At 75.4% G+C, this 56,230-nt stretch carries 44 protein-coding genes and 8 pseudogenes (2 of these 52 cut by a window edge); 17 read left to right on the top strand and 35 right to left on the bottom strand.

Going from position 1 to position 56,230, the window contains the following annotated elements; translation table 11 throughout:
• Positions 1-201: the start of a WGR domain-containing protein gene (locus tag ACZ8ZB_RS31695; protein WP_470741020.1), read on the bottom strand. The gene continues 1,251 nt to the left of window position 1, outside the view; the window shows 201 of its 1,452 coding nt (coding positions 1-201); the start codon lies at positions 199-201; the stop codon falls past the left edge of the window.
• 131 nt (positions 202-332) lie between these two features.
• Here ACZ8ZB_RS31695 and ACZ8ZB_RS31690 point away from each other — a divergent pair, with 131 nt between their 5' ends.
• Positions 333-12,044, top strand: a complete 11,712-nt coding sequence (locus ACZ8ZB_RS31690) for an amino acid adenylation domain-containing protein (protein WP_470741019.1) — start codon at positions 333-335, stop codon at positions 12,042-12,044.
• Here ACZ8ZB_RS31690 and ACZ8ZB_RS31685 read toward each other — a convergent pair.
• From ACZ8ZB_RS31685 to ACZ8ZB_RS31670, 4 genes and pseudogenes are all read right to left on the bottom strand, one after another.
• Positions 12,021-12,572, bottom strand: a complete 552-nt coding sequence (locus ACZ8ZB_RS31685; RefSeq protein ID WP_470741018.1) for a tellurite resistance TerB family protein — start codon at positions 12,570-12,572, stop codon at positions 12,021-12,023. The genes ACZ8ZB_RS31690 and ACZ8ZB_RS31685 overlap by 24 nt on opposite strands.
• A 190-nt stretch (positions 12,573-12,762) precedes the next feature.
• A complete protein-coding gene (locus tag ACZ8ZB_RS31680) occupies positions 12,763-13,176 on the bottom strand; it encodes a hypothetical protein (protein WP_470741017.1) in 414 nt (137 codons plus the stop codon).
• A gap of 4 nt (positions 13,177-13,180) precedes the next feature.
• Positions 13,181-13,407: pseudogene (locus ACZ8ZB_RS31675) on the bottom strand (RICIN domain-containing protein); the annotation flags it as partial.
• Positions 13,408-13,571: 164 nt separating this feature from the next.
• A complete protein-coding gene (locus ACZ8ZB_RS31670; RefSeq protein WP_470741016.1) occupies positions 13,572-13,928 on the bottom strand; it encodes a hypothetical protein in 357 nt (118 codons plus the stop codon).
• Positions 13,929-14,129: 201 nt separating this feature from the next.
• Here ACZ8ZB_RS31670 and ACZ8ZB_RS31665 point away from each other — a divergent pair, with 201 nt between their 5' ends.
• Entirely contained in the window at positions 14,130-14,273 is a 144-nt protein-coding gene (locus tag ACZ8ZB_RS31665; protein WP_470741015.1) for a hypothetical protein, read from the top strand.
• 97 nt (positions 14,274-14,370) lie between these two features.
• Complete coding sequence (locus tag ACZ8ZB_RS31660) at positions 14,371-14,793, top strand: DUF350 domain-containing protein (protein ID WP_470741014.1); 423 nt, start codon at positions 14,371-14,373, stop codon at positions 14,791-14,793.
• A 64-nt stretch (positions 14,794-14,857) separates the two neighbouring features.
• Here ACZ8ZB_RS31660 and ACZ8ZB_RS31655 read toward each other — a convergent pair whose 3' ends face one another.
• From ACZ8ZB_RS31655 to ACZ8ZB_RS31620, 8 genes and pseudogenes are all read right to left on the bottom strand, one after another.
• Entirely contained in the window at positions 14,858-15,004 is a 147-nt protein-coding gene (locus tag ACZ8ZB_RS31655) for a cellulose binding domain-containing protein (protein WP_470741634.1), read from the bottom strand.
• Positions 15,005-15,373: 369 nt separating this feature from the next.
• Positions 15,374-15,889 (bottom strand): hypothetical protein, encoded by a 516-nt coding sequence (locus ACZ8ZB_RS31650; protein WP_470741013.1) that lies wholly within the window; start codon positions 15,887-15,889, stop codon positions 15,374-15,376.
• 148 nt (positions 15,890-16,037) lie between these two features.
• Complete coding sequence (locus ACZ8ZB_RS31645; RefSeq protein WP_470741012.1) at positions 16,038-17,000, bottom strand: YihY/virulence factor BrkB family protein; 963 nt, start codon at positions 16,998-17,000, stop codon at positions 16,038-16,040.
• 345 nt (positions 17,001-17,345) lie between these two features.
• A complete protein-coding gene (locus tag ACZ8ZB_RS31640) occupies positions 17,346-17,687 on the bottom strand; it encodes a DUF3140 domain-containing protein (protein ID WP_470741633.1) in 342 nt (113 codons plus the stop codon).
• 14 nt (positions 17,688-17,701) lie between these two features.
• Positions 17,702-17,932: a hypervirulence associated TUDOR domain-containing protein gene (locus tag ACZ8ZB_RS31635; RefSeq protein WP_470741632.1), complete on the bottom strand. Its 231-nt coding sequence runs from the start codon at positions 17,930-17,932 to the stop codon at positions 17,702-17,704.
• A gap of 105 nt (positions 17,933-18,037) precedes the next feature.
• Positions 18,038-18,223, bottom strand: a pseudogene (locus tag ACZ8ZB_RS31630) (hypothetical protein); the annotation flags it as partial.
• Positions 18,224-18,309: 86 nt separating this feature from the next.
• A complete protein-coding gene (locus ACZ8ZB_RS31625) occupies positions 18,310-18,852 on the bottom strand; it encodes a DUF488 domain-containing protein (RefSeq protein WP_470741631.1) in 543 nt (180 codons plus the stop codon).
• A 25-nt stretch (positions 18,853-18,877) separates the two neighbouring features.
• The gene (locus ACZ8ZB_RS31620; protein ID WP_470741630.1) at positions 18,878-19,567 is read right to left on the bottom strand and encodes a helix-turn-helix transcriptional regulator; all 690 of its coding nucleotides are present in this window, start codon (positions 19,565-19,567) and stop codon (positions 18,878-18,880) included.
• Positions 19,568-19,654: 87 nt separating this feature from the next.
• Here ACZ8ZB_RS31620 and ACZ8ZB_RS31615 point away from each other — a divergent pair, with 87 nt between their 5' ends.
• Complete coding sequence (locus tag ACZ8ZB_RS31615) at positions 19,655-20,086, top strand: hypothetical protein (RefSeq protein WP_470741011.1); 432 nt, start codon at positions 19,655-19,657, stop codon at positions 20,084-20,086.
• A 7-nt stretch (positions 20,087-20,093) separates the two neighbouring features.
• Here the strand turns inward: ACZ8ZB_RS31615 and ACZ8ZB_RS31610 are convergent.
• The 4 genes and pseudogenes from ACZ8ZB_RS31610 to ACZ8ZB_RS31595 all read right to left on the bottom strand — a co-directional run bounded on the left by ACZ8ZB_RS31610 (position 20,094) and on the right by ACZ8ZB_RS31595 (position 25,774).
• Positions 20,094-20,976 (bottom strand): annotated as a pseudogene (locus ACZ8ZB_RS31610) (YegS/Rv2252/BmrU family lipid kinase).
• Between the two features lie 55 nt (positions 20,977-21,031).
• Positions 21,032-22,608: pseudogene (locus ACZ8ZB_RS31605) on the bottom strand (FAD-binding oxidoreductase).
• 297 nt (positions 22,609-22,905) lie between these two features.
• Positions 22,906-24,957 carry a discoidin domain-containing protein gene (locus tag ACZ8ZB_RS31600; RefSeq protein ID WP_470741010.1) on the bottom strand — a complete coding sequence of 684 codons (2,052 nt, stop codon included), beginning with the start codon at positions 24,955-24,957 and terminating at the stop codon, positions 22,906-22,908.
• Positions 24,958-25,423: 466 nt separating this feature from the next.
• Entirely contained in the window at positions 25,424-25,774 is a 351-nt protein-coding gene (locus ACZ8ZB_RS31595; RefSeq protein ID WP_470741009.1) for a hypothetical protein, read from the bottom strand.
• Between the two features lie 132 nt (positions 25,775-25,906).
• Here ACZ8ZB_RS31595 and ACZ8ZB_RS31590 point away from each other — a divergent pair, with 132 nt between their 5' ends.
• On the top strand, positions 25,907-26,737 hold the full coding sequence (locus tag ACZ8ZB_RS31590; RefSeq protein WP_470741008.1) for a PP2C family protein-serine/threonine phosphatase: 831 nt from the start codon (positions 25,907-25,909) through the stop codon (positions 26,735-26,737).
• 52 nt (positions 26,738-26,789) lie between these two features.
• Positions 26,790-27,794, top strand: a complete 1,005-nt coding sequence (locus ACZ8ZB_RS31585) for an MASE1 domain-containing protein (RefSeq protein ID WP_470741007.1) — start codon at positions 26,790-26,792, stop codon at positions 27,792-27,794.
• A gap of 138 nt (positions 27,795-27,932) precedes the next feature.
• Here the strand turns inward: ACZ8ZB_RS31585 and ACZ8ZB_RS31580 are convergent, their stop codons facing one another.
• Entirely contained in the window at positions 27,933-28,796 is an 864-nt protein-coding gene (locus ACZ8ZB_RS31580; protein ID WP_470741006.1) for a hypothetical protein, read from the bottom strand.
• A 322-nt stretch (positions 28,797-29,118) separates the two neighbouring features.
• Between ACZ8ZB_RS31580 and ACZ8ZB_RS31575 the strand changes: the two genes are divergently transcribed.
• On the top strand, positions 29,119-29,775 hold the full coding sequence (locus tag ACZ8ZB_RS31575) for a hypothetical protein (protein ID WP_470741005.1): 657 nt from the start codon (positions 29,119-29,121) through the stop codon (positions 29,773-29,775).
• 15 nt (positions 29,776-29,790) lie between these two features.
• Here the strand turns inward: ACZ8ZB_RS31575 and ACZ8ZB_RS31570 are convergent.
• From ACZ8ZB_RS31570 to ACZ8ZB_RS31535, 8 genes and pseudogenes are all read right to left on the bottom strand, one after another.
• Positions 29,791-30,704: pseudogene (locus tag ACZ8ZB_RS31570) on the bottom strand (DUF2264 domain-containing protein); the annotation flags it as partial.
• Positions 30,697-30,906, bottom strand: a pseudogene (locus ACZ8ZB_RS31565) (hydroxyacid dehydrogenase); the annotation flags it as partial. The pseudogenes ACZ8ZB_RS31565 and ACZ8ZB_RS31570, both read right to left, overlap by 8 nt.
• 31 nt (positions 30,907-30,937) lie before the next feature.
• Positions 30,938-31,402, bottom strand: a pseudogene (locus ACZ8ZB_RS31560) (carbohydrate ABC transporter permease); the annotation flags it as partial.
• A gap of 2 nt (positions 31,403-31,404) precedes the next feature.
• Positions 31,405-32,367 (bottom strand): annotated as a pseudogene (locus ACZ8ZB_RS31555) (ABC transporter substrate-binding protein); the annotation flags it as partial.
• Positions 32,368-32,667: 300 nt separating this feature from the next.
• Complete coding sequence (locus tag ACZ8ZB_RS31550; protein ID WP_470741004.1) at positions 32,668-33,465, bottom strand: transferase; 798 nt, start codon at positions 33,463-33,465, stop codon at positions 32,668-32,670.
• The gene (locus ACZ8ZB_RS31545) at positions 33,462-34,727 is read right to left on the bottom strand and encodes a glycosyltransferase family 4 protein (RefSeq protein ID WP_470741003.1); all 1,266 of its coding nucleotides are present in this window, start codon (positions 34,725-34,727) and stop codon (positions 33,462-33,464) included. Before ACZ8ZB_RS31545 ends, ACZ8ZB_RS31550 begins: the two co-directional genes overlap by 4 nt.
• 64 nt (positions 34,728-34,791) lie before the next feature.
• Entirely contained in the window at positions 34,792-35,202 is a 411-nt protein-coding gene (locus tag ACZ8ZB_RS31540; protein ID WP_470741002.1) for a hypothetical protein, read from the bottom strand.
• A gap of 92 nt (positions 35,203-35,294) precedes the next feature.
• Complete coding sequence (locus tag ACZ8ZB_RS31535) at positions 35,295-35,810, bottom strand: MarR family winged helix-turn-helix transcriptional regulator (RefSeq protein WP_470741001.1); 516 nt, start codon at positions 35,808-35,810, stop codon at positions 35,295-35,297.
• A 276-nt stretch (positions 35,811-36,086) separates the two neighbouring features.
• Here ACZ8ZB_RS31535 and ACZ8ZB_RS31530 point away from each other — a divergent pair, with 276 nt between their 5' ends.
• The gene (locus ACZ8ZB_RS31530; RefSeq protein ID WP_470741000.1) at positions 36,087-36,575 is read left to right on the top strand and encodes a hypothetical protein; all 489 of its coding nucleotides are present in this window, start codon (positions 36,087-36,089) and stop codon (positions 36,573-36,575) included.
• Between the two features lie 52 nt (positions 36,576-36,627).
• Here ACZ8ZB_RS31530 and pgm read toward each other — a convergent pair whose 3' ends face one another.
• Together pgm and ACZ8ZB_RS31520 are read right to left on the bottom strand one after the other, a co-directional pair.
• Positions 36,628-38,268 (bottom strand): phosphoglucomutase (alpha-D-glucose-1,6-bisphosphate-dependent), encoded by a 1,641-nt coding sequence (pgm, locus tag ACZ8ZB_RS31525; RefSeq protein WP_470740999.1) that lies wholly within the window; start codon positions 38,266-38,268, stop codon positions 36,628-36,630.
• Positions 38,269-38,382: 114 nt separating this feature from the next.
• Positions 38,383-38,811 carry a hypothetical protein gene (locus ACZ8ZB_RS31520; protein WP_470740998.1) on the bottom strand — a complete coding sequence of 143 codons (429 nt, stop codon included), beginning with the start codon at positions 38,809-38,811 and terminating at the stop codon, positions 38,383-38,385.
• 811 nt (positions 38,812-39,622) lie between these two features.
• On the opposite strand from ACZ8ZB_RS31520, the gene ACZ8ZB_RS31515 reads away from it, so the two are divergent.
• From ACZ8ZB_RS31515 to ACZ8ZB_RS31495, 5 genes are all read left to right on the top strand, one after another.
• Positions 39,623-39,772: a hypothetical protein gene (locus tag ACZ8ZB_RS31515; RefSeq protein ID WP_470740997.1), complete on the top strand. Its 150-nt coding sequence runs from the start codon at positions 39,623-39,625 to the stop codon at positions 39,770-39,772.
• Between the two features lie 76 nt (positions 39,773-39,848).
• Positions 39,849-40,265: an ATP-binding protein gene (locus ACZ8ZB_RS31510; RefSeq protein WP_470740996.1), complete on the top strand. Its 417-nt coding sequence runs from the start codon at positions 39,849-39,851 to the stop codon at positions 40,263-40,265.
• 70 nt (positions 40,266-40,335) lie between these two features.
• The gene (locus ACZ8ZB_RS31505; protein ID WP_470740995.1) at positions 40,336-41,016 is read left to right on the top strand and encodes an adenosylcobinamide amidohydrolase; all 681 of its coding nucleotides are present in this window, start codon (positions 40,336-40,338) and stop codon (positions 41,014-41,016) included.
• A gap of 219 nt (positions 41,017-41,235) precedes the next feature.
• Positions 41,236-42,900: a PP2C family protein-serine/threonine phosphatase gene (locus ACZ8ZB_RS31500; protein ID WP_470740994.1), complete on the top strand. Its 1,665-nt coding sequence runs from the start codon at positions 41,236-41,238 to the stop codon at positions 42,898-42,900.
• Positions 42,897-43,979 (top strand): cobalamin B12-binding domain-containing protein, encoded by a 1,083-nt coding sequence (locus ACZ8ZB_RS31495; RefSeq protein ID WP_470740993.1) that lies wholly within the window; start codon positions 42,897-42,899, stop codon positions 43,977-43,979. The genes ACZ8ZB_RS31500 and ACZ8ZB_RS31495 overlap by 4 nt, the downstream gene beginning before the upstream one ends.
• A gap of 132 nt (positions 43,980-44,111) precedes the next feature.
• On the opposite strand, the gene ACZ8ZB_RS31490 is transcribed toward ACZ8ZB_RS31495, so the two are convergent.
• From ACZ8ZB_RS31490 to ACZ8ZB_RS31480, 3 genes are all read right to left on the bottom strand, one after another.
• Positions 44,112-45,677, bottom strand: coding sequence for an FAD-dependent oxidoreductase (locus ACZ8ZB_RS31490; RefSeq protein WP_470740992.1), 1,566 nt, complete (start codon positions 45,675-45,677; stop codon positions 44,112-44,114).
• Entirely contained in the window at positions 45,674-46,405 is a 732-nt protein-coding gene (locus ACZ8ZB_RS31485; protein WP_470740991.1) for a methyltransferase domain-containing protein, read from the bottom strand. Before ACZ8ZB_RS31485 ends, ACZ8ZB_RS31490 begins: the two co-directional genes overlap by 4 nt.
• 61 nt (positions 46,406-46,466) lie before the next feature.
• On the bottom strand, positions 46,467-47,660 hold the full coding sequence (locus ACZ8ZB_RS31480) for a lycopene cyclase family protein (protein ID WP_470740990.1): 1,194 nt from the start codon (positions 47,658-47,660) through the stop codon (positions 46,467-46,469).
• 229 nt (positions 47,661-47,889) lie between these two features.
• On the opposite strand from ACZ8ZB_RS31480, the gene ACZ8ZB_RS31475 reads away from it, so the two are divergent.
• Genes ACZ8ZB_RS31475 through ACZ8ZB_RS31460 form a run of 4 tightly spaced genes read left to right on the top strand, consistent with a single transcriptional unit; the run spans position 47,890 to position 52,698 of the window.
• Entirely contained in the window at positions 47,890-49,170 is a 1,281-nt protein-coding gene (locus ACZ8ZB_RS31475) for a polyprenyl synthetase family protein (RefSeq protein WP_470740989.1), read from the top strand.
• On the top strand, positions 49,167-50,696 hold the full coding sequence (locus ACZ8ZB_RS31470; protein ID WP_470740988.1) for a phytoene desaturase: 1,530 nt from the start codon (positions 49,167-49,169) through the stop codon (positions 50,694-50,696). Before ACZ8ZB_RS31475 ends, ACZ8ZB_RS31470 begins: the two co-directional genes overlap by 4 nt.
• Entirely contained in the window at positions 50,693-51,694 is a 1,002-nt protein-coding gene (locus ACZ8ZB_RS31465; protein WP_470740987.1) for a phytoene/squalene synthase family protein, read from the top strand. Before ACZ8ZB_RS31470 ends, ACZ8ZB_RS31465 begins: the two co-directional genes overlap by 4 nt.
• Entirely contained in the window at positions 51,691-52,698 is a 1,008-nt protein-coding gene (locus ACZ8ZB_RS31460; protein WP_470740986.1) for a DUF5914 domain-containing protein, read from the top strand. Before ACZ8ZB_RS31465 ends, ACZ8ZB_RS31460 begins: the two co-directional genes overlap by 4 nt.
• 28 nt (positions 52,699-52,726) lie before the next feature.
• On the opposite strand, the gene ACZ8ZB_RS31455 is transcribed toward ACZ8ZB_RS31460, so the two are convergent.
• The 4 genes in view from ACZ8ZB_RS31455 to ACZ8ZB_RS31440 are tightly spaced (at most 45 nt apart) and all read right to left on the bottom strand, a layout consistent with a single transcriptional unit that may run on beyond the window.
• Positions 52,727-53,608, bottom strand: a complete 882-nt coding sequence (locus tag ACZ8ZB_RS31455) for an SDR family oxidoreductase (RefSeq protein WP_470740985.1) — start codon at positions 53,606-53,608, stop codon at positions 52,727-52,729.
• A complete protein-coding gene (locus tag ACZ8ZB_RS31450; protein ID WP_470740984.1) occupies positions 53,605-54,078 on the bottom strand; it encodes a hypothetical protein in 474 nt (157 codons plus the stop codon). Before ACZ8ZB_RS31450 ends, ACZ8ZB_RS31455 begins: the two co-directional genes overlap by 4 nt.
• A gap of 45 nt (positions 54,079-54,123) precedes the next feature.
• Complete coding sequence (locus tag ACZ8ZB_RS31445; protein ID WP_470740983.1) at positions 54,124-55,770, bottom strand: phytoene desaturase family protein; 1,647 nt, start codon at positions 55,768-55,770, stop codon at positions 54,124-54,126.
• A protein-coding gene (locus ACZ8ZB_RS31440; protein WP_470740982.1) for an SRPBCC family protein crosses the window boundary here: on the bottom strand, positions 55,763-56,230 show its 3' portion. It continues 39 nt past the right edge of the window; the window shows 468 of its 507 coding nt (coding positions 40-507); its start codon lies beyond the right edge, outside the window — the gene reads right to left on this strand; its stop codon occupies positions 55,763-55,765. The genes ACZ8ZB_RS31445 and ACZ8ZB_RS31440 overlap by 8 nt, the downstream gene beginning before the upstream one ends.

The raw sequence follows: 56,230 nt of genomic DNA, 5'->3' as shown, positions 1-56,230 counted from the left end.
CCCCACCTTCCTGGCCGCGGCGGCCTGCGCCTTCGCGACCGTGGGGAACGTCGTCGTCTGGGTCTGTCCCGTCGCGCCGATCCTGCCGTAACGCACCGTCACCGTCCGGTCGTCGACCGTCACTTCGTAGAACTTGTGCGCGGCGCCGTCCTCCTGCGACAGCTCCAGATACGTCGTCGTCACCGTGGCACCAGCGGACATGGCGAAGCCCTTCCCGGACGGAACCCGCGGCCGTTCCGCCGGGTCCTACTGATCGAACCGTAGGCGCAGCCACTGACAATGGTGTCGGCCGTCGTCGCCGGCCAGTCGCCCCCGCACGAACGAACGGACCCATGAACGCCGCAACGCTGCTGGACGTCCTGCTGGACGCCGCCCTCCGCGCCCCCGACCAGGTGGTCGTCCACGTCCGGGGGGACGGCGGTGAAACACCCGTCACCTTCCGGCGGCTGCTGGAGGACTCCCTGCGCGTCGCGGGCGGTTACCGTGACGCGGGAGTCGTGCCGGGCACCTGCGTGCCGGTGGTCGCGGACCGCGGCGAGGACTTCCAGCCCCTGTTCTGGGGCGCGCTCGCGGCTGGTCTGGTGCCAGTGCCGCTGGCGCCCGACGTGCGGCGGGTCCGCCCCGTGTGGGAGCACCTCGGCCGTCCCCCGGTCGCGGTGGACGAGGCCTGCGCCGACGTGGCCGGCCGGCTCCCGGACGGCGCCCGCGTCCTGCGGCTGGAGGAGCTGCGGACGTCCCGCGCCGTGGAGTCGCCCGCCACCGCCGCCCCGGACGACCTGGCGTTCCTGCAGTTCTCCTCCGGCAGCACCGGGGCGCCCAAGGGCGTGGAGCTGACCCACGCCGCCGTGCTGGCCAACCTCCGCCAGCTGATCGGGGCCGCCGCGCTCACCGACCGGGACGTGGTGGTCAGCTGGATGCCGTACTTCCACGACATGGGGCTCATCGGCACCCATCTGGCGCCGCTCGCCGCGCGGGCCAAGCAGGTGCGGATCGCCCCGCTGTCGTTCGCGAAGAACCCCCGGCTGTGGTTCGACGTGGCCGCCGCGCACCGGGCCACCCTGCTGTCCGCCGCCAACTTCGCCCTGGCGCTGACCGTCCGCCGGGTCCCCGAGGAGGTGTTCGCCGGGCTCGATCTGAGCACGGTACGGCTGCTGCTGGTGGGTGCCGAGCCGATCTCGTCGACGGTGTGGCGGGACTTCACCGCCAGGACCCGGCCGTCCGGGCTCGACCCCCGGGCGGCGACGCCCGTGTACGGACTGGCCGAGGCGACCCTGGCCGTCACGTTCCCGCCGCCGGGCGAGGTGGCCGCGCCCGTGGCGCTGGAGCGTGCCGCGCTCAGCCGGGGACGGGCGGTGGAGTGCGAACCGGGCGGCGACGCCGTGGAGCTGATGGACGTGGGACTGCCGGTGCCGGGGTGCTCGGTACGGGTCACCGACGACCGCGGCCGTCCGCTGGGCGACCGGCGGGTGGGGCACGTCGAGGTGCGTGGTCCGCAGGTCGCCCGGGGGTACCACGGTCTGCCGGAGGCGACGGCGGCCGCCTTCGCCGACGGCTGGCTGCGCACCGGCGACCTCGGTTTCCTCCGGGACGGCCGGCTGTGCGTCAGCGGCCGGCACAAGGACGTGCTCTTCGTCAACGGCCGTACGTTCCACGCACCGGACATGGAGGAGGTGGCGGCGGCCACGCCCGGGGTGCCGTCCGGGACGACGGCGGTGATCGGGTCGACCGACCCGGTGACCGGCGGGGAGCGGGTGGTGGTGTTCGTGGCCTGGGCCCGGCCGCCGCACTCCGCGGCCGGGGTGCTGGACCGGGTCGCGGGGCGGGTGCGGGCGGCGCTGGGCCACGACGACGTGCGGGTGTTCGCGCTGCCGCCGTCCGCCTTCCCGCGCACGACCAGCGGCAAGGTGCAGCGGCAGCGGATGCGGTCGCGGTTCGAGGAGGGGACGTACCGGCCGACGGCCGCCTCCGGGGCGGCCCCGGCGCACCGGGAGCCTCGGCGGCCGTCCGGGGGCCCGGCGCCGGCGCCCCGCTCCCGCGCGCAGGTGCGGGGCGTGGTGCGGGAGGTCTGGGCGAAGGTGCTGGGGATACCGGAGCCCTCGTTCGGGGACCGGGACCGGTTCGCCGAGCTGGGCGGCGGCTCGCTCAAGGCGATGGAGGCGCTCGCCGAGCTGGAACGGGCGCTGGACGTGACGCTCGGACCGGCCGTGATGCGCGACGACACGGTGGCCGCTCTCACCGACCACCTCCTGGACGCGGCGGGACGAGAGGCCTGCGGACGCCGGGAGTCCGCGGACGGTGCGCCGGCCCGGAGCGCGCAGACCGCCGTGGTGGGACTGGCCTGCCGGTTCCCCGGCGCCGGTACGCCGGAGGAGTTCTGGGAGCTGCTCACCGCCGGCCGCGACGCCGTGACGACGGTGCCCGCGGGACGCTGGGGCACGGCCGGGACGGCGGAGGACGGACGGTGGGGCGCCTTCCTGGACGACCCCGCCGCCTTCGACGCCGGGCACTTCGGGATCGGCGCCGAGGAGGCGCGCGCGCTCGACCCGCAGGCCCGGATCTTCCTCGAACTCGCCCACGAGGCACTGGAACGCGCCGGATACGCCGGACCGCGCCGACGCGGCCTGCGGATCGGCGTCTTCGCCGCCGTCGGCGACAGCGGCTACCGGCAGGTCCTCGCCGAGGCCGGACCCGGCGCCGCGCCGCCGGCCGCGGCCGCCCTGACCGGCAACCTCCCCAATCTCGTCGCCGCCCGCGTGGCGCACTGTCTCGACCTGGACGGCCCGGCGCTGGCCGTGGACACCGCCTGCTCCTCGGGCCTGGTGGCCCTGCACCTGGCCCGGCGCAGCCTCGCGGACGGCGAGTGCGACATCGCGGTCGTCGGCGGCGTCAACCTGCATCTGACCCCGGACGCGCACCGGTCCCTGGAAGCGGCGCAGGCCCTGTCGCCGACCGGGCGCGGCCGCGCCTTCGGCGCGGCGGCCGACGGGTTCGTACCGGGCGAGGGCGGGGCGGCACTCGTCGTACGGCCTCTGGCGGAGGCCCACCGTGACGACGACACGGTGCTCGCCGTCGTCCGCGGCACCGCCGTCAACAACGACGGCACGTCGCTGAGCCTGCTGGCGCCCAATCCGCTGCGCCAGCGGGAGGTGATCACCCGCGCCTACCGGGACTGCGGCGTCGACCCGGCGTCGGTGACCTACGTCGAGGCGCACGGCACGGGCACGGCCGTCGGCGACCCGATCGAACTGCGGTCCCTGGCGCACGCCTTCCCGCCCCGCCCGGACGGCCGGCCCCGGCTGCTCGGCTCGGTGAAGACCAACATCGGGCACCTGCTGAACGCGGCCGCGCTGCCCTCGCTGGTGAAGGTCGTCCTGGCCCTCGGCCACGGCCGGCTGCCCGCCTCGCTGCACCACACCCCGCCCTCCCCCGCGGTGGAACGGGCCGGGTTCGCCCTGGTCACCGGGGGGACCGACTGGGAGTCGGACGGGCCGCGCAGGGCGGGCGTCAACGCCTTCGGCTTCGGCGGCACCAATGCGCACGCCGTCCTGGAGGAGGCCCCGCCCACGCCGGTGCGCACCGCGCGCCGGGCGGGCGGCGGGCCTCGTCTGCTGACCCTTTCGGCGGGCAGCGCGCAGGGGCTGGAGGCGTGGACGTCACGGCTCGCGGAGCACCTGCGCGACCACCCGGAACTCGACGAGGCCGACGTCTGCGCGACGGCCGGTGCGGCACGGGACGAGCGGTCCCACCGTCTCGCGCTCGTCGCCGACGGCGACCTGCCGGAACGGCTCACCGCGGCGTCCACGGGGCGAGAGGGCGCGATCACCGGGACGGTGACGCACCGGCCCCGTACCGTCTTCGTGCTGCCCGGTCAGGGCGGTCTGCGGCCGGGTCCGGGCGCGGCGCTGTACGCCACGGCACCGGTGTACCGCGCCACGCTCGACGAGGCGTCGGCGGTCGTCGGAGAGGTGTGCGGGCGGACGTTGGCGGACTGGTGCGCCGACGGCGACGTGACCGAGGACGACCTGGCCGCGACGGAGGTGGCACAGCCGCTGCTGGTCGCGCACGGCGTCGCCCTCGCCCGGCAGCTGACCGCCTGGGGCGTACGGCCCGACGCGGTCGTCGGGCACAGCGTCGGCGAACTCGCGGCCGCCTGCGCGGGCGGGATGCTGTCCCTGCGCGAGGCGGTCGCGTTCGCGGCGCGACGGGGCCGGCTCATGGGCGGGTCGACCGCACCGGGCGCCATGGCGGCCGTGCTGGGCGCCGAGGAGCGGGAGGTGTCCGCCCTGGTGGAGGCCTCCGGCGGCGAACTGGCGGTCGCGGCGTACAACGGGCCGGGCCGACTGGTGATCTCCGGCACCCCGGAGGCGGTCGGCCGGGCGTCGCGACGGCTCGCCGGACAGGGCGCGGCGGTCCGTCCGTTGCGGGTGTCGCGCGCTTTCCACTCCCCGCTGATGGAGCCGGTCGCGCAGGCCCTGGCGGACGCGGCCCGCGACCTGGGCCCGACGGCGCCCACGACACCGGTGATGAGCACGCTCACCGCCGCGTGGCAGCCGCCGATGACCCCGGACCACCTGCGCGAACACGCCCTGCGGCCGGTGCGGTTCGACCGGGCGGTGGCGCGTCTGGTGGAGGAGGGCTACGACACGTTCGTGGAACTCGGCCCGGACCGGACGGTCGCGGCGGACGGCGACGTCTTCGTGGTGTCCGTGCCGACGGGCGGGCCACGGGAGTTGCTGGAGGTCGTGGCGCGGCTGTGGACCCGAGGCGTACCACTGGACCGTACGGCCCTCGACGAGGGCCGCCGCCGGGTCCCGCTCCCGCCGTACCCGTACCGGCGGCGCAGGTACTGGCCCGAAGCCGCGACACAGGGCTTGCTGCACGACGTCGTGTGGCGAAGCGCGCGCCCCCGCCCCGCCCCGGCGCACCCCGGCGGCGCCGTCGCGGTGACCGGCGCGGATCCGGCGGCGGCACACCGGCTGGCGGACCGGCTCGCCGTCCACGGCGTGCGCGCGGTCACGGCGGCGGACGGCACCGAGTCCATAGAAACCGTGATCCTGCTCGCCGACACGGCTCGACCGCGAACGGCCGCGGACCTCGCCGCACACCAGCGCGACGCGATCACGGCGTTGAAGGACGCGCTCGTCCTGCTCGACCGCACCGGCGCCCACCGCCTGCTGGTGGTGACCCGGGACGCGCACGTCACGGGCCGCGGCCCGGAGCGCCCCGACCCCGCCCAGGCGATCCTCGGCGGACTCGCCCTGGCCGTCCCCGAGGAGTCGGAGGCGATCGCGAACTGGATCGACCTCTCCTCCCTCGACGACGAGGAACAGCACCTGCGGGCGCTGCTCGCCGAGACGTCGGCGCCGCAGGCGGAGGGGGCCGTGGCCTGGCGGGCCGGACACCGCTCGGTGCGGACCGTCGTGCCGCGCACCGGGGACCGCACCACCGCCGCGGCCCCCCTGCCCGCCGACGGCACGTTCCTGATCACCGGCGGCGCCGGCGGCCTCGGCTCCGCGCTCGCCCGGCAACTCGCCGGCCGGGCCCGTCCCGTCCTGGTACTGGCCGGCCGCTCCCCCCACCCGCCCCGGGGCCTGCTGGAAGAGCTCACCGCGCTCGGCGCCGACGCCCGCTACGCGACGGCCGACCTCGCCGTGCCCGAGGACGTCGAGCGGCTCGTCGCCGGCCTCCCCCCGCTGGACGCCGTCTTCCACGCGGCCGGAGTCGCCCGGCCCGGCAGCCTGCGCGGGACGGACGTGCGGGAGACGGCGGACGCGCTGGGCGCGAAGACGCTCGGCACCGTCCTGCTGGCCGAGGCGCTGGACCGGCACGGGCAGCGCCCCGGGGTGTGCGTCGCGTTCTCGTCGGTGTCGTCGGTGCTTCCTGGCCTGGCCGGCGCCCTGGGCGCGTACGCGGCGGCGAACGCCTTCCTCGACTCCTTCGCCGGCGCCGAGCGGCGGGCGGGCCGCCCGTGGCTGTCGGTGAACCTCGGGCCGTTCGACGGGACGGGCCTCGCCGCCGGGGGCGTCGGCGGCGGCGCGACCGCCGCGGGCCGGCCGCTGGCGACGGCGCCCGCCCTGGCGGCCCTGCGGTCGGTCTGCGGCACGGAGGCGGCACAGCTGGTCCTCGCCGATCTGACGCCCCTGACGCCCCTGGCGCCCCAGGCCGCCCCGGTTCCGCCGCCCACGGCCGGCAAGACGAGCGGGCGGCCCCCGGCCTCCTCCGGTACGGCCGCGGTCCTGCGGGAGCTGCTGGCGCGGACCCTCGAGGTCCCGGCGGCGGCGGTCGACGACGACACGCCGTTCCTGTCCCTGGGCCTGGACTCGCTGGGCGCCGTCGATCTCGTCAAACGGCTGGAGCGGGAGCTGGGGCGGTCCCTGCCCACCACGCTCTTCTTCGAGCACCGGACCGTACGCGAACTCGCCGCCCACCTCGACGACCGGTCCCCGGACCGCCCGGACGGCGAGCCCTTCGCGCTGACGCCCGTCCAGCTCGCGCTGCACACCAGCAGCCTGCTGCACCCGGACGTCCCGGCCCGCGGCCATCTGCGGCTGACGGTCCGCGGCCCGCTCGACACCGGCGTCCTCGGCCGGGCGCTGGCCCACCTGGCGCAGCGGCACGGCATGCTGCGGTTGCGGGTGGACACCTCGGGCGGACGGCCCGCGCAGCGGGTGGCGGCGCCGGTTCCGGTGACGGACTGGTACGAGGTGCTGGACTGCGCCGCCGAGGACGTGGCCGGCGTCGAGTCCGCCGTGTGCAACCGGCCCTTCGACCTGACGGCGGGTCCGCCGGTACGCGCCGTGCTGCTCCGCCAGGAGCCGGAACTCGCCCATCTGCTGCTGGTCGTGCACCACGCGGCCGTCGACGGGTACAGCCTCAACCTCCTCGCCGAGGAACTGTGGGCCGCGTACACCGCGCTGTGGCGCGGGGAGTCCGCACCGCGACAGGCGGACTCCGCGCCGGACTTCGCGCGGTACGCGGCGGGCGCCCGGCCCTCCGGCGTGCCGGATGCCGTCCGGCGCCACTGGGCTGAGCGTCTCGCCACGCGCGGCGCACCCCTGCGGCTGCCCTACGACGGTGATCCCGACGCTCCGGCGACCGGCCCGATCGTGCAGCACCACGGCGCGTTCGACGCGGAGCTGAGCACCGGTCTCGAACGGCTCGCCGCCGCGCACGGCGTGTCCCTGTTCCACCTGCTCCTCGCCGCGTACGCGCGCTGCCTCGCGCGGTGGACGGGGCGCCGGGACGTCGCCGTGAACGTGGCCAGGGCCGGCCGCGACGACCGCTTCGACGGTGTGGAGCGGCTCGTCGGTCCGCTCGCCGACACCCTGCCGCTGCTGTGCGAGGTGGACGGCGAGGAGCCGGTCGTGGCACTGGCGGAGCGGGTGCGCCGCCTGTGGCTGGAGAGCGAGCGGCACGCCGGGGTGAGCAGCCTGGACCTGGCCGCGTTGCTGCCCGGCGACGGCGCCGGGCCCCGCACGGTGAGCCCGGCGGGCTTCAGCTTCGCCCGGTTCCCGGCCGCGGCGGCCCCCGGCTGCCCGGTGGAGGTGACGGCGACCGCGGCCGGCACCGGGTCGGCGACGACCCGGCTGTCCCTGCTGTGCTGGGCGGACGGTCCGGTGCTGCGCGTGTCGTGGAACTTCCCGGCGCCGCTGTTCGAGCGGGCCACCGTGGCACGTCTGGACCGGGAGTTCCGCGAGGAGCTGGCGGCGCTCGTGCCCACGCCCGGACCGGCGCCGTCCGCGCTGCCCGACGGGCGTCTCCCCCTGGTCACCCGGCTGCTCGACCGGTTCCGTACGCACCCCGGCGCGACCGCCGTCGACGCCGGGGAGGCGTCCCTCACGTACGGGGAGCTCGACCGCGCCACCGCCGCCCTCGCGGCACGGCTGCGTGCCCACGGCGTGCGTCCGGGTGACCTGGTCGGGCTGCTCACCGAGCCGGGCGCGGACACGGTGGTGGGTGTGGTGGGCATCCTGCGGGCCGGGGCCGGCTGGGTCCCGCTGGATCCTGAGCACCCCCGGGCCAGGCTGGCCGATCAGCTGACCCGTACGGGCGCCTCCACGGTGGTGTGCCACTCCCCCACCCGGCGCCTCGCCGGGACCCTGGCCGGCGTGCGGACGGTGGCGGCCGGCGAACCGTCCGGCGACGACGGTCCCACCGTCGCCGCCGCTCCGGATCCCGGGGCGATCGCGTACGTCATCTTCACCTCCGGGTCGACGGGACGCCCGAAGGCGGTGCCGGTCACCCACCGGGCGATGGAGAACTACCTCGACTGGGCCGTCGACACCTTCGGCTACGGCCCCGGCGACCGGCTCGCGCAGACCGCGTCGCCGTGCTTCGACGCCTCGGTGCGCCAGTTGCTCGCCCCGCTGATGGCGGGCGGCACCGTGGTGACCGTGCCCAGGAGCCTGCTGCGGGACCCCGAGCTGTTGCTGGCGCACGTGGAGCGGGCGCGGGTGACCGTGTGGAGTTCCGTTCCGACGCTGTGGGAGCAGTTGCTGTCGGCCGCCGAGGCGCGGGCCGCGCGGGGCGTGGAGCCGGTGGACCTGTCGGCGCTGCGCTGGGTGCACGTCGGCGGTGAGGCGCTGCCCGTGGAGCACGTGCGGCGCTGGTTCGACCTGTTCGGGAGCGGCACGCGCATCGCGAACCTGTACGGGCCGACCGAGACGACCGTCAACGCCGCCTGCCACGTCATCGGGGCGCGTCCGGGGGACGAGGTGCGGCGGCTGCCGATCGGGCGGTCCGCGGCCGGCGCCCTGCTGGAGGTGGTCGACGCCGACGGCGCCGTGTGCGAGGCGGGCGAGGCCGGGGAGCTGCTCATCGCGGGCGTCGGTCTGACCCCCGGCTACCTGGGCGAACCGGAGCTGACCGCGCGGGCGTTCACGATGCGCGGGGGGAGGCGCTGGTACCGCAGCGGGGACCGGGTGCGCCGGTCGGCGGACGGCGTCCTGGAGTTCCTGGGGCGGCTCGACGACCAGGTGAAGATCCGCGGGAACCGGGTGGAGCCGGGGGAGGTGGAGGCGGCGCTGCAGACCTGTCCCGGTGTCGGACGGGCCGTGGTGCTCGCGCACGGGGGGCGGCTGCTCGCCTTCGTCACCACCCGGCGGGGGGCCGAACGGCCGGTCGCGGGTGAGGTGCGCCGGCATCTGGCCGGTCTGCTGCCGTCGTACATGGTCCCGGCGCGGATCACTCCCGTCGACGCGCTGCCGCTGACCGGAACCGGCAAGGTCGACCGGTCGGCGCTGCCGGCGACGGCTGCCGGGGCCGTCTCCGACGGTCCGGACACGTCGTCCGGTGACGGGCGGACTCCCCCGGTCACGGCGACCGAGCGCCGGCTGGCGGCGATCTGGTGCGCGGTGCTGCGGGTGACCGCCGTGTGCCGGGAGGACGACTTCTTCGAACTGGGCGGCGATTCACTGCTCGTCCTGGAGGTGTTCGCCCGGCTCGCGGAGCGGTCGGGACCGCTGCCCCGGCCGACCGTGGTCTACCGTCACCGCACCCTCGCCGCACTGGCGGGGGCCGTGGACGCCGCCGCGGAAGGGGACGCCGCGGAGGGCCACGCCGTGGCCGGGGACGCCGAGCCCGTCCCGGCCGGCGACCGGGAACCGGGGCCGTTCCCGGTCACCCCCGGTCAGCGCGGTTTCCTCCTCGCCGAGGCGCTCTCGCCGGGTGGCGGGACGTGGCTGGCGCGGCTCAGGCTGTCCGGGCCGCTGGACCCGGACCTCTTCCAGCGGGCGGTGGACGTGCTGGTGGAGCGCCACGGCATGCTGCGCACCGTCTTTCCCGCCGGGGCCCGGCCGCCCGTCCAGCAGGAGCTGCCCCGGTCGCTGCGGCTGCCGGTCGACTTCGAGACGGTCGCCGGCCCCGCCGAGGTGGACGAGCGGGCCGTGGCCGAGGCCGAACGGCGTCTGGAACCCTGGGCGTGGCCGCTGCTGCGGCTTCGGGTGCTCACCCTGGAGCGGGAGGAGCACGTCCTGCTGGTGCACGCGCACCATCTCATCGGCGACGGTTACAGCTCGGCGCTGCTGATACGGGAACTCACCGAGGTGTACGACCGGCTGGCGGACGGTGCGGAGCCGGGACCGCCCGCGCTGCGGGCCGGCTTCCGCCACCACGCCCTGGCGGTGGCCGGGTCCGGCACCGGTACACCGGTCCCGGCGGGACACCGGGCCCGGGCGGACCGGCTGAACGCCCCCTACCGGCCGCCGGTGCTGCGTACCGCGGCCGTGGACGGCGACCAGCGCTTCGAGTCGGCCGAGTTCACGCTCGACGCGACGCTGACGGCCGCCCTGCGCGAGGTCGCCTCGGCCGCGCGGACCACGCTGTACGCACCGCTGCTGACCGCCTACTACCAGGAGTTGACGGCGTTGACGAGCCGGCCGGACCTGGTCGTGGGCCTGGCGGTCAGCGGCCGGGACCGTGCGCTGCCCGACGCGCACCGCATCTTCGGGCCGTTCGCCACCGCCGTGCCCGTGCGGCCGGCCGGGGCGGCCGGGGCACCCCTGGCGGACGAGGAGTTCGGTGACGCGCTGCGCCGGATCGTGGCGGAGGCCGAGGAGGCGCGCGCCCACGAGGACGTGGTGCCCCGGCACGCCGACGGCCTGCCCGTGACGTCGCAGTTCTTCTTCACCCACCTCGACTTCGCCGCGCTGGCCCCGCGGGGCGGCGGCGCGCTGCGGGTGTCGTGGGAGGCGGGGGACAGCATGTTCCTGCCGCCTTCGTCGGCGACGGACCTGTTCATGGCGGTGCGGCCGGACGGTGACGGGCTGCGGGTCACGGTCCGGGGCTGTGCCGCCGCGTTCTCGCCGACCGCGCTCGACGGGTTCGTCCGCTCGGTGCGCGACCGTCTGGTGCGGGCGGCCGGGAACCGCCGGGTCGTGGTGCCCCCGCCGGGGAAGCGGCGGGGGACGATGGACGCGGCCCTGGTCGGCTACCTGCCGGCGCCGGGGCATCTCGCACGGCTGGCCGGCCTGCCCGAGGCGGCGCTGCCCCGGGCCGAGGTGCGCGACCTGCTGTTCCCCGACGGCGGCCCGAGGCTGCTGGAGACCGTGCGCACACCGCTGGGCAGGTCGGGTTTCGTGTGCGTGCCGCTGTTCGCCGACGAACTCGGGCGGGGGGCCGGTCTGGTGGACCACACCGCTCGCGCGGTGTCGCTGGCCGCCTCCCTGGGCGCGCGCTGCGTGTCCCTCGCCGGGATGATCCCGTCGCTGACCGGCTACGGCTTCGACGTGCTGCGGCACCGGCAGTACCCGTCGGCGGTGACGACGGGGCACGCGGCGACGGTGGTGTCGGTGGTCAGGACCGTGCACGCGGCGCTGGACGCGACCGGCCGGGATCTCGCGGACCTGGAGGTGGCGTTCGCCGGGCTGGGCTCGATCGGTGCGTCCTCGCTCGAGCTGCTGCTGTCCCTGGCCGCCCGCCCGCCCCGGCGTCTGCTGCTGTGCGACGTGCGCGGCAGCGGGCCACGGCTGGGGGAGCTCGGCCGTCGGCTGAGGGAACGCGGGCTGGCGGGCGAGGTGGAGGTCGTCGAGGCGGGGCGGATGCTGCCGGACGCCGTGCACGCCGCGGATCTGCTGGTGACGGCGGTGAGCGGGGCGACGGCGGTGCTCGACGTCGACCGGCTCCGGCCCGGTGCCGTCGTGGTCGACGATTCCTTCCCGCACTGCTTCGACACCGGGCGGGCCCTCGCCCGTATGCGGGAACGGAGCGACGTCCTGGTCCTGGGCGGCGGGCTGCTGCACGTCGGCCGCACCGGCCGGGAGGTCGCCGCCGACCTCCCGGCCGCGGTGGCGGCCGGCCACCTCGCCCAGCCCTGGATCGAGGGGACCCTGGCCTCCTGCCGCACCGAGTCCCTGCTGCGTGCCTCGGACGACCGGCTGCCGCTGGTGCACGGCCTGGTGGACGCGGCGGTGGCGCGGGCCCACTGGGACGCCATGGAGGAAGCCGGGGTCACGGCGGCGCCGCTGCACCTGCTCGGTCACCTCGTCGGCCCCGCACTGGGCGCGGGTCTTTCCGGGCCGACGTCAGACGCCGAACTCCGTCGGTGACAGGCCGAGGGCCGAGCAGGCGTCGCGCACGGCGTACTGCTCGGCCGGCTCGAAGCTGCCGTCGGCCCCGGCGACGACGAGGCCGGTCTGGACGACGGCCCGGGCCTCGACCGGCTTCTTCGCCGCCTTGGCGATGTCCTCCAGCGCCTTGGCCTTGCCCAGTTCGAAGTTGGCCGTGAGCCGGTCCACGTGCTCGTTGAACCGCTTGCGGAGCTGGTCCGCCGGGAAGTTCTGCAGCACCTCGTTGGAGGCGATGAGTTCCTCCACGCGCTGCCGCTCGGCCGGGTCGACCCGGCCGTCGGCCGCGGCGACCAGCGCGCACATCGCCATGCTGGCGTCCCGGTAGGCGCCGCTCTTGAGCTCCGCCTTGGCCGACGCGAGCTGGGACTTGAACAACCCCATCAGCTGGGCCTTGGAGCCGCCGCTCGAGGAGGAGCCGTGCCCGTGCTGCTGTCCGCCCCCCGTCCGTGCGCCCTGGGACTGCTGGAGTGCCTTGGCCTGTTCCTTGAGCCGGTCGAACATCGCCACTTGGTGCCACCTCTTCTGTCGCTGTCACGGTCCGTCCGGTCAAACGGACGCGGCCGCCACCATGTTCCCCGGCGGTAAAAGAAAAGCAAAGCCGACGGCGCCGGAAACGCGAGCGGCACCCGGGCGCCGTGGCGTGACGCCTTCTCCGGCAACGTCGAACACCTGGCGATCGTCCGGGGCGGCGCCGTGTTCACCTCGCGTCCGTGCCGGCCCGCCGTTCGTACCGGAGTGCGGCGCCCGTCGCGAGAGCGCCGAGGCCCTCCCACACCGCCACGCCGGCGAACGCCGCCGGCGCCCTGTCGCCGATCACGGCGACCGTGAACACCGTGCAGGTCAGCAGCCTGAAGGGCACCGTCCAGCGGAAGAAGGCCCGCCAGTCGGCGAGCGCGGCCAGCACGTAGTACACCCCCATGTTGAGCGCCGCCATCGACGACGCCGTCACGAACGCCGGCGTGTGGTCCCCGCTCCCCCGCTCACCGGGCGTGGCGAGGCCGAGCACCGACAGCTGCGCGGCCGGTGAGACCAGGCCCACCGCGCCGAGAACGGCGGCGAGCAGGCCGAACACCGCCATGGTCCAGCCCGGGGCCGAGCGGGGACGTTTCATGGCGTCAGCCCACCGTCCACTTCCGGTCGGCGGCGCCCGTGCAGGTCCAGATCTGCAGGCGGGTGGCGTCGGCGGGGTTGTCGCCGGTCACGTCCAGGCACTTGTCGGCCTGCGGGTTGACGATGTCGCGCGCCCCGGTGACGACCCACGTCTGGCGGCGGCGCCGTTGCAGTCCCACAGCTGCACGGGGGTGCCGTCGGCCGTGCCGCCCGAGGCGACGTCCAGGCACTTGCTCTCCCTTTCCGTACGGCGACCCGGATGCACGGGCACGCCGACCGAGGTCGTGGGGGAAAGGTGCGACCACTTGATTCAAGGAGCGAGATAAGAGGGCGTCAAGCCCCTGGTACGGACCAGGATGCGGTGGTACGGCATCCCGGCCGGTGCCGGGGGACCGTTCACGCCGTCATGCCCCACGAGGTCCGGTGCGCGCAGCCGGGGTCGTGCTCGGTCGCGCACGACGTCCACCAGCGTTCGCAGCACGCGGCCTCCACCTCGCTCCGGGCGAGCGCGGCGGCCGCCGCATCGCGCCACGCCGCCCGGCGCCCCTCCCGCTCCCGCAGGACGGCGACGGCACGCCGCTCGTCGGCGATGACGGTCTCCCGCACGACACCGATCACCGGGGCGAGCGAGGCGACCGTCATCGCGAGGGTGGTCCAGAGAGGGACGGCGCCCCAGGTGCGTACGGCGCAGAAGGAGAGCCAGAGGGCGACGACGACGTACAGGGCGATGAGAGTGCGGCTGCCCCTGCTCATGGCGGGTCCTCCTTCTCGGTCCGTCCGACGGACTTCTGATGCCCCGGATGCGCACGGGCATGACCCCTTGCCGACGGATCGAGCAAGTTCCTTTTCGCGCAGTCGAGTTGTCACCAGACTGCGCCACCGTGCACCACACTGCCCGCAAGGGGGCCGACCGTCGGGGAGCGGGAGCGGGACCTGGCCGCGCACGGACCGGTCGTGGCCGCGGTGGCGGGGACGCTGCCGCTGGTGGGCTGTACCGGCGGGCCGGAGGAGGGGGACGGCGGCGCCTTCCTCCACCGGGTCGGCGACGGGGCCGCCCGCTTCGTCGTCCGCGCGGACGGGATCGGCCGGAGGGCATGACAGGGCACCCGGCCGGGTGGGGGACGGGTGCGCTACATTTTGCTCGCCCTTGACCGCGATCACTCACGATCCCTCACGCTACGGAGCCGGCACCCCCATGAGCGACATCGTCAACGGACTCGGCCGGGCCACCGCCTACGGCGCACTCGGCCTGGTCCTGTTGGTCCTCGGCATCGTCCTGGTGGACGTGCTGACGCCCGGAAAGCTCGGCCGGCAGATCTGGCAGGAGCGCAACCGCAACGCCGCGGTGGTGCTGAGCTCCGCGCTGCTCGGCATCGGCGGGATCGTGTTCACGTCGATCTGGACCACGTACGAGGACTTCGGCAAGGGGCTGGCGTCGACCGCGGCGTTCGGCGTGCTGGGGCTGGTGATGATGGCCGTGGCGTTCCTGGCGGTGGATCTCATCACCCCGGGGCGGCTCGGTGCCACGCTGGTCGAGCCCGAACCCCACCCTGCGGTCTGGGTGACGGCGTCCTGCAACCTCGCGGTGTCCGCCGTCGTTTCGGCGTCCATAGCCTGACGCGGATTCCTCCGCCACCGCCCGGCCTGCGCGTTTCGGGACGCGCAGGCCGGGCGGTGGCGGTTCAGGAGCCGGCGCAGGTGAGCGTGTGCGGCGCCGTCGAGGAGCCGCCGGTGACCGTGAAGCCGAAGACGGTCGTGGAGCCCGGTGCCGCGAAGCCGTTCCAGCCGGTGCCGCGCACCGTGACCGCTCTGCCGGACGCGGGCGTCAGGCCGACGGTCCAGCCGTCGTCGCGAGGACCGCGGCCGTCCGGTCCGAGGAGCGGTGCCGGGGGCAGCGCATCAGTACCTCCGGGAGGGCGGAGCGCTCCCGGGCGGGAAGTTCTTCAGGGGCATGACAAAAATGCCGACGAGCCCGTTGGAGATCGACTCTCTCGGGACCCTGGCGAAAGCCGGAAGCCGCACCTGATCCGCCCCGACGCCGAAGAACTGACCCCGAGACACCACGTCCGGCCGGACCTCGGGAGCGCGACTCTCGCGTGACGTGCGACCGCACTGCCGTTGCGCCCGGCAGCGGGACACGGATCCGGTCGCGGACGGCACGCCGGTGGCACGGCCGAACCGCGGTGCCGCCGCCCCGGTCAGGCCACGCGGGCGCGCTCCCGCACCGGGCGTACCGGCTCCGGCCGGGCGCGGACGGCCGTCTCGGGGCGTGCGGCCGACTGGGCGCGGGCCGCCGACTGGGCGCGGGCGGCGGGGCGGACGCGGTACGTCGTGCGGTGGGGGTCCACCACGGGCTCGCCGAGGGTGATCCGCCCGGCCTCGTGCAACGCGTCGCACTCGGCGGTGGGCAGGGCCGCGTAACAGCCCCCCGCACCGGTGGCCGAGTCGAGCGGGCGCCAGTAGCTGTACCTGCGGCGGCCGTTGGCGTACTCGGTGACGTACGTGGGAGTGCGGGGGTCGGAGATGATGCGCAGCACGTCGGTGCGGGTGGTGTCGGCCGGGGGACGCGGCCGGGAGGGGGCGGCCGGGGTGCGCGGCCGGGAGGGGGCGGCCGGGAACTCGGTCGTTATCGGTGCGCCACGGCGCTGATCCGGTCGGCGGCGCGCGGTCGGCAGGGCGACGAGGGTGTTCGGGCGGTCGACGGTGGCGAGCATCAGCAGGACCTTTCCGGAGCCGGGATACGAGACCGTCTACCCAGCGCGGCGCCGGAGTTGATCTCCTTTTCCGATCATTGTGCAACCTCACACCGACAACGCGCAGGCGCCACGCCCGGTTCCGGACGGACGCGTTCGTCCCGGCCGGTCAGGCGCCCGGTCCCGGATCCGGGAGGACCGCCGCGTCGACACCGGCGCGCGCCGCCTCGAGCTGGGCCGCGAAGGCGATGCCGAGGAAGAGGGCGACAGCGGTGAGGTAGGCCCACAGCAGCAGCGCGATGAAGGCGGTGAGCGGCCCGTACAGGGCGCCGAACGCCCCGCTGCCCTCGACGTACAGGGCGAGCAGCCACGTGGCCGCGACCCACAGCAGCAGATGCACGGCCGAGCCGAAGGCCAGCCAGGTGTAACCGGGCTGGGTGCGCCGGGGGGACCAGCGGAAGATCACCGCCGAGGCGACCCACGCCAGCAGCAGCCCCACCGGCAGCTCCAGCGCGGTCCACCATCCCGCGCCGCCGGATCCCCCGGCCACCCGGACCACCGCGTCGCCCACCGCGTCGCCGGCGACGAGCACGACGAACCCGAGGACCAGCGGCAGGCCCGCGGTGAGCGCGAGGAGGACGGCCCTGCCGTACTTGCGGGGGAAGGGGCGGTCGCGTTCGATCCCGTAGATGCGGTTGGCGCCCCGCTCGATCTGGCCCATGGCGGAGGCGAGGTTCAGCAGGGCGAAGCCCAGGCCGAGCCAGAGCGCCAGCTCGCTCCCGAAGTCGTCGTGGGCGCTGCTCCGGGTCCCCTCGAAGGCGTCCTCGACGATGTCGGCGCTGGCGCCGGGCACGATCCGGCCGAGGGTGAGTTCGATGACCCGGCCCACCCCCTCGGTGTGCACGGAGGTCGCCAGCCCGACCAGCGCCACGGTGAACGGCACCATGCCGAGGACGAACTGGAAGGCGAGCGCCCGCGCGTTGGAGAAGCCGTCCGCGTAGCGGAAGCGGGCGAAGGAGTCGGTCAGCAGCCGCAGCCCCCCGTAGTGCCGCAGCGCGGCGAACGCCTCGTCCCCGGAGAGTTCCTCTCCGATCATGTCCCGGGTCTGCGGGACGTGGACCACGGTTCCCATACGCGGACGCTCCTCGCATCGAGTGGCTCTGCTCCACTCTTTGATGGCCCGTTTCTCCCCCGCCACACCTCTTGCCGCAAGCGGTCGGCGATGTGGTGCGGGTGGCGGGCGAGGGCCGGGCGGACCGGTTCCGCGGGGATGTCGTCGTTCCCCCTCGTCCGGCCCCGGGGTCCGCGAAGTGCCCGGGCACGGCCCCGTCCGCCGGCGAGGGAACCGCGGCCGTCGGGCCCGGTGCACTCGGCACGCGTCCGCCGGACCTCGCACAGGGCGTCCGCCCGCTCCTTCGCACGGCCGGGACGGATCCGGCACGGCCGTACGGCCTCGGAGCGCGTCGGGGCCGCGGTCTCAGGACGCGTCGCGGAGCGGGTCGTGGCCCCAGTTCATCAGGGAGTGGCGCCAGCGCGTGTCGCGTACGTCGCCGGACGGACGCTGGGCGAGATGGCGGCGGATGTAGCCGACGACCTTGCGCATGTGCGCGTAGTCGTCGTCGGAGAGGTCCTTCCGGCCGGCGCGGAGGAGGGCGACGATACGGCGGCCGGACGCGTGGCCGGTCGACTCGCCGCCCTCCCCGTGCTGCCCCGCGCTGCGGGAGTCGTCGGTGGCCAGCCACTCCTCGAGGTCGGCCGGCCTCATGTTGACCAGTTCCCGGAACTCGTCCCAGGTCTCGTCCGCGCGGTCGGGTTCCATGGCTTCCACGGCGCTCACTTCCTCTTCCTGAGCGCGGAGGGCTTGTGGACCGCCGGCTTGCCCGACTTCTCGCTGCGCACCTCGTACTGCGGTTCCTCCTCGGAGGCGGCGACCGTGCGCCCGGCCGCCTCGGTGCGTCCGGTGATCTTCTTCTCGACCTTGCCCTTCGCCTCGCCGCCGTGGCTGCTCCAGGCGACCTCGTCGCCCTGGCGGAGATCCTTCCCGCGGTCGTCGCCCTTGCCCATCCCAGGCGCCTCCTTCACACGGTGGTCGGCTTGCTTCCACCCTGGCGGCACGGCGGCCCGAGCGCATCCCGGGGCCGGCCCTGAGCAGCGGGACGACGGAGGTCGGACGAGGTCGAACCGGTCGAGGTCCATGACCTCGTCCCACGCCCTGACGAAGCCCTTCACGAACTTCTCCCCGACGTCGTCGCTCGCGTGGACCTCGGCGAGCGCGCGCAGCTCGGAGTTCGATCCGGGCACGAGGTCGGCACGGGCGCCGGTCCACTCGACCTCGCCGGCGGATCCGTCCCGCCCCGGCGGCCGGGGGACCGAACGCCGACCGCGCGTGTCGGCCCTTCGAGCCCCGGCCGGAACCGCCTGGGAACTTCCGGCGCAGGACACTAGCGTGACGCGGCTTCGGTGTCGTCGTAGACCAGCAGCCCGTCGTCGCGCAGGCGTACGCCCGGTGTGGGGCGGTGCGGTGTGTGGCGTCCGTCGTGCATCAGGTGACGCACGGGGACGCCACGGGCCAGGACGGCGAAGTCGGCGATGAGCCGCCGGTGGCACCGCCACCACACGGATTCGCCGCACATCACCGCGGTCGGCTCGCGGGCGGCCTGATCCAGCAGGGTGTCCATCGCGGTGACGAACCCGGGGGTCCGGGTGTGGGCCGCGTAGCCGCGGAAGGAGGCGTTGCGCCAGACGGTGTCGGGCGAGTCGGGCGGGAGCCTGCGGAAGCCTCCCAGGTCCCGTTCCCAGCGGTAGGCGATGCCGGCCTCGGGGAGCCATGCGGCCAGCCGGGTCCGTCCCAGGTCGGGGTCGCGGCGGCTGCCGGGGCCGATCCGGACGTCCACGACGGCGGCGATCCCCGCCTCGCGCAGCAGCCGGGTCAGGGCGTCCCGGCCGACGGTGCCGTGGCCGAAGGTCGACAACTCGCGTGGCATCATGGCGCGCCTCCTCGTACCGGGTTCAGGCGACGGGCTCCAGGCGGACGCAGCACCGGCCCGGCTCCGGCGCCAGGCAGGCCCCGAACCCCGTTTCACCGAGCCCTTCGAGGACTCCGCGCACCAGGTGCAGGTTCATGCCGCACACCGTCCTCGTGTGCGCGCGGGCCAGCGCGTGGAAGGGGCAGTTGCCCAGGACGACGGACCCGTCCTCGTGGCGCGGCTCGAAGCCGTACCGCTCCAGCACGCGGACCGCCTCCTGCCCGCCGTCGTCCACCCCGAGCCGGACGCCCGTCTCGTGCGCCTTGCGGTGCAGCACCTCGCGCACGGGTTCCCCGCCGGCGGCGGATTCCTCCACGGCCTGGGCGAGCAGCCGGCCGGCGAGTTCGTAGCGCCGGTCCGGGAGGCTGACGGCGACCTGCGCGGCCGAACGGCGGTAGAGCTTGGCCGGGCGGCCCGCGCCCGGCCCGCTGCGTCCGCTGCGCCGGACGTGGAGCACGTCGAGCAGGTTCTCCGCGGCCAGGCGGTCCAGGTGGAAGGCCGCGGTCTGCCGGGCCAGCCCCAGCGCCTCGGCCGCCTCGTCCCGGCCGACCGGGTGGCGACGGCTCACCACGTAGTCGTAGAGCCGCCGGCGGGTGGGCTCGCCGAGAGCGGCAATGGCCGAGATCGCCGCGATGTCCTTGTCGCGTACTTCTTCCGTGTCGTCCACGAACACCAGTGTAAAAGCGATGGCCATTGACTAAAGAAAGGATCCGCGCTTCTATCGTTAATGAAAGTTGTCTTTAGAAGAAAGGTGCAGGCCATGGCCTCCACAACCACGAGCGGCCCGCCGGTCACGCCCCGGCGGGCCACGCTCACCGACCCCGGCTACCAGGCGTTCGTGATCCTGCGCACCGGTTTCACCGTGGCGCCTCTCCTGTTCGGTCTGGACAAGTTCGCGAACCTCCTCGTCGACTGGCCCGCCTATCTCGCGCCGTGGATCGACGGCATCGTCCCGGGCAGCGCGCAGGCCGCCATGTACGCGGTGGGAGTGACCGAGATCGCGGCCGGCGTCGTCGTGGGCGTCGCGCCGCGCTTCGGGGGCTGGCTGGTCGCCGGCTGGCTCGCGGGGATCATCGTCAACCTGCTCACCCTGTCCGGCCACTACGACATCGTGCTGCGCGACGTCGGCCTGCTGCTCGGCGCGGTCGCGCTGGCCCGCCTGGCCCGGCGCTACCACGACGTCCGGGCCTGACGGGTGGTCAGTACAGGACGCGCAGGGCCCCGGGCAGGACCCTGACCGTGACCGGAAGAGCGGCGTCGACCTCCCCGTCGGCGCCGTAGGGGAGGTCCCGGTCGGCCTCGATGCGGATCTCCTCGCCCCGCAGGATCCGCACCTGGGGCCGGCGGACGTGGGTGCCGGTCCTGAGCTCGTTCATCAGGGCGAAGACCAGCCTCCGGGGTGCGTGACGGATCATGACGACGTCCAGCAGGCCGTCGTCCACGCGGGCGTCGGGGGCGATGAGGCGGCCGGAGCCGTAGCAGCCGGAGTTGGCGGCCACCACCGTGTACCCGGCGTGCGGGTGTTCCTCGCCGTCGACGGTGACCCGGTAGCGGGCCGGCCGCCAGGCGGTGACAGCCCGCAGGCCGCCCGCGTAGTAGGAGGCGGAGCCGCGCAGCAGCCGGGACCGGTTGGCGTGGCGGTTGGCGAGCGCGACCACCCCGGCGTACACGCTGCCGAGGACGACGACCCGGTCGTGGACGGCCGAGCGCACCTCGATGGTGTCGACCGGACGCGGCTCGCCGTGGAGCAGGACGCGGGCCGGGGCCGCCGGGTCCTCGGGCAGCCCGAGCGCGCGGGCGAAGTCGTTGCCGCGGCCCGCGGGGACCAGGCCGAACGTCGCGCCGGTCCCGCTGAGCGCGCCGCCGACCCCGCCCGCGATGCCGTCCCCGCCGACGGCGAGGACCGCACGACCCCGCTGCCCGGCCTCGCGGGCCAGTTCTCGGGCGTGGGCCAGGCTGCGGCTGTAACTCGGTCCGCAGGTCGGCGCCCTCCTCGCGCAGGCGCCGGGCCAGGGCGAGCAGGGCCGCCGCTCCGGTGGCCGCGCCCGCGGCGGGGTTGACGACGGCGGTGAACTGTCGCATCGGGTGCCTTTCGGGGCGGGCTTGCGGCGAGGGGACGGAGGGCCGGGGCTCTCGATCAGTCGGCGGGCAGCAGGACGCCGGGGTTGAGCAGCCCCGCCGGGTCCAGGCGCCGCTTCACGGCACGCAGGGCGTCGACGCCGAGCGGACCCGCCTCGCGGACGTACCAGTCCCGGTGGTCGGTGCCCACCCCGTGGTGGTGGCTGATGGTGCCGCCGGCGGCGAGGATCGCCTCCCCCGCGGCGTGCTTGGCGCGCGCCCAGCGCGCCACGGGGTCCTCGCCCCGGGCGCAGACCACGGTGAAGTAGAGCGAGGCGCCGTTCTCGTAGACGTGCGAGATGTGGCACATGACCAGGGGCGGGGTGCCGGCCCCGGTGAGGGTGGCGGTGAGCGCGTCGCACACGGAGGCGTACAGCTCCGGGACGCGGGACCAGAACGCCGCGGTCTCCAGCGTCTCCGCGAAGGCCCCGGCGTCCAGGAGCGCGTCGCGCAGGTACGGGGCCGAGTAGCGTCCGTGCGCCCAGCGCCGGCCCGGCTCCTCGCCCAGGGGCGTGCCGCCGCACGCGCGCAGCACGGCCGCGGCGTGCTCCCTGCGGTACCCGGTGTCCTCCTCCGTGCCCTCGTATCCCGCGACGGCCGTGCAGCCGGCGCCCCGCCGTGCGCCGGAGCCGATCGCGTCCGGGTCCGCCAGGCCGATCAACGTCTCGGTCTCGTCGGACAGCCGCGGCCCGTCCTGGGCGAGTCGGCGCAGGGCGGTGGTCCCCTCCTCGAAGGAGGGGAAGCGCCAGCCCTCGTAGACCGCGGTGCGCGGAACGGGGCGGACGCGCACGGTCACGGAGGTGATGACGCCGAACGCGCCCTCCGAGCCGAGGACCAGCTGGCGCAGGTCGGGTCCGGCGGCCGAGCGGGGGCGCGGCCGGTCTCGAGGGCGCCCTCGGGGGTGGGGAGCGTGAGGGAGAGCACCATCTCGTCGAAGCGGCCGTACCCGGCGGAGGCCTGGCCGCTGGAGCGGGTGGCGGCGAAGCCGCCGACGGTGGCCCACTCGTGGGACTGGGGGAAGTGGCCGAGGGTGAAGCCGTGTCCGGCGAGGAGCTCCTCGGCCCGCGGGGCGCGCAGGCCGGGTTGCAGGGTGGCGGTGCGGGAGACCGGGTCGAGGTCGAGCAGGCCGTCCATGCGCCGCAGGTCGAGGGCGACGAAGGGGCCGTGCCGTTCGGGGGCGAGGCCGCCGACGACGGAGGTGCCGCCGCCGAACGGCACCAGCGGCAGGCCGTGTTCGGCGCACACCCGCAGGACGGCGAGCACCTCGTCGTGACCGCCGGGCAGGAGTACGGCGGCCGGGACCGCGGCGACGTCGCCCTCGCGGATGCGCAGCAGGTCGGGGGTGGACTTGCCGCGCGTGTGCCGGACGCGGGTCTCCGCGTCGGTGCGCACCTGGGCGGCGTCGCCCAGGGCCCCGGTCAGGGCGCGGTGCGCGGCCGGCGTCAGCGGACTCGGCGGGACGGCCAGGTCCTCGAGGGCGAGGGATCCGGCCCCGCGCGGCTCGACGCCGAGCAGATCGCGCAACAGCCCGGTCACCGTGTCGGGCAGCGGCGTCGCCTCGGCCGGGTCCCCCCAGCCGCTCCACAGCATGTCCATGGCTGTGGGCCCTGCGCCACGAGGGGGCCCTGGACGAGAGCGACCTCCTCGACCGCCGCACCCGCGTCGGGCTGGTGCCGGCCGACCGGGACGCCGCGCTGGACGCCGTACGCGAGCTGCTGGACGACACCCGGGGACCGCGCCCCCCGGCGGGACGTGTCTGACCGGCGTCCTCCTCCCGCAGCCCGGCCGGTGCGGTCGGCCCGCTCGTGACGCGGGGCCGTCGACGGCCCCGCGCCCCGTGGACGGCTCGCCCATGGGGCTCGGGTCACGCCGGCCCCGCGGACGAGGCGGTCGTCACCTGCCGTGGACGCCGACCTCGCGGAGCGAGTACCCCCACTCGGTCCCCCGGTCCAGGAACCGCACGCGCAGGTGGCGGGCGGGCACGGGGGTGAACACGGCCGTGTCCAGGCCGCCGTCGCCGGAGGTGGTGGACCAGACGGTGCGCCAGTTCACGCCGTCGGTGGAGAGGTCGATGCGGTACGACGTCCCGTACGCGCGCTCCCAGTCCAGGGTGACGCGCCCGACCTGGTGGGTGGCGCCGAGGTCGACGCGGAGCCACTGGTCGTCGCTCCAGTCGCTGGCCCAGCGGGTGCCCCGGTCGCCGTCCACGGCCCGGCCGGGCGCATGGCTGGTGACCGGGTTCCACTCCGCCGAACTGGCCGTGGCCGGTGCGCCGGCGGCGAGGTTCGCCCCGGCCCGGTGCCGTTCGGAGGCGCCCCAGGTGTCGAGGTAGGACTCGGCGCCCTCGAAGAGGTCGTCCACCACGTGCTGCCCGCCGACGCGCCGGATGTCCTCGATCCAGTCGGGGACCAGACCGTGGTGCGCGGCTCCGTCGGTGTTCAGGTCCCAGGTGCGTTCGCCGGTGGTCTGCCGGTCGAGCACGGAGCCCCCGTCGACGCTGCGGAAGGGGTAGGTGACCGCGTCGGGCGCGTCCGCGCCGCGCGGGGCCGGCCAGCCGCCGACGCCGTTCATGTCCGTGCCGTAGCCGTAGCCGACGCCGTACTCGTCGCGCAGCGCCCGGGTGCGGTCCGCCTCGGCGACGAAGTCCTCCGAGCCGTGCATGTACTGGGCGACGAACCCGCCGAGGCCGTAGACCCGCTCGGTCCAGTCCAGGTCCATCCAGCTGTGCGACGAGAGCACGCCGGGGTAGGAGGCGGACTCGAGGATGTCGAGCACCCGGCCGGTGGCCTTGACGCTCATGTGGTCGATCTCGAGCATCATGTTGCGTTCCATCATGCCGCGCACGGCGTACTCGCCGAGCTCGGTGAGCCCGCGCACGTTGCACCGGGCGTCCTCGTCGTACGACGGGACCTCGACGCCCGCGGGGAGCTTCTTCTCGGCGCCGGGCGCGGGGGCGAGCCCGATCGGGTTGTCGGCCTGCGGTCCTGTGCACTTCCCGGTCCGCCAGAAGGTGCCGGTGGACAGGAACTGCCCGACGTTGACCGCGGTGCCGATCGCGCCCTCGTCGAAGCGCACGCCGCACAGCGCGTTGTCGAACTTGTGGCACAGGAACATGCTGCGCACGCCGAGTGCGTACAGCTCGTCCAGCCCGGCGTCGATGTCCTCCTCGTCGCACTGCGCGATGTCCAGGACCTGCTTGCACCCGAACGGTTCGGAGGTCTCGACGCCGAGGACGACGGCGAGTTTGCCCTGCGCGACGACGTCACGGGCCTGCGCGCTGTCGGTGACGATCCGGAACCAGCCCTTTCCCGGTCCGCCGTACATCCCGTCGACGTAGTCCTGCAGGTCGTACGTCAGCTCGGCCTGCAGCCGGATGGACGTCATCTCGTCGCAGCTGCGGTCCTTGAAGAAGTACACGGAGCAGATCACGCCGTTGGTGACGAGGTCGTTGACCAGCACCCGCTGTCCGCCGCGCCAGGCGCGTTCGATCCAGGCGTAGTAGTTCTGCTGGTGGGTCAGGGAGTCGTGCGCGGGCCAGTCCGCGAAGGTGGGCCAGCCGACCGGATCGTGCTTGCCGTCGCCGCCGCCTGTGAGGAAGTCGAAGACGGCGAGCGAGCCGTCGGGGTAGTGCTCGGGGCAGTCCTTGAGCGCGTCGGCGATCCCCTTCGTGGAGAAGGCCTTGCCGCAGATGAGCCGGCCGCCGAACGCCTCGTTGGACATGAGGTGGTTGTGCGCGTCGACGAACCCGCGTACCTCGCCCGCGGCGTTCGTGCCCTTGAACGGCTCCCCGGTGACGCCGATCCCGGAGTCGGGCGCGGGCCGGGCGACCGGATCCCACCAGTCGCCGTCGGCGGCGGAACCGGGGGTGGGCGCGAGGGCCGCGGCCAGTATGAGGAGGAGAAGCGTGACGACCCCGAGGTGCCGTCGTGTGCGGTACGTGGTCATTACGCACGTCCCTCCGTCGCGGAGTTGTCATGACCGGCGCAAAGATATGGGGTGAGGATCGCTACTGACGCGTAGGGCGTCAAGGGGCCGCGTCGCCCGTCCTCCCCGGATCCCCGGCGGAGGTCGCGGGACCGCGGCGTCCCCCGTGACTCCCGACCCCTTCGCCGGCGCCCCGGTCGGCGGCCGCCCGGCTCCCCCGGCGCAGGGGCGAGCGGCACCCGGGCCGCGCGGGAGCCCGCGGAGCACCGTCCCGGGCACGCGGGTCACACCCCGCACACCGCCTTCGACGGCGGCTTCGACGACCGGGGCGCCCGGACCGCCGCGCGAGGGCTCGCCCCCGTACGGCGGGAGACCCGCGCGAACGGCGTCCGCAAGACCACGCGCCGGGACCCCGAGGGGGGCGGGGCCGGCTCCGGCGGGGCGCCCGCCCGAACGCCGTCCCCCGGCACGGGGCGGCCGGCCCGGACTACCCCTCGCCGCCCTTCTCGTAGTGCAGGGAGATGGAGCGCAGCACGTCGGCGGAGGAGACGTCGGTACGGCCCTCGTCGTGGATCTCGGCGAGCTGGACGAAGGCGAAGGCGAGCGTGGAGGTGATCTGCACGATGGCGGGACCCAGCTTCTCGGTGACGAGGACCGCCACCTCGCGCGCGTTCGCGTCGACCGGCACCTGGATCCGCGGCAGCATCTCCTCCAGGAGCTGGGCGATGGCTCCGCTCCCCGTCATGTCGGCGTCCGGGTCCGCACGGAGGCGCCGCCGCATCTCGAGGGCCTCGGTCAGGATCCCCACGCCCCGCTGCATGATTTCCCGCTGCTCCATGGGCACAGCCTAGACGTGGACTGGCCCGGCCGAACCGATTCCGATTACCATCCTTTACCTGTGTGAATGAGAGCTTTGTCCATCGAGGGCGGCTGCCGCACGCGCGAGTGCCCTCGCCCGAGTGAGTGATCCATGTCCCGCACCGGCTCCACGGACGACGGCGACGAGCTTCTGGTCAGGCTCAGGACGCTGACGGCACAGGCACGCGCGCAGGCGGAGGTGCAACGCTCCCGGGTCGAACTGGCCGTCGCCCTGCAGCGCGGCATGCTCCCGAGGGGACTGCCCGTCGCCGACGGTGTGCGGCTGGCCGTGCGGTACGCGCCCGCGTACCAGGGGCTCAACGTCGGCGGTGACTGGTACGACGCCTTCACCATGCCCGACGGCCGGATCGGTCTGTCGATCGGCGACGTCCAGGGTCACAACATCGAGGCGGCCGCCTTCATGGGGCAGGTCCGGGCCGGGCTGCGGGCGCTCGCCTCCGTCGACAGCGAGCCGGGCGCACTCCTCGCCCGGACCAATGAGCTGCTGTTGTCCCTCAGCCCGGATCTCTTCGCCACCTGCACCTTCATGCGGCTCGATCCGGTCACCCGGCTGCTGGAGAGCGCGCGGGCGGGACACCTGCCGTGCGTGTGGGCCACCGCGGACGGCCGGTCCGGGGTGACCGAGGACGAGGGGGGTCCCCCGCTGGGCGTCCAGCACGGGGTGGTCTATCCCGTCACCCGCCACCGGCTCGACACGGGCGGTGTCTTCGTGATGCTCACCGACGGGGTCGTGGAGGGCCCGTCCCTGCACCTCGACGAGGGGCTGGACCGGGTGGTGCGGCTCGCGGGCGTCGCGGCGGTCACGCGCATGGACGCGGACGCGCTCGCCGCCGCCGTGATCAAGCAGGCCGAACAGGTGGGGCACGACGACGACGCGGCGGTCCTGGTGATCGGGCACGAGGGACTGGGCGGTCGGCCATAGGGCCGACAGAGCCGCACCTCTCGCCTCGCCGCCGCTGCGGCCTCGGTGTGTGATGGCATGTGTGGTGGCTCGCCAGGATCTTCGTACACCGGCCGTCCTCGTGCTCGAGACGCTGGTCGTCGCCGCCTGCTGCTACGCGGGGGGACGGCTGGGGCTGCTGAGCGGACTGACCGTCGAGGGCGCGGTGGTCTCCCCCATCTGGCCGCCGACGGGAGTGGCCGTCGCCTTCCTGCTGCTGCTCGGGCCGCGCTGCTGGGCGGGGATCGCCCTGGGCGCCCTGCTCGTGCTCATGCACCTCACCTCGCTCCGGCTCGCGTCGGTGGGCGTGCTGGTGGGCAACACCGCCGCGCCCGTGTGCGGGTACTTCCTGTTGCGCGCAGCGGGTTTCCGCACCGATCTCGGCCGATTGCGGGACTGTCTCAGCCTCGTGTTCCTCGGCGCCTTCGGGGCCATGCTGATCAGCTCGGCCACCGGCGCCGCCCTCCTCGTCGGCACGGGCGACCTCCCGGCCCGGAGCGTGTGGAGGGTGTGGCTGGCCTGGTGGGTGGGCGACGCGATGGGCGTCCTGCTCATCACCCCGGTGCTGCTGCTGCTCCCCCGGGTGCGCGCCCCGGCGCATCTGGGGAGGTGGAAGGAGGCGGCGGGCCTGATGGTGGTGACGGGTTGTCTGGTGCCCCTCGCCACCTTCAGCCCGGCCAGCCTGCTGTTCGTCATCTACCCGCTGCTGATCCTGGCCGCGCTGCGGTTCGAGCTCCCCGGCAGCATGCTGTGCGCCCTGTTCTCCTCCGTTCTGGCCACCAGCGCGGCGACCGACCGCGCCGGGCCGTTCCAGCACCTGTCCGACGTGGAGGTCATGGTCAACCTCCAGGCCTTCAACGGGGCGATGGCCCTGACCTCCCTGCTGCTGTCCGCGGTGATCACCGAGCAGCACAACACCAGGCGTTCGGTGGAGCGTGCGTGCCAGGAACTGGTCGAGGTGCTGGAGCATCTGACGGCGGGAGAGGCGACGGCCCGGCCTCCGCGGGACGAGGACGACCGGCCGCGGGACGCGGACTGACTCCTCTGGCCCCCGCCCCCTTCCCGTCCCCAGGGGCGGCGGGGCGAACGGCATGGGCATGAGCCCGGCTCCCGCCGCCGTCACGGCCGTGCCGGGGAGCCGGCACCGCGCCCCGACCCCCGCGGCCGAACGCGCCGCTCACTCCCGCAGGGAGTCGGCGTCGCCCATGACGATCACCGGGTGCCGGTCCGGGTCGAGGGCGAGCAGGAGCTCCTCCATGTGGCGCTCCGAGAGGCTGACACAGCCCTGGGTCGGCCCCTCGTGGTCGACGTGCAGCCAGATGCCGCCGCCCCGGTCGGCGCCGAGCGGACGGGTCCGGTCCAGCGGGGACGTGCCCGGCTCGCGGTTGTAGTCGATGGCGATGACGTAGTCGAAGGAGCCCTCCAGCGGCTCCCCCTCGAAGCCGGTGCCGCTCACCGCGAATCCCTCCGACCGGTCGTACGGCAGCCGGGTGCCGGGATCGGGCAGCAGCCCCCCGGCGTCGGTGAGGGTGAACACGCCGACGGGCGAGCGGAGGTCGCCCGCCCAGTGGTCGTCGGTCCAGCCCTTGAGGGCGTTGTGCGCGGGCCATGCCGGGCCGCCCTCCCATCCGGAGCCGGTGTGCTCGTACAACACGACCCGGGAACGGTTGGCGTCCCTGCCCCGGCCGGTGACGACGACCACCTGGCGGGCGTTCGCGGGGATCCACGCCCGGGTCCTGGGCCCGAGGCCGGGGATCCGGGCGGGCGCCCGCGTCTCCGCTCCGGCCCGGCCCCGTGCGGTGCCGGGCTCGGCGTCGGCGGTGCCGGGCGCGACGCGGGCCGGATCCGGCGCCCCGCTCACCGGGACGTCCCGCACCACGGTTCCGGTGTCCGTCCCGCACCCGCTCAGCGCCGCCAGCACGACGAGGACGACGAGGACGACGGCCGCCGACGCCACCCGGCGGCGCACGCGGAGGGGGGCGCCGGCCTGCCGTCCGGCACGGTGACACGGACGGGGCGGGCAGTCGATCGATGAAGCCATGCACTCAGCCTGACCTCGACTTCCCGGAAACGCGTCAGCTCCTCGCGCGAGTCCGCCGAAGTCCCCCGTCTGCCCCGCCCGGAGAGGACGCGGCCAGGGAGCCGTCCGGGTGACGGAACCGTACCCCGGGAGGGGTGCGGTTCCGCCGGACGGAGCACCGCGCGGGAGTGGCGCCACCGGTGGACCACGAACGGCGAGCCGGGTTCGATCACCACGTCCCCTTCGGCCGGACGGGTGATGGCGACAGAAGAAACGGTCAACCGCGCTCGGCCGTACCATGGCTGGCCACCAGGGGAACCAACAGGAAGAAAGGGACACCGCCATGTCCGAGAATTCGACGGCAGCGACCGACCTCACGTCGCAGTACTCCGCTCAGGTCGCGGGCGACCTGGAACGCAACGTCAAGGAGCAGGAGCGGGTCACCGCGGAGATCGCCGCGCTGCAGGAGCGGTTGACCGCGCTTCAGCACGACCACGCCCTGCTGGTGAACATGCAGCAGGCGCTGGGCCTCGTCCGGGCGCCCGCCGGGACGGCGTCGGGCGACGCGACCGTGCCGGCGCCTCGTACGAAGGGCGGTGCCACGTCGGAGGCCGGGCCGGGCGCGGAGAAACCGAAGCGGACCGGGAAGACGACCGCGCGCGCCACGTCCGGAAAGCCCGGCGCGTCGGGGAAGTCCGTCACCTCGGGGAGGTCCACGCGCAAGCCGGCCGCCGCGAAGGCGGACGGCCCCAAGCTGGTCGAGCTCGTCCGCCGGCACCTGGGCGAGCAGAAGGAGCCCCGCTCGGCGGCGGAGGTCGCGAACGCGCTCCAGCAGGCCCACCCCGGGCGCGCCATCAGGACCACGGTCGTGCGCAGCACCCTGGAGGGCCTGGTCGCGCGCAACCAGGCCCAGCGCACCAAGCAGGGTTCGTCGGTCTTCTACACCACGCCCGACAGCACCGGGCAGGCCCCGAAGACCGAGGACGACGCGCGGTCCTGACGTCGTCCCCGCCGCTCACCGCCGCGTGTGACTCACTTCCACCGGCTCGAAGGTGATCCGGGTGCGGGCCGTGCCGCCGGTCCGGGCGGCCTCGACCGTCCCGTCGTCCACCCGGACCTCTTCGAGGGCCTCCGGCAGGGGCACGGCGTCCGCGTCCGCGGTGAGGGACGCCAGGGCGACGTGCACGGTGGTGCCTCCGCACGCGCCGGTGAGACGCGGGCCCAGCGGGTCCAGGCCGTGCCCTGCGGGGCGCGGACCGGCTCGGCGGACGGGTCGTCCCAGCCGTACGGACCGTACAGGGCGGAGGTCAGTGTCTCCTCGGGGCCCGTGGCCCAGCCGGTGAGGGTGAGACGGGCCCCCTCCGGCGCCCCCACCACCCGGTGCACCCGCAGTTCGTAGGGGCCGTGCGCCACCGTGACGCTCTCCACCCGCAGGCCCGGAACCATCGGCGGACCGCCGGCGAACACGGGCCGGTGCCATGAGGCGGCCCGGCCCCAGCCGTCTCCGTGGCCCGCGCCCACGGGGTGGATGCGGCGGCGCACACTGCGCCGGCCGCCGGTCTCCACCGGCAGGTGGTTGTCGGCGACGTTCCCGGGTGCGGTGGGGCCGGTGCGGGTGGAGCAGGCCTGGCGCCCGTAGTGCGGATCGTCCCCGTCCGCCGTCTCGCCCTCGTGCGGGCGCACATGGTCGCTGCCGGGGTTGTGCAGCCGTACGATCCCGTCGGCCCGCGTCGCCTGGACGAGCAGTCCCGGCGCCGGCAGCGCCAGCACACGGTCGGACTCCTCCACCGGTGCCGGCTCCTCGCGGGCCGTCCGGAACGCGTGCCCCGCGGGGGCGAGCAGCGCGACGAAGGCCTTCGGCGCCCAGTACGGTGACGCGGGGCCCGAGTAGCCCTGCAGACCGGCCTCGTGGGGGCCGTACCAGCCCAGGCCCGCCCCAGCCGGTGACCAGCAGGTCGACGTCGGCGAGCACGGCGCGGGGCGTGGTCAGGTCGTCCAGGACCGGGAGCGGTGCGAGGTCGCACAGCGCGGCGAGGGCCGCGAGCGACGCGTCGTCGAGGACCGCCGAGGCGGCGTCCTGGGACATGGCCAGTGCGGCGCGGGGGCGGGGGCCGGGCGTGGACTCGGTCATGGTGGCGGCGGAACTCCTTGTGCGGGCGGGGTCACTTCACTGCGCCGGCGGTCAGGCCGCTGCGCCAGAAGCGCTGGAGCAGGGTGAAGGCGAGGACGAGCGGCACTACGGCGAGCAGGGACCCCATGATGACGACGGGGTAGTACTCCGGCGAGACCGACGCGGAGCTGTTCCACTGGTACAGGCCGAGGCTGACGGGATACAGGTCCTGGTCGGACAGCATCACCATGGGCAGGAAGAAGTTGTTCCAGATCGCGGTCAGCCGGAAGAGGAAGACGGTGACCAGGCCGGGGCCGAGCATTCCGAGCGCCACCCGGGCGTAGGCGGTCAGCTCGCCGGCCCCGTCCACCCGCGCCGCCTCCAGCACCTCGTCGGGCACGTGTCCCCGGCTGAAGACACGGCCGAGGTGCACGCCGAACGGGTTGAACAGCACCGGGACGAACACCGCCCGGAAGGTGTTGACCAGGCCGGTCCCGGAGGCCGTCAGGTACAGCGGGTGAACTCCATGGCGGCCTCGGGGTGTCGGCTGTCCTTGGTGACCGCGAAGGTCGAACCGCCGTGCGTGCCGACGGAGGGACGGGCCGTGTTCCACTGCGGCAGCGGCGCGATCCGCCACTGCCCCTTCTGTCCGGGCCGCGCGTTCAGCTGGGCGCCGGCGTCCCAGGCGCCGCTGAGCCGGGTGAGGACCGGGCCGCCTCCGATCTGGGCGTCCGACCGCCGGCTCTCGACCGCGTTCACGAAGACGTCGCCGCGGTCGACGAGCCGCTGCCAGTAGCCGGCGACCTTCCGGGAGGGGGCGTCCGCGAGGGAGACGTTCCAGGCGCCGCGCGAGGTGTCGAACCACCGGGCGCCGGCCTGCCAGGCATAGGCGGCGAACCGGGTCATGCCGTCGGTGAGGAACAGCGCCAGCCGTCGGCCGGGCGCCTTGCGGCGGACGGTCGCGGCCTGCTCGGCGTACTCGTCCCAGGTGCGCGCGGCCCGCAGTCCGTACGCGTCGAACAGATCGGCGCGGTAGTGCATCACCATCTGCTCGACGTCCAGCGGCACGCTGAACACCCGGCCTTCGAAGGTGGTCAGTGCGAGCGCCTGCGGCAGCAGCCTGCGGCGCAGGCCGTCGCCGACCGGGTCGGTGATGTCGCGGGCGACGCCGTCGATGGCGTACCCGGAGACCTGCGGATACTCGATGGTGGCGACGTCGGGGGCGTTGCCGGCCCGGGCGGCGTTGCTCAGCTTGACGTAGCCGCCCTGCCCGCCGGAGGGGATCTGCCGGAACTCGACCTGGACGGTCCGGTGGGCGCGGTTGAACGCGTCGACGACCTCCTGGCTGCCGCGCAGGTCGGACCAGAAGGTGATGCGCGTGGGGGTGCCCGTGCGCGCCGACGAGGCGCCGTTCCGGGACACCGAGGAGACCGAGGACGACGACGGTGGGCCGAGCCACGAGCCGAGGACGATCGCGACCATGGTGGCGGCGAGCGCGGGGGCGCCCTCCTGGAAGACGGTGTCCGGGACACCGTTCCCGCCGGTGGGCGGTGCTCCGGCGAGGAGGGCGACGGCCGCGGTGAGGAGGACGACGACACCCGTGGATCAGTTCTCTCTTCCTGCGGGGCGGAGGCGGTCCGTGGCGGTGACCGCGCCGGCCGGCGCGGCGGTCAGCAGGAGCGGGCCGCGGCCGAGCCCGCAGGCGGTACGGGCGCGGACGTACGGCGTCAAAGTCCGTGATGCACCCGACGCCGCGTCAGACGGGAAGAGGGGCGGGACCGTTCAGCCGAGGGCGGTCACCTCGACGGCGAGGTCGTTGTCCACGGTGTAGTAGGGGCGCACCGCGGACCCGCCCACGGTGACCTGCGGGTAGACGAACACCGCCTTGCGGTCCGCCACGTCGTCGAGGAGCCGGCCGACCCGGGTCAGCGACGCGTCGGCGGCGGGACGGAGGAAGACGTCCCAGACCCGGCTGCCGGAAGCCGTGAGGTCCTGGCAGGCCACGGTGAAGGCGAAACCGCCGTCCTGGGCGGGCCGTACCGGGACGGCGTGCAGCGTGTCCCTGGTGCCCCGCAGCCGCAGCACCGCCTCCGCCGACGGGGAGGGTTCGGCGCCGTGCAGCCGGACGCGGACCGTCATCGTCCCGTCGGCGATGCCGACGGGGCCCGCCTCCGCGTGGACGGTGCGCAGCCAGGCGCGTACCGCGAGGAAGCCGTCCTTGGTGGCGTACGGCACCCGGACGGCCACCGGTGACGGCCGGTCGGGCAGGCCTCCGTCGACGAGCGCCCTCAGGTCCCGCAGGCCGGGGCGCAGCCGCTCCCGTCCGGCGTCCGGACCGGGCAGCAGATACGTGTCCCAGCGGCCCTCCGCGAGCCGGGGCAGCGGCTCGAGCACGGCGCGGAACTCGCCGTCGCCGCCGTGGGGTCGGAGGTCGAGGGTGTGGGTCGTCTCCTCGGGCCTGCCCTTCTTGGGACGCAGCACCAGCAGCAGCCGGGGCCGCGTGGCCGCCGGCGGGCGGAGCCGGAAGATGATCCGGCCGTCGGTGTCGATGGAACAGTGGGTGCGCGGGGCGGTGCTCATCGGCGTCCCTTCCGTACGGTGCGCAGCGCGGTCGACGCGGCGGTGTGGGCGAGGTCGCGGGCGGCGTGGCCCCGGCTGACGAGGGTGTGGTGCGTCCCGCGGCGCCCCGGGGCGCCGCGCTGTCCGTCGCTCCTGGCCTCGATCGCCTCCTGGAACAGGCGCTCGGCGTGGGCCACGACCGGACCGGGGGCGAACCGGCGCGCGTTGGCCACGGCCGCCTCGCCCATGCGGCGGCGGCGCTCGTCGTCGCGCACCAGGTCGAGGAGGGCCGCGCCGAAGGCGGCGCTGTCCCCGACCGGCACCAGCCGGCCGTCCTCGCCGTCCTTGATGATCTCGCCGGGCCCGTAGGGGCAGTCGGTGCTCACCACGGGCAGTCCGCAGCGCATCGCTTCGACGAGGGTCATGCCGAACGGCTCGAAGTTCGAGGCCGCCGCGCCGATCGAGCCCTTGACCCACTCGGCCTCCATGGGGGTCGCCGCCCCCATGAGGAAGACGTTGTTCCACAGGCCGAGCGACTCGATCAGGGCGCGCAGCCGGTCCTGTTCCTCGCCCTTGCCGTAGATGCGCAGCCGCCAGTCGGGATACTCGGCGACCACGCGGGCGAACGCCTCGATGATCAGGTCGAACCGCTTGACGGGAACCAGCCGGCCGGCCGCCACCACGATCTTGGCGGTGCCGTCGGCGGTGGGGAGCACGGGGTCGGGGACGCTGTTCGGGAGGGCCTCCACCCGTACCCCGGGCAGCAGCATCTTGCGCCGGTAGGAGTCGGCGTCCGCCTCGGTGACGGTGGTGAGCACGTCGAGCCGGCGGTAGGCGCGGCGCAGCGCGGTGCGCAGCGCGGGCGGATGGTTGTCGAGGGTGAGGTGCTCCTGGCCGACGCGTGCGACGTGGTCCGGGGCCTGGAGGGCGAGGTGCACGTTGAGCCCCGGCCGGGTGCCGACGACGACGTCGGCGTCGGTGTCCGCCAGGCACTCGGCGATCCGCTCGTCCGTCAGCTCGCTGTACTGGTGGTGGCGGTACTCGGCGGCGGGGAACACCTTGGCGGGTCTGCCGTGCAGCGGGTGTTCCTTCTCCCGCCGAAGATCCACCAGTGCCCGCAGCCGCACTCCGGGGTGCGGAGTGAGGTTGGGGTGCTCCCGGTGCCGCAGCACCGAGACGATCTCCACGTCGTGCCGTTCGGCCAGCGCGGCCGCCAGGTTGAACGTGGTGGTGATCGTGCCTCCGATCCCGTAGGCGTTGTGGATCAGGAAAGAGATCTTCATAGCGGTCCAGACCGCACGGGCCGTTCAGGAGTTGTCCGCTGTTATCAGTTTGTGGCCTCGGTGATCACTGTTGTCGAACTGCCGGATCCCCGCGCTGGATCCGCATGCCGGGGCGGCGGCGGTGGACGGTCAGGTAGGTCAGGCCCTCGGGGCCGGCGGTGAGGCTCCGGGTGGAGCCGTGCGGGAGCCAGGTCAGGGCGCCCGCGGAAAGGGGGTGGGGTCCGTCGGGGGCGGTGAGCGTGCCGTGGCCGGCGAGGACCAGCAGGAGGACGTCGAGGTCGGGCTCGCGGTGGGTGTCGACCCCGCGTCCGGGCGGGACGCGCACGACGTTGGCGTCGAGTTGGCGCCCCGGCTCGGCGAGCCGCCACAGGGCGCCGGCGGACGCGCCGTCGAGGGCGGCCAGGGCGGCCGTGTCGCACAGGACCCGCGGGAGCGGAACGTCCTCGCCGGGGGTGCCGCCGCTTCCTGACGTCATGAGGTGTCACCGTCCCGGGTGCGTGGACGCGTCGGCCGTCCGCGGTTCGCCTTTCAAATGCGAACCTAACATGCAGATTTGGGCGGCGCCGGTCACGGTCCGCCGTCCACCGTCCAGCCGAGCGGGTACGGCTGCGGTCCGGCGGCGGAGGGTTCGCCACCGGCCTCGTTGAACGCGGTGAGGGCGCCGACCAGCGCCGCCCGCTGCCCCGGGGCCAGCCGCTCGACGATCGCGGCGATCCCGGCACGGCGCCGTGCGGTGACGTCCTCGACCGTGCGCCGGCCCTCGTCGGTGAGCCGCAGCAGGGTCTCCCGGCGGTTGGCGGGATTGGTCTGCCGGTCGGCGAGGCCGGCCGCGATCAGCCGGTCGACCATGCGCATCGCGGTGGACGGGGCGACGTGGAGCAGGTCGGCGAGCGTGACCAGCTTGGTGGCGCCGCGGGTGGAGAGCACCACCAGCATCCGGAACTGCGGCAGCGTCACCCGGTCCTCGACCGCCGCGAGGGACCGCGCGGACACCGCCACCAGCAGTCGCGAGGCGGTCAGCACCGCACGGGTGACCGCCTCGACGTCGTCCCCGGCCCCGCCGGAGGGCTCGTCCCGGTGCATGTGTCCTTTGTACCTCGCGGTGATCGCCGCCCGCTCACCCGGTGGAGCGGGCTGCGCGTCCCGGGGGCGGTGGCGGCGCGGGAGGAGCGCCGCGGCGCCGGCCTTCGGGCCGTGCGAAGGCCGGCCGTTCCGGGTTCCCCGGGCGGGCCCTCGCCCGGCCGGGTCCGCACCCGGGCCGCACCGTCCCGGCCGCATGTCCGGTCCCGCGGGCCGTCGTTCATCCGTTCTCACGCTGTGCGATCATCCTGGCGGGATCCTCGAAAGGAACGAACGGACGTGACCGCGCCAAGGCCGGACGACGGCGGAACGCCAAAGGAGCGGGACGGTGCGCCGCCGCTGCCCGAGGACGTCTGGCAGCGGTTCCTCACCGACAACGAGCGCGCCATCCGGGCCACCGCCCCCAGGGAGCCCTCCGCGCTGCAGCGGACCCGGCCGCGCGCCGACGGCGGTGCGCCGCGGGAGGGCGCCGGCGTCGAGGCGGTCGGTGATCTGTGGCATCCGGACGATCCGTGGGACGGGCCGTCCTGGCGGGAGTCGGACGGGCTGCGCCGCGTCGGCCGCGCGGTGGGCACGGCCGCGGCGCTCGCCCTGGCGCTGGCCGCCTGGTCACAGCTGTCCACCGGTGCGGGCGCACCGGACGAGGGGCCCGGCGACACCGTCCTGCAGCAGTCGGAGGAGGCCCCGGCGGAGCTGCCCACGGCGGCGTCCCTGCCGCCGGAACCCGTCTCCCCGCCCCCGTCCGGCCCCGGCGTCCGGGCCGGCTGACACGCCCCGGCCGGCGTGGCCGGCGACCGGGGCGTGCCCTCGGGGGTGCGGCTCAGCCGCCCAGTGCCGCGAGGACCACGGACTTGGCCTCCTCCTGCACCCGGCGGAGGTGGTCGGGGCCCTGGAAGGACTCGGCGTAGATCTTGTAGACGTCCTCGGTGCCGGAGGGACGGGCGGCGAACCAGGCGCTGTCGGTGGTCACCTTGATGCCGCCGATGGACGCGCCGTTGCCCGGCGCCTCGGTGAGCACGGCGGTGACCGCCTCCCCGGCCAGGGTGTCCGCGGTGACCTGGGCGGGGGACAGCTTCGCGAGGCGGGCCTTCTCCTCACGGGTCGCCGGGGCGTCGATCCGCTCGTAGGCGGGCTCGCCGAAGCGGGAGGCGAGCGCGGCGTAGTGCGCGGAGGGCGTCTTGCCGGTGACGGCCGTGATCTCGGACGCGAGCAGCGCCAGGATGATGCCGTCCTTGTCGGTGGTCCACACCGAGCCGTCCCGGCGCAGGAAGGAGGCGCCGGCCGACTCCTCGCCGCCGAAACCGAGGGTGCCGCCGGCCAGTCCCTCCACGAACCACTTGAAACCGACGGGCACCTCGACGAGTTCCCGCTTCAGGTCGGCGGCGACGCGGTCGATCATCGCGGAGGACACCAGGGTCTTGCCGACGCCGGCGTCGGACGGCCACTGCTCGCGGTGCGCGTAGAGGTAGCCGATCGCCGTGGCGAGGTAGTGGTTGGGGTTCATCAGACCGGCGTCCGGGGTGACGATGCCGTGCCGGTCGGCGTCCGCGTCGTTGCCGGTGGCGATGTCGAAGCGGTCGCGTTGCCCGATGAGGGACGCCATGGCGTGCGGCGACGAGCAGTCCATGCGGATCCTGCCGTCCCAGTCCAGGGTCATGAACCGCCAGGTGGGATCGGTGAGCGGGTTGACCACGGTGAGGTCGAGGCGGTGCTGTTCGGCGATCCGGCCCCAGTAGGCGACGGACGCCCCGCCCAGCGGGTCGGCGCCGATCCGTACGCCGGCCTCACGGATCGCGTCCAGGTCCAGCACGCTGGGCAGGTCCGCGACATAGGTGCCGAGGAAGTCGTAGCGGCCGGTGCCGGGGGCGGTGAGGGCGCGGGTGTACGGGATGCGGCGGACGTCCTCGAGGCCGCCCCGGATGATCTCGTTGGCCCGGTCCTGGATCCAGCCGGTGGCGTCCGAACCCGCGGGGCCGCCACTCGGCGGGTTGTACTTGAACCCGCCGTCGCCGGGCGGGTTGTGGGACGGGGTGACCACGACGCCGTCCGCGAGGCCCGTGGTGCGGCCCCGGTTGTGGGTGAGGATCGCGTGCGAGACCGCCGGGGTCGGGGTGTAGCCGTCGGCGCTGTCGATGAGCACGGTGACCCCGTTGGCCGCGAACACCTCCAGTGCGGTGACCCGCGCGGGTTCGGACAGCGCGTGGGTGTCGGCGCCGAGGAAGAGGGGCCCGTCGGTCCCCCGGCCGGCCCGGTACTCGCAGATGGCCTGGCTGGTCGCGGCGATGTGGTCCTCGTTGAACGCGGCCGCCAGGGACGAGCCGCGGTGTCCCGACGTCCCGAACGTGACGCGCTGTCCCGGGTCCTCGGGGTCGGGGTGCAGTGCGTAGTACGCCGTGACCAGCCGAGCGACGTCGACGAGATCCTCGGGGCCGGCCGGGCCGCCCGCTCGCTCGTGCTGCATGTGCCCACTCCTCCGCATGGGTTGATTCTTCGCTTGCGGAGACATCTTTCCTCTTCGGGGCCGCACCGCGCGAGTGGGGCCCGGCTCCGCGCCGCCCCGCCCCGGCGCCCGGTGTCAGATCCGGCCGCCGGTCATCCGGGTGAGGGGGCCGTGGGTGTGGCGTTCGGCGCGCCGGCCCACCGCGTAGGAGGCGGCGGTCAGCGCGGTCAGGCCGGCCGCGGCGCCGGCGGCGACGAGCCTGCGGTTGGCGATGACGGTCCAGGCGGTCTTGGCGCCGGCGGCGACCTGACCCGAGGTGGCGACGACCGCGCGGCGGCCCGCCTCGACCCCCTTGGCCGCGGTCTGCGCGGCGCCGCTCGCCGCCTGGGCCGCGCGCCCGGCACCCGACGCGGCCCCTGACGCCGCGTCACCCGCCTTGCCCGCGGCCTTGCCCGCCGCCCGCTCGGCGGGGGCGGTCGCCTTGTCCGCGGTCTCCCGTGCCTTGGTCGCGGTGGACCGGGTGGACGTGGTCTTCTGATGCGCGTTCTTGTTCTGTTCGCTCATGGACACCGATTTGCCGCTGACTCCCGCGGCAAACACACGTCCCCGCGCGTGGGCCGCCCCCCGGCCGCGACCGGTGTCCCTTCCGGCACACCGCCCGCGAACACGCCGTGCGGCGGCGGCGTTTCGAGGTGGACGCGGCCGATGGGCGGTCGCGGACGGCCAGGGGGCGTCCGGCGGCGGACCGTGCCCCGCCGACACCGGACCGGACGCCCGGGCGGTCCGGTTCACGGCACTTGGCCGGGAAGCGGCCGTAGGGCCGGACCGAATGGTACGTGCGCCACCGGCCCGGGCCGACGGCGTCGGAGCGGGCCGGGCCTCCGGGGACCAGGCGCGGGCGCGCGGCACCGGGACCGGTGGCCTCCGGACGGCCGCGGGCGCGGTGGGCGGCGAGGCCGGCGCCTTTCGCCCGGAGCGGGGAGCGCGGCGGGCGCCGGCGGCGCGACTCGTCGGTGTCGGTGCGGCGGCCGTACTCGGCGTGGGCGAACTCGTCCGGGAGCCGGGCCCCTTCGGGCCGTTCCCGCCGCGCCTGCCCGAGGGCCGGCTCCGGGTGGTCCGGCAGCGGGGCGGCACGGGCGCGCTCCGGCCTGTCGAACCGGCCGGCGACGAGCCGGTCGTCACGGCCTGGGTCCTCGGCTCCACGCCCGAGCCGGGCGGCCCGGAAGGGGGCGTGGGCGTCCGGCCCGGGAGCCGGGGTGGACGAGCCGCCGGAGGAGACGCGAGCTCCCGCCCGGCCGTCCGCAGGGCTGACTCCGCCCGCAGGGGGTAGGCGGAGGACGGCAAGGACGAACGGGACCCACGGAAGGGAGCAGCCATGCCGAGCATGGTCGAGCGCATCAAGCGGTTCGCCAGGAGCCCGCAGGGGCGGCGTACGGCCGAGCAGGTGCGGCGGGCGGCGGCCGACCCCCGGCGCCGGGCCCAGGCCCAGCGTCTGCTGGGCCGGCTCCGCGGCGGCCACCGTTGACCCCCTCCACCTCTGCTCCCACGCGGTCCGGCGCCCGTCCGTCCGGGCCGCGTGGCGACGACCGGGAAGGACCTCCATGAAGGAATCGTCGGTCCGGACGGTGGGCTGGGCACGCTCACTGCCGGTGGACCGCGGGGTGAAGACGGCCCGCGACTGGGCCCACGAGCACCTCGTCGCACTGGGCTGGGACACGGCCGCTCCCGAGACGGCGGACGCCGTGCTGCTGACCGTCTCGGAACTGGTCACCAACGCGCACGTCCACGCCCACAGCTCCGCACAGCTGGTCATGTCGTGGGACAGCCGTTGTCTGCACATCTCGGTGCACGACAGGTCCACCACCCTGCCGGCGCCCCGGGAACCGAGCACCGAACGCGTCGGCGGGCGCGGCATGCTCCTGGTCGACGCCCTGGCCGACACCTGGGAGGCCCGCCCCTGCCCCCACGGCAAGACCGTCACGGCCTGCTTCCGGCTGCCGGAGGACACGGAGCACTGACCCGCCCCCGTGCGCGGCGGGCGACAGCCCTAGGATCGGTCGGTCCGCCCTCTGCAAGGAGCCCCGCACGGTGACCGCCGTCCTCCCCCAGCCCCGTACCACCCCCGCCCTGCCGTCCCCGCGCCGCCTGACCCGGGCCGAGAACGGCGAACGGCTGCACGCGCTGCTGTGGACCGCGGGCCCCGGCCGGCGGATGATCAGCAGCGCGGTGCTGGGCGGAGGCATCGGCGAGCGGGCCTGGGTCCTCAACGCCCAGGTCTCCCACGGCTACCGGCGCACCGACCCCGACCGGCACCTCGCCGGCCTCGCCGCCGCCGCGGGCGCGCGTGGCCCGGGGGTGGGACTGATGACGGCCGCGGACGTCTCGGCGTACGCGCACGCGCGGGACGCCGGTGCGGAGGCCTACGTCACGGCGGGCGTCGACGTGCGCGGCTGGGCCGCCCGGCCCGGAGAGGGCACGGGCGGATCCCAGGCCCCCGGCACGATCAACATCGTCGCCGCCGTGCCCGTGCCGCTGAGCGACGCCGCACTGGTCAACGCGGTGACCACGGCCACGGAGGCGAAGGTGCAGGCCCTCCTGGAAGCGGGCCTCGACTGTTCGGGCACGCCCACCGACGCGGTGTGCGTCGCCGCCCGCACACCGGGCCCGGACGAGGAGGAGCACACCTTCGCCGGCCCTCGTTCCCTGTGGGGGGCACGGCTGGCGCGCGCCGTCCACCGCGCCGTGCGCGAGGCCGTGACCGCGGTCTGAGCGTCCCCGTCACCCGCGCGGACCGGCGCGGGCCCGGCGGGCGGCAGGCGCGGTCGCAGGGGCCAAGGGCGGGCGAGGAGTGGGAGTTCCGCCTCGGGGTACGCGGCCGCCCGGCCCACACGCCGTCACCCGGCCGGGTTGATTTCGCGGATGCGGATGGGAGACCGTGGCGACGAATCCGGTCTTCCCGGCAGAGAGGTGGTGGGGTGCGCACGACGCGTGCCTGCGCTTGTGATTCCTTCCCCCGGTTCATCCGCCCACCCGCACGGTACGGACGTCCGTACCGCTCCGACGTGGAAGGACGCCCCCTACCCGGTCGTGGTCCTCGACGCGAAGGGCACGGTCGTGGACCTCAACCCGCCCGCCCGGCTGGTGCTGGCGGGCCACCGCGACGGAGCCGGCCCGCGGGGCGCGGTGCCGGCCTGGCTGGCGGACGCGCACCGGAGCCTCACCGGCGAGACGGACGTCACACCGACGGTCGCGCCGGCCGCCGGAGAGATCGGTGACCGGTTCTTCGAGGCGCGTCCCGGCCCGCTCACGGGCGGGGACGTCGTGTGGTGGCTGGTGGACGGCACCGACCGCCGCCGGGCGGAAGCGTCCCTGCACCGCGCCCGGGAGCAGGCGGAGATCCGCGCCATGGTCTCCAGCACCCTGCTGGCGTCGTTGCACGTGCCGCGCTGCGCGGAGGTCGCGGCTCAGCTGGCGGCCGAGCACCTCGCCGACGCCGCGCTGCTCGTCCTGCCGCCCGTCGGACGCCGCCACACCGTGACCCACGCCCGGCGCGGCGGGTCCGCGGAGCACACCTCGCGCCAGTTCGACGCCCGGGACGTCCCCGGGCTGGCCGAGGCCCTCCAGGGTTTCCCGCCGGTGCCCGCGCGCTGGATCGACCCCGGCGCCCTCCCCGAGTGGATCGTCCCGGAGGGCTTCGGCGGGCCCGTCGGCTCCGTCATCGTCACGCCGCTTCCCGGCCACGGGGTGTCCGCCGGCGCGCTGATCCTGCTCCGCGCCGGCACGGAGCAGTCCTTCACCCCGGACGAGGAGGCGTTCGCCCGGCTCTTCGCCGCACGCGCGGGCGCCGCGCTGTCGGCCGCGCGCCTGTACAGCGAGCAGAGCGCGGTCACCACCACGCTCATGAGGGAGCTGCTGCCGCCGGCCCTGGAGAGCCTGCACGGGGTGGACTACGCGGGGCGCTACCGCGCCGCCAGCGACCACGAGCGGATCGGTGGCGACTTCTACGACGTCCACCCCGGTGCCGACGCCTCGCAGGAGACGTTCGTCGTCCTGGGCGACGTGGCCGGCAAGGGGCTGGACGCGGCGGTCCTGACCGGGAAGATCCGCAACACGCTGCACGCGCTGCTGCCCCTGGCCTCCGACCACCAGCAGGTCCTCACCCTGCTCAACGGAGCCCTGCTCAGTTCGCACCACACCCGCTTCGCCACCCTGGTGCTGGCTTCCGTCGGGCGCGAGGACCGCCGGGTGCGTCTGAGGCTGACCAGCGCCGGGCACATGCCCCCGCTCATCGTCCGCGCCGACGGCCGGGTCGAGGAGGCCGCCACCCACGGCACCCTCGTCGGAGCGCTTCCCTCCGTCACCGTGCGGACGGCCGAGGAGGTGCTCGCGCCCGGGGAGACGTGCCTGCTCTACACCGACGGCATCACCGAGGCCCGCGGCGGACCGCTGGGGGACGAACTGTTCGGGGAACGCCGTCTGCGGCGGGCACTGGCGGAGTGCGCCGGCCTGCCGGGGGAAGCGGTCGTGGAGCGGGTGCAGATGCTGGCCGCCCAGTGGCTGGGCGGCGGAGGTCACGACGACATGGCCGCCCTCGCCATCAGCGCGCCGCGCCCGGCGCCGCCCGCCGGCGAGGACCCGAGGAGGGACACGTGAGCACGGGCCGCCCCCCGGTGGCCGTTCTGCGCGACGAGCTCTGGCGGGCGGTGCTCGAGGGCAGCGAGTACGACGCCGTCGACGCGGTGCGCGCCGGTCTCGACGCGGGGTGGGAGGAGGAGGCCCTGCTGCTGGACGTCGTCGCGGCGGTGCAGGAGAGGATCGGCGCCGAATGGGCCGCCGACCGCATCACCGTCGCCCAGGAGCACGCCGCCACGGCCATCAACGAGCGGGTGATCGCCGCCCTCGTCCACCGTCCGGCGGCGGGCAGGCCCGTCCCCCCGTACCGCGGGCGGGTGACGGTCACCTGCGTCGACGGCGAGTGGCACGCCTTCCCGGCCCGGCTCGTCGCCGAGGTCCTGCGGCTGCGGGGCTGGCAGGTGGACTACCTGGGCGCCCAGACGCCCACGCCCCACCTGGTCGCCCACCAGCACCACACCGACTCCGACGCCGTCCTGCTCTCCGGGTCGATCCCCACCCACCTGCCGGCCGCGCACGCGGCCATCACCGCCTGCCAGGCCGTCGGGGTGCCCGTCCTCGCCGGAGGCAGGGCCTTCGGCGAGGACGGGCGGTTCGCACGGGCCCTGGGCGCCGACGGGTGGGCCCCGGACGCCCGCGGCGCGGCCGCCGCGCTGGAAGCCGGTCTGCCGCGTCCCACGGCGGTCCGGCAGGCGGTCGACGACCTGCCGCACCTGGTGGACCAGGAGTACACGATGGTGGTCCGGTCCCGCGGCCGCCTGGTCAAGCAGGTGCTGACGGAGCTGGAGACCCGGTTCCCGGCCATGCGCGGATACGACGACGCGCAACGGGAGCGGACCGCGGAGGACCTGGTCCACATCCTCGACTTCCTGGCCACCGCCCTGTACATGGACGACGCGGGGGTGTTCACCGCATTCCTGGGGTGGACCTCCGAGGTGCTCGCGGCACGGAGCGTTCCGGTGCACTCCCTGGTGACGGGGCTGGAGATCCTCGCGGAGCAGCTGCACGACTTCCCGCGCGGCCTGCGCTTCGTCCGCGCGGGCGCGGCCGCCCTGAGCGGCGGTGCCGCCGACGTCGCCGTCCGCGGCACCGCCGTATGAGCGCGCCGCACCACACCGGCGTCCGCCCCGGACCGGCCCCGGGGAGCGCCACGCCGGCCGTGCGCGTCAGCGGTGAGCTCGACGAGGCCGGCGGCGCGGGCCCGGCGGCCGGTCCCGACCGCCGCTCCTCCGTCAGTCGGTCGACCGCTTCCCCAGTCCCGCCAGGGACCGCAGCAGGGCGCCGCGTCCCCGGTCGGGCACCGTCCACAGGGTCTGTCCGCGCACCCCCCAGCGTTCCAGCAGGGCGTTGGCGGCGAGGAAGCCGGTCGTCGCGGCGCGTTCCATGAGCGCCACCGGCAGGCCGGTGCGCACCAGGTCGCCGGCCACCACGAGGCCGGGGTCCGGTGTGCGCACCGTGGGCCGGTCCGCGTACCCCCCGACGGGGAACAGCGGACAGTCGGACCGCCACAGGTGGCGGACGTCCACGATCCCGGCTCCGCCCGTCTCCGGGTAGACGCGGTGCAACTGGTCGATCAGCGTCTTCTGCACGGTCTCGCGGGAGTCCCCGGAGCGCACCGCGTACGCGTGGAGTTCGACCACGGAGCCCCCGGTGCGGGCGGCCCAGCGGGCCGCCTCGTCCTCGTAGCGGTCCAGCACGCTGATGTTGTCGAGGCCAGCGTACCCGCTCGTGCCCAGGAAGGCGGGCCGCTCGGGCGCGACGGGCCGGTCCAGCCACAGGCGGGTGACCAGGAACGGCGGGGCCTCGCGCAGGCGTGCGACGCGTTCCCGCCACGGGCCGTCGCCCAGCCGGTCGGAACGGGCGACCAGGGAACGCAGCCCCGCGGCGTCGAGGGCGAGCACGACGGTGTCGTGACGGCTCTCCTCCGCGGTGGTGGCGACCGTGTGGCCGCCGTCCCCGGTGGGGGCGACGTGCTCGACGGCCGTGGCGGTGCGGATGCGGGCGCCGTGCCGGCGCAGGTAGCCGGCCAGGGGTTCCCACAGGGCGGCGGGGAAGGGCGCGTCGGGCACGTCGAACAGCAGCCCCTCGGCGGAGCCGAGGAAGTAGATGTGGAACATCAGGACCATCTCGGCGGCCGACAGCCGCCGGGGGTCGGCGAAGAAGCTGCGGGAGAACACCTCGAAGGCCAGGTGGCGGGCGCTGGGCGGGAAACGGACGGCGTCGAGGAAGTCGTGGGCGCTGATGCCGTCCAGGCGTTCGTACACCTCGGGCACGCGCACGTCGAACAGTTCGAGAGCCGCGAGCGGTCTCATGCGGCGCACGTCGCGCACGCGGAAGGACGGGCTGAGGGCGACGAAGCCGAGCGCGCTCCACGGCGGGGTGCGCGGGACGTGGCGGAAGCCGTCCCGCAGCCCGTCGCTGTGCCGCAGCGGGTAGTCCGGCAGGCCGGTGAGCCGCTCCAGACCGGGGTCGGTGCGGCGCAGCAGACCGCGCAGGTTGTAGTACTGGCGGAAGAAGGCGTGGAAGCCCCGGCTCATGGTCACCCGGGTGCCGTCGGCCAGGTCGGCCGGCCAGCCGCCGACCCGTCCGCCCAGGAAGGGCTCGCGCTCGTAGAGCGTCACGGCCACGCCGCGCTCGGCCAGCGCGGTCGCCGCGGCCAGGCCGGCGATGCCGCCTCCGACGACGGCGGTGGTCGGGCGGACGCCCTCGATCCTGCGGGCCCCGGGCGGGGCCTCGAGGACGCGGGCGCGGCGGTCCCGGCCGTGCCGGCCGGCGTTCGGGTGGCGGAAGGGGGTCATCCCTCGTCCTCGCTCTCCGTGCGGGGCCGTCGGCCGACGAAGGTGTGGGTGATGCCCGTCTGCCACCCCGGCAGGGGCAGGGCGCGCACCGCTTCGAAGCCGGCCGCGCGCAGCCGGCCGGCGAAACGGCCCGCGGTGTCGAACTCCACGACGCTGCGCCACAGGTGGCGGTAGAGCCCGGCGTCCCCGAGCACGGCGGCCGCCGGCTGGACGATGCCGCGGCACACCAGGGTCCACACCGCGCGGTCCACGCGCCGTCCGCCGAGCGTGTACTCGTGCACGCCCAGCCTCCCGCCGGGGGCCAGCAGTGCGCGCACGGTGGCGAGCACGGCGTCGGGATCGGAGACGTTGCGGAAGAGGTAGGCCGCGAACACCGCGTCGAACGGCCCCTCCACCCCGGCCTCCGCCAGCCCTTCCGCCGGTGCCCGTACGAACGTCACCCCGTCCGGCCAGGCCTTGGCGGCGGCCCGTTCGAGCATGCCGGCGGAGGCGTCCACGCCGGTGATCCGCGCGTCCGGCAGCACGGCGGCGAGTGCGGCGGTCGACGCGCCGGTGCCGCAGCCCAGGTCCAGGACGCGCAGTCCCCCGCCCCGCCGCGGCAGTCCCAGACGGCGGACCGAGCGGCGGAGGTGGGCGTGGTAGCCGGGGTTGGCGGCCGCCAGGGCGTCGTAGCCGCGGGCGGCGTGGTCGAACGCGGCGGCGAGGTCCTCGTCGCGCAGCAGGGGCATGCGGTCTCCCGGGACGGATGGGTCGGGGCGAACGGGTCGGGGCGGGTGCGGGCGGTACGGGTCAGGGGCCGTCGAACGGGCGGCGGGGCAGCGTGGTCAGCTCCAGCGCCGAGCGGAGCATGGGGCCCGCCGGGGCGTGCAGGCCGACGGCGAGGTCCTCGTGGAGCCGGGTGCGGCCGTCCAGGAAGCGCAGCAGCCGCCGCATGGGCACGCGGGCGAAGAGGCGGGAGAACAGCGCGGGTCCGTCGACCCGGCCGCTGTCCAGGGCGCGCAGCAGGACGGCGTCCATGGCCCGGGAGCGGGCGGAGTGGGCGGGGGGCGGCACGGGGGTGCGGCCCCGGCGCAGGGCGGCGGCGACGGCGCCGGTCTGGCGCTGGATCCCGGCGAAGGTGTAGCCCGTCGAGGGGCGGGTGGCGCCGCCCGCCGCGCCGATGCGGAAGACGGAGGCGCCGACCTGACGGGGGATCGCGGCGTCGGTCATCGGGATGACGCCCGTCTCGGTGGACAGGATCCGCAGTTCCCCCAGCCGGAGCACCTCCTCGGTGTACTGCCGCACCGCCGACCCGTAGCCGTCGGCGGTGAGGGGGCGCCGGGAGAACTCGGTGTACTCCACCAGCGCGTCGTGGCGGCCGACGGGCAGGACGTAGCCGAAGGACAGTCCGTCGGCGGGCTGGGGTGTGCGGAAGTCCATCAGGTCCGCGGTCCGGCCGTCGAAGACCGGACGGGCGGCGCGCACGAACCAGCCGTGGAAGTGCTGCAGCAGCGTGGTGCGGGCGGCCGGCAGGCTGCCCGGGGGGCGTGAGTCGAACACCCAGCGGGCCCGCAGGACGCGTGTCCGGCCGTCGCCGTCCCGCAGGTGGACGAGCGCTCCCCCGGGCACGTCCTCCACGGCCTCGACGGTCGCCTCCAGGCGGCGTACGGCCGGGGCGGCGGCCAGGTCGTGGGCGACCAGCCGCTCGAAGTCGTCGGACCGGATCATCTTGTAGCGCAGCGGGGCGATGTCCCCCTCGAGCGCGGGGCCGGCGGGGGGACGCACCCGCAGGTGCCGCCAGGTCGCCGTGACGGCGGCGTCGAAGCGGCCCGCGCCCGCTTCCCAGAAGCACCACGTGCGGCGCGGGGGCCGCAGCGGACCGGGCGGGGCGTCCACCAGGACGACCGACGGCGCCCGGGACCCCGGCGCGGCCCGCGACAGACGGTGGGCCAGGGACAGTCCGGCGGCGCCCGCCCCGACGATCACCACCTCGGCGTCCAGCACGACGGCACCCTCCTCCCGCTCCTCGTCAGCATTCCTGCTTGTGTGCCCGATCGAATTCAGGTCACTCGAACGTGTGACAAACCGCTACCGGTGGGACCGGGCGCTCAGGGGGAAAGCACGCGGCGGCGGTTGGTCGGACCGTTCCTGCTCGTACCCCGTCCGCGCGTGGTGCGCGAGCGGAAGGACACCGGGCACGCGACGATCGGCGTTCAGGACGAGAGGAACCGGGATGGGCCCTACGCAGGCGGAGGATCACGACACGGCGGGGCCTCGGCTCGTCGGAGGCCCGGCGTCGCCACGGGCCCGGCCCGACGACGCGCCGCGCACGGCGCGCCCGCCGTGGAACGAGGACGCGTCCGCCGTGGACCGGGACGTGGCCGGTGCGGTCGGACGCGTGCTCGACCACGTGCTCGCCGACCGGCTGGACCGCGCGCGCGACCTGGACCCCCTGTTCGGCGACGACGTGGCCGGGCGCGTCGCCCACTTCACCCGGGCGGGCGGCAAGCGCACCCGCTCGCGCTTCCTGTGGTGGACGCTGCGCGCCTGCGGCGGGGAGGGCGCCGCCGAGGTCACGGCGGCCCTGCGGATCGGCGCGGCGCTCGAACTGCTGCAGACCTGCGCGCTCGTCCACGACGACGTGATGGACGGCTCCGTGCTGCGCCGTGCGCGGCCCGCCGTCCACGTCGACGTCGCCGCCCAGTACGCGGACGCGGCGCCGGCCGGGCGCGCCGAGCGCCTCGGCGCCGGGGCCGCCGTCCTCACCGGCGACCTGGCGCTCGCCTGGGCGGACGACCTCCTGGCCGAGGTCCCGCTGGACGGCGGCACCGCCCGGACGGTGCGCCGGCTCTGGGGCGACATGCGCACGGAGATGGTGGCCGGCCAGTACCTGGACCTGCACGGGCAGGCGACCGGGTCGCGGTCCCTGCCGCGCGCGCTGCGCACCGCCCGCCTCAAGAGCGCCCTGTACTCGGTCGAACGGCCGATCGCCCTCGGGGCCGCGCTCGCGGGCGCGGACGACGGCACCACGGCGGCCCTCTGCGCCGCCGGACGCTGTGTGGGCACGGCGTTCCAGCTCCGCGACGATCTCGGCGACGTGTTCGGTGACCCCCGGGACACCGGCAAGCCGGCGGGCGGGGACATCCGCGAGGGGAAACCGACCTGTCTGGTCGCGCTCGCCCACGCGCGTGCCGCGTCCGCCGGCGACCACCGTGCCCTGGACGTGCTCGAGCGCTCGCTCGGCCACGAGGCGCTCACCGGGGAAGGGCTGGAGGAGGTGCGGGAGGTCCTGGCCGGTACCGGGGCGCGGGCCGCGGTCGAGGCGATGATCGACCGTCTGGTGGCCCAAGGGCTGCGGCACGTCGACGGCGCCCTTCTCGATCCGCGCGGCGGGGAGCGGCTGCGGCTGCTGCTGGCCTCCGCGGCGGGTGAGGGGCCCGTGCGGGACACCCACGCCCGCGGCGCCCGGCCGGAACCCGCACGGGCGGCCGGCGGCCGGGAGGCCGGCCGGTGATCCGCACCGTGACGGGCCGTACGGACCACGTCGTCGTCGTGGGAGCCGGGCTGGCCGGGCTGTCGGCGGCGCTGCACCTGCTGGGCGCGGGCCGGCGGGTCACCGTCGTCGAGCGGGACGCGCTGCCGGGCGGGCGCGCCGGGCGCCTGGACCTCGACGGCTACCGGATCGACACCGGTCCCACCGTGCTGACCATGCCCGACCTGGCCGACGAGCCGTTCGCCGCCGTCGGCGACAGTCTGCGCGAGCGCGTGGAGCTGGTCCCGCTGCACCCGGCGTACCGGGCCCGCTTCGCCGACGGCAGCAGCCTCGACGTGCACACGGAGGCCGACGCGATGGCCGCGGAGGTCGAGCTGTTCGCCGGCGCCCGGGAGGCCGCGGGCTATCTGCGGCTGCGCGACTGGCTGGAGAGGCTGTACCGGGCGCAGATGCGCCGTTTCATCGACGCCAACTTCGACTCCCCCTGGGGCCTGCTCAACGCCGACCTGGCCCGGCTGGCGGCGCTGGGCGGTTTCGGGCGGCTGGACGCACGCGTCGGGCGGTTCCTGCGGGACGAGCGGCTGCGCCGGGTCTTCTCCTTCCAGGCCCTGTACGCGGGCGTCCCGCCGGCCAGGGCCCTGGCCGCCTACGCCGTCATCGCCTACATGGACACCGTCGCCGGGGTGTACTTCCCGCGCGGCGGGATGCACGCGCTGCCGCGCGCCATGGCGGACGCCGCCGCCGACGCGGGCGCCGACCTGCGGTTCGGCCACGAGGTGAGCCGCCTGGAGCGCTCCGGCGACCGGGTCACCGCCGTCGTCACCGACCAGGGCCGGATCCCCTGCGACGCGGTCGTCCTGACCCCCGACCTTCCCGTCGCCTACCGGCTCCTGGGCCGCTCGCCGCGGCGCCCCGTACGGCTGCGGCACTCCCCGTCCGCGGTCGTGCTGCACCTCGGCACCGACCGGACCTGGCCGCAGCTCGCCCACCACACCATCTCCTTCGGCGCCGCCTGGCGCAGCACGTTCGGCGAACTCACCCGCGACGGCCGGCTGATGAGCGATCCCTCGCTGCTCATCACGCGGCCCACCGCCACCGACCCGGACCTCGCCCCGCCGGGGCGCCATCTGCACTACGTCCTCGCTCCGTGCCCCAACACCGACATCGGCCCGGACACCGCCGCGTGGACGGACCTGACCCCCCGCTACCGGGACGACCTGCTGCGGGAGCTCGAGCGGCGCGGCCTGGCCGGCCTGGGGGCCGCCGTCGAGACGGAGTGCGTGGTCACGCCCGCGAGCTGGCACGCGCAGGGCCACGCGGCCGGTACTCCGTTCTCCGCGGCCCACACCTTCGCCCAGACGGGGCCGTTCCGCCCGCGCAACCTGGTCCGCGGCACCCGGAACGCCGTGCTGGCCGGCTGCGGCACCACCCCCGGCGTCGGCGTTCCGACCGTGCTGCTGTCCGGGAAGCTGGCCGCGGCACGGATCACCGGCGGTCCAGGGCGGCCGCGTGTCCCTCCCACCGCGTCCCAGGAGGCTTCCGCATGACCGACCGTGAACTGGACGCGGCGGGCGTCGCCGATCCGGCGCTGCGCGAGGCCTACCGCCGCTGCCGGGCGCTCAACGCCCGGCACGGCAGGACGTACTTCCTCGCCACCCGGCTGCTGCCCGCCGAGCGGCGCCCCGCCGTGCACGCCCTGTACGGCTTCGCCCGCTGGGCCGACGACATCGTCGACGCACTGGGCACCGGCGCGGACACCGCGCGCCGGGACGCCGAACTGTCCGCGCTCGCACGCGAACTGGACAAGGGCCTGCGGGACGGCGACAGCGCCGAACCGGTGGTGCGGGCCCTCGCCGACACGGCACGCCGCTACGGCATCGCCCACGCCCATTTCGCCGATTTCATGGCCGCCATGCGCGCCGACCTGGTGGTGACCGACTACGCCGACTACGCGGAGCTGCGCCGGTACATGCACGGCTCCGCCGCGGTCATCGGGCTGCAGATGCTGCCGGTCCTCGGCACAGCCGTCCCGCGCGCGGCGGCCGAGCCGCACGCGGCCGCCCTCGGGGTGGCCTTCCAGCTGACCAACTTCCTGCGCGACGTGGGCGAGGACCTCGACCGGGGACGCGTCTACCTGCCCGCGGACCTGCTCGCCGCGCACGGCGCCGACCGGGCGCTGCTGCGCTGGAGCCGGGACACGGGCCGCCATGACCGGCGTGTCACCTCGGCGCTGAGGGAGTTCGAGGCGCTGACCCGGGGCGTGTACCGGGAGGCCGCGCCGGGGCTCGCGATGCTGGAACCGGTGTCCCGGCCGTGCATCCGCACGGCGTTCGTGCTGTACGGCGGAATCCTGGACGCCGTGGCCCAGGGCGGCTGGTCGGTGCTGCACCGCCGGGCGGTGGTCCCCCGCCGGCGGCGCGCCGTGGTCGCCGCCGACGGGCTCGCCCGGGTGGTCACGGCCCGGCTGCGCGCCCGCGGCGGCGACGGGCCCCCGGACGTCCGTCCGCTCGGTCCGTACCCGGCTGTCTCCGAGGAGGTCGCATGAACACCGGATCCGCGGGCGGGCGCCGGCGCCTGCCGCTGTCCCTGCGCAGGCGTGCGGTGCCGTGGGACCGGCAGCGCCCCACCTGGCGCGAGGCGCGGCCGGCCGTCATCGCCGGGGCGCTGAAACGGGCCCAGGCGCGTCCGTCCGGCAACTGGTACGTGGTGGGCGCCTCCCGCGAGCTGCGCGCCGGCCGCCCGCTGGCGCGGACCGTGGCGGGACAGGAGGCGGTGCTCTGGCGGGACGCCCGGGGCCGTCCGGTGGCCGGGCCCGGGATCTGTCCGCACCTGGGCGCGCCGCTGCGGGACAGTCCCGTCCGCTGCGGGACGCTGGTGTGCCACTGGCACGGACTGGCCCTGGACGGCGGTCCCTTCGCGGGGTGGGAGCCGTTCCCGGTGCACGACGACGGCGTCCTGCTGTGGATCCGCCTGGACGCGGTGGGCGGCGAGGCGCCGCTGGACGCGCCGGTGGTGCCGGTGCGGCCGGACCGGGCCCTGACGGCCGTGTACACCGGGGTGGGCACCTGCGAACCCGAGGACGTCGTGGCCAACCGTCTCGATCCCTGGCACGGGGCCTGGTTCCACCCCTACTCGTTCGTCGACCTCACCGTGGCCGGCGCGCCGGACGGCTCGGACGGGAGCGGGGACGCCTTCACCGTGGACGTGTCCTTCAAGGTGGCGGGACGTCTGGTGGTGCCGGTGCGGGCCGAGTTCACCGCGCCCGAGCCGCGCACGGTCGTCATGCGCATCACGGAGGGGGAGGGAGCCGGCTCCGTGGTCGAGTCCCACGCCACTCCCCTGGGCACGGACGACCGGGGGCGGCCCCGTACGGCGGTCGTCGAGGCGGTGGCGGCCGGGTCCGACCGTCCGGGTTTCGCCCTGGCACGCGGTGCGGCGCCGCTGCTGCGCCCGCTGGTGCGGGCCGCCGCCGGGCGGCTGTGGCGCGACGACCTGGCCTACGCGGAGCGTCGCTGGTCGCTGCGTTCCACGGGGCGTTTCCCGGGCTGACCCGGCGGGGCCGGCCGGCCCCGCCGGGTCACGGGCGTGTTCGGCCCGCGGTCCGGTCGGCCTCGCCTCCGGCGCCGAGGAGCCCGGTGTGCCGCAGCGGGTCCTCGGCCTCCAGCCGGGCCAGTTCCCGGCGGGCCACCCGCAGCACGACCGGGGGCAGCGCGGCCCGTGCCGCCTGCGCCAGACGCAGCCAGCGGGGCACGTAGACGGCCGTGCTGCGGTGTTCCACCGCGGCTCCGAGCCGGGCGGCGACGTGCTCCGCCGGGTACAGGCGCCGGGCCGGCGGCGGCATGTGGCCGCGCAGCTCCCGCAGCACGGGATGACGGTCCGCGTCGCGGATCATGTCGGTGTCGGTCCAGTTCACGTAGCCGATGCCGACGGCGACACCGTGGTGCGCCACTTCGGCGCGCAGGGAGTGGGCGAAGGCCTCCACACCCGCCTTGGAGGCGCAGTAGGCGCTCATCATCGGGGCGGCGCCGATCGAGGCCAGCGAGGCGACCTGGAGGTAGTAGCCCCTCGTCGCCAGCAGATCCGGCAGGAAGGCGCGGGCCGTGGCCGCGCTGCCCGTCAGGTTGACGTCGATCACGCGGCGCCACAGGGCCGGGTCCGAGGTGACGAACGGGCCGCCCTCCGCGACGCCGGCGTTGGCCACCACGGCGGAGGGGGCGCCGAGGTGTGCCCCGACCCGTTCGGCGGCCCGTTCCAGCGCGGCCTCGTCGGTGACGTCGAGCTCGCACACCCAGGTCCGCGTGGGCAGGCTCTCCGCCACCGCTTCCAGTCCTGACCTCTCGTGACCGAGCAGCGCGATCCGGGCGCCGCGCCCGGCGAGGTCGCGGGCCAGGGCGGCGCCGATCCCGCGTGCGGCGCCCGTGACCACGACGGTGCGGTCGCGCAGCGGGCCGCCGTTCATCGTCCGTCCCCTTCACCGGGCGGCGGGCCGGTGTCGGGGCGGGCGGTGTGGTCGGGGTGGCCGGCGGTCCGGCGGGCCTCCTTCATCTCCGCCTCGTAGAGGTGGTCCCGGCCCTCGGCCAGTTCCTCGACGGCGGCCTGTTCGATCTCCCTGAACGGGCGGTGGTACGTGGCGTCGTAGGCCTCCACGATCTGGAACGTCCAGTGCCCGGGGATCACGTTGCGGCCCAGCACCTGGGTCCGTACCGTCTCCGCCCAGTCCGGGTGCCCGGCCTTGCGCAGCAGTTCGACCGCCCGGTCGAGTTCGAGGTCGGCGGTGCCGGTGAGCTGGTGGAAGCTGTAGAGGTGGCCGCGGGCCCGCTCGGTCGTCTCCAGCGCCTTCGAGAGCGAGCCGAGCGCCTCCACCGTCTCGTCGCTCACGCCTTCGGGGCGCCGGTGGGCGAGGTCGGGGCCGTCGTCGTGTCGGGTCATCGTCCCGTCTCCGTGGTTCGTGGTCGTCGGGGTCGTGCGCACCGGTCATCCACCGCCGCTGCCGCCCTTGCCGGGTTGCCGTCGGCCGGTGCGGTCGCGGCGGGCCAGCAGCCGCTGCGCCCCGGCCAGGCCCGGGGCGAAGGAGCGGCGCAGCGCGGCGCGTGCGGCGTTGGCGCCCGGCGCGCCGTGCACGCCGCCGCCCGGGTGGGCGCCGGCGGACGCCAGGTACAGGCCCTTGACGGGCGTCTCGGGGCGCCCGGTGCCGGGGGCGGGGCGGAAGAACAGCTGCTGGTGCATGGCTGCGGTACCGCCGTTGATGGCGCCGCCGTGCAGGTTCCGGTCGAGGGACTGCAGGGCGGGCGGGGCGAGGATCCGCCGGGCCCGGATCCGGGACCGGAAGCCGGGCGCGAAGCGTTCCACCTGGCGCTCCACGCGGTCGGCCATGCGTTCCTGCTCCCCGGCGTCCCAGGTACCGGTGAGCGCGTCCTCGCCCGCGTCGCCGGTGACGTCGTGGGGCACGTGGGTGTACGCCCACGCCGACTCGGTGCCCCGCGGGGAGCGGGACGGGTCCGACGTCGTCATCTGGCCGAACAGGCAGAAGGGGCGGTCGGGGACGCTGCCGGTGGCGAGCTGGGCGGCGAAGCGGGTGAGTTCGTCGATGCCGTCCGCGAGATGGACGGTGCCGGCGCCCGCGGCCTGCTCGCACCGCCACGGAACCGGCCCGTCCAGCGCCCAGTCGACCTTGAAGGTGGCGAAGTCCCACTGGAAGCGCCGCAGGTCGGACTGGAGCTGGGCGGGGACGTCCTCGGGGCCGAGGAGTTCGCGGTACAGGGCGGGCACGGCCACGTCCGCGAGGACGGCGCGGCCGGCCGCGACCGTCTCGCCGTCGGCCGTGCGCACCCCCGCCGCCCGGCCGTCGCGCACGAGGATCCGGTCGACGCGCCTGCCGCAGCGCAGCACCCCGCCGCGCGTCTCGAGACGGCGTGCCAGGGCCTCGGTGAGGGCTCCGGCGCCGCCGGCCGGCACGGGGAAGCCGTACGTCTGTCCGAGCATCGACATCAGCCAGCCGAAGCCGCCGCTGCCCGCGGCCTCCGGGGCCAGGTCGGCGTGGAGCGCGTTCCCGGCCAGCAGCAGCCCCCCGCCCTCGCCCCGGAACTCCTCCTGCGCCATGCGGCGCACCGGCAGGACCAGGGTGCGCGCCATGCGCAGCCCGCCCGTGCCGCGCAGCCTGACGGCCAGCCGGATCCCGGAGCGGACGGGCGGGAAGGGGGTGAACAAGGCGTCCAGGAGATCCGGCCGGAGCTCCTCCCACATGTCGTGCAGACGGCGCCAGGCGTCGCCGTCGCCCGGCGCGAAGGCCTCCAGCGAGTCGGCGGTGACGTCGACACGGCGGTCGAGGACCGCGCACCGGCCGTCGCTCAGGGGATGCGCGACCACGTGCGGGGCATGGCTCCAGCGCAGTCCGTGACGCTCCAGGTGCAGCCCGGAGACGACCGGGGAGGCGGCGGCGAGCGGGTAGAAGGAGCTGCAGAGGTCGCTGACGAACTCGGGGTCGGCGCCCCGGTCGTGGCGCACGGCCCCGCCGGGCTCCGGCTGCTCCTCCAGCACCTCGACGCTCCAGCCGGCGTCGGCGAGCAGGTTGGCCGCGACCAGCCCGTTGGGACCGGCCCCGATCACCACGGCGTCAGGCACGGGCGCCTCCCTCGCCCGGGGTCGGCGACACCACCTGGCCGAGGGACCGGTTCCGCTCCGCCCCGGCCGCGTCGGCCTCGCAGATCTTCGCCAGCCTGGCCAGCATGGCGCGGTGGCGGATCTGGATCAGGGCCTCCACGGCCGCGTTGTGCACCGTGCCGCCTGCGCCCTTCAGCGGGTGCTCGTCCACGATGACCAGGCAGTGGTCGCCCCAGGGCCGCAGTTCGATGGCGATGCGGGCCGTGCCGAGGGGGCCGGCCTTGGCCTCCAGCTCCAGCGTCTCGCCCGGCAGACAGCGCCGGACGACGGTCTCGTTGGACAGGCTCAGGGGTCCGAACCGCACCTCGTAGCCGATCGCCGAGCCGAGCTGCGGCCAGTGGCCGCGCACCGGTTTCGACGAGGAGGTGCCCACCACCCAGTCCGCGTACCGGGTCCCGTCCTCCAGGACGGCCCAGACGGA

The sequence above is a fragment of the Streptomyces sp. 12E genome (assembly GCF_055633275.1).
This window is presented reverse-complemented; position numbering and strand designations above follow the sequence as displayed.

Excerpts from the sequence above, each read along its gene's own strand:
- ACZ8ZB_RS31690 (WP_470741019.1), top strand. The coding sequence starts at position 333 with ATGAACGCCGCAACGCTGCTGGACGTCCTGCTGGACGCCGCCCTCCGC.
- ACZ8ZB_RS31680 (WP_470741017.1), bottom strand. The coding sequence starts at position 13,176 with ATGAAACGTCCCCGCTCGGCCCCGGGCTGGACCATGGCGGTGTTCGGC.
- ACZ8ZB_RS31670 (WP_470741016.1), bottom strand. The coding sequence starts at position 13,928 with ATGAGCAGGGGCAGCCGCACTCTCATCGCCCTGTACGTCGTCGTCGCC.
- ACZ8ZB_RS31660 (WP_470741014.1), top strand. The coding sequence starts at position 14,371 with ATGAGCGACATCGTCAACGGACTCGGCCGGGCCACCGCCTACGGCGCA.
- ACZ8ZB_RS31650 (WP_470741013.1), bottom strand. The coding sequence starts at position 15,889 with ATGCTCGCCACCGTCGACCGCCCGAACACCCTCGTCGCCCTGCCGACC.
- ACZ8ZB_RS31645 (WP_470741012.1), bottom strand. The coding sequence starts at position 17,000 with ATGGGAACCGTGGTCCACGTCCCGCAGACCCGGGACATGATCGGAGAG.
- ACZ8ZB_RS31640 (WP_470741633.1), bottom strand. The coding sequence starts at position 17,687 with ATGGAACCCGACCGCGCGGACGAGACCTGGGACGAGTTCCGGGAACTG.
- ACZ8ZB_RS31635 (WP_470741632.1), bottom strand. The coding sequence starts at position 17,932 with ATGGGCAAGGGCGACGACCGCGGGAAGGATCTCCGCCAGGGCGACGAG.
- ACZ8ZB_RS31625 (WP_470741631.1), bottom strand. The coding sequence starts at position 18,852 with ATGCCACGCGAGTTGTCGACCTTCGGCCACGGCACCGTCGGCCGGGAC.
- ACZ8ZB_RS31615 (WP_470741011.1), top strand. The coding sequence starts at position 19,655 with ATGGCCTCCACAACCACGAGCGGCCCGCCGGTCACGCCCCGGCGGGCC.
- ACZ8ZB_RS31600 (WP_470741010.1), bottom strand. The coding sequence starts at position 24,957 with ATGACCACGTACCGCACACGACGGCACCTCGGGGTCGTCACGCTTCTC.
- ACZ8ZB_RS31595 (WP_470741009.1), bottom strand. The coding sequence starts at position 25,774 with ATGGAGCAGCGGGAAATCATGCAGCGGGGCGTGGGGATCCTGACCGAG.
- ACZ8ZB_RS31590 (WP_470741008.1), top strand. The coding sequence starts at position 25,907 with ATGTCCCGCACCGGCTCCACGGACGACGGCGACGAGCTTCTGGTCAGG.
- ACZ8ZB_RS31585 (WP_470741007.1), top strand. The coding sequence starts at position 26,790 with ATGGCATGTGTGGTGGCTCGCCAGGATCTTCGTACACCGGCCGTCCTC.
- ACZ8ZB_RS31580 (WP_470741006.1), bottom strand. The coding sequence starts at position 28,796 with ATGGCTTCATCGATCGACTGCCCGCCCCGTCCGTGTCACCGTGCCGGA.
- ACZ8ZB_RS31575 (WP_470741005.1), top strand. The coding sequence starts at position 29,119 with ATGTCCGAGAATTCGACGGCAGCGACCGACCTCACGTCGCAGTACTCC.
- ACZ8ZB_RS31550 (WP_470741004.1), bottom strand. The coding sequence starts at position 33,465 with ATGAGCACCGCCCCGCGCACCCACTGTTCCATCGACACCGACGGCCGG.
- ACZ8ZB_RS31545 (WP_470741003.1), bottom strand. The coding sequence starts at position 34,727 with ATGAAGATCTCTTTCCTGATCCACAACGCCTACGGGATCGGAGGCACG.
- ACZ8ZB_RS31540 (WP_470741002.1), bottom strand. The coding sequence starts at position 35,202 with ATGACGTCAGGAAGCGGCGGCACCCCCGGCGAGGACGTTCCGCTCCCG.
- ACZ8ZB_RS31535 (WP_470741001.1), bottom strand. The coding sequence starts at position 35,810 with ATGCACCGGGACGAGCCCTCCGGCGGGGCCGGGGACGACGTCGAGGCG.
- pgm (WP_470740999.1), bottom strand. The coding sequence starts at position 38,268 with ATGCAGCACGAGCGAGCGGGCGGCCCGGCCGGCCCCGAGGATCTCGTC.
- ACZ8ZB_RS31520 (WP_470740998.1), bottom strand. The coding sequence starts at position 38,811 with ATGAGCGAACAGAACAAGAACGCGCATCAGAAGACCACGTCCACCCGG.
- ACZ8ZB_RS31515 (WP_470740997.1), top strand. The coding sequence starts at position 39,623 with ATGCCGAGCATGGTCGAGCGCATCAAGCGGTTCGCCAGGAGCCCGCAG.
- ACZ8ZB_RS31510 (WP_470740996.1), top strand. The coding sequence starts at position 39,849 with ATGAAGGAATCGTCGGTCCGGACGGTGGGCTGGGCACGCTCACTGCCG.
- ACZ8ZB_RS31490 (WP_470740992.1), bottom strand. The coding sequence starts at position 45,677 with ATGACCCCCTTCCGCCACCCGAACGCCGGCCGGCACGGCCGGGACCGC.
- ACZ8ZB_RS31485 (WP_470740991.1), bottom strand. The coding sequence starts at position 46,405 with ATGCCCCTGCTGCGCGACGAGGACCTCGCCGCCGCGTTCGACCACGCC.
- ACZ8ZB_RS31475 (WP_470740989.1), top strand. The coding sequence starts at position 47,890 with ATGGGCCCTACGCAGGCGGAGGATCACGACACGGCGGGGCCTCGGCTC.
- ACZ8ZB_RS31465 (WP_470740987.1), top strand. The coding sequence starts at position 50,693 with ATGACCGACCGTGAACTGGACGCGGCGGGCGTCGCCGATCCGGCGCTG.
- ACZ8ZB_RS31460 (WP_470740986.1), top strand. The coding sequence starts at position 51,691 with ATGAACACCGGATCCGCGGGCGGGCGCCGGCGCCTGCCGCTGTCCCTG.
- ACZ8ZB_RS31455 (WP_470740985.1), bottom strand. The coding sequence starts at position 53,608 with ATGAACGGCGGCCCGCTGCGCGACCGCACCGTCGTGGTCACGGGCGCC.
- ACZ8ZB_RS31450 (WP_470740984.1), bottom strand. The coding sequence starts at position 54,078 with ATGACCCGACACGACGACGGCCCCGACCTCGCCCACCGGCGCCCCGAA.